The sequence below is a fragment of the Vibrio chagasii genome (assembly GCF_002954585.1).
GTDB classification, from domain to species: Bacteria; Pseudomonadota; Gammaproteobacteria; order Enterobacterales; family Vibrionaceae; genus Vibrio; species Vibrio chagasii_A.
On record NZ_MSCI01000001.1, the window covers coordinates 575,869 to 633,539 of the forward strand.

The 57,671-nt window shown below is 43.6% G+C and carries 51 protein-coding genes and 7 pseudogenes (1 of these 58 running past the window's edge); 14 read left to right on the forward strand and 44 right to left on the reverse strand.

Annotation, left to right across the window (positions count from 1 at the left end; genetic code table 11):
- Positions 1–174: 174 nt before the first annotated feature.
- Positions 175–1,416 carry a GGDEF domain-containing protein gene (locus BTO10_RS02795; RefSeq protein WP_105023501.1) on the forward strand — a complete coding sequence of 414 codons (1,242 nt, stop codon included), beginning with the start codon at positions 175–177 and terminating at the stop codon, positions 1,414–1,416.
- 92 nt (positions 1,417–1,508) lie between these two features.
- On the opposite strand, the gene BTO10_RS02800 is transcribed toward BTO10_RS02795, so the two are convergent.
- The gene (locus tag BTO10_RS02800) at positions 1,509–2,519 is read right to left on the reverse strand and encodes a Solitary outer membrane autotransporter beta-barrel domain (RefSeq protein WP_105023502.1); all 1,011 of its coding nucleotides are present in this window, start codon (positions 2,517–2,519) and stop codon (positions 1,509–1,511) included.
- Between the two features lie 78 nt (positions 2,520–2,597).
- Positions 2,598–3,548, reverse strand: a complete 951-nt coding sequence (locus BTO10_RS02805) for a diguanylate cyclase (RefSeq protein ID WP_004739152.1) — start codon at positions 3,546–3,548, stop codon at positions 2,598–2,600.
- Positions 3,549–3,700: 152 nt separating this feature from the next.
- Between BTO10_RS02805 and BTO10_RS02810 the strand changes: the two genes are divergently transcribed.
- On the forward strand, positions 3,701–4,138 hold the full coding sequence (locus BTO10_RS02810) for a DUF3069 domain-containing protein (protein ID WP_004739154.1): 438 nt from the start codon (positions 3,701–3,703) through the stop codon (positions 4,136–4,138).
- Between the two features lie 278 nt (positions 4,139–4,416).
- Here the strand turns inward: BTO10_RS02810 and modC are convergent, their stop codons facing one another.
- The 4 genes from modC to BTO10_RS02830 are packed head-to-tail and all read right to left on the reverse strand — an operon-like array spanning position 4,417 to position 8,482.
- Complete coding sequence (gene modC, locus BTO10_RS02815; protein WP_105023503.1) at positions 4,417–5,523, reverse strand: molybdenum ABC transporter ATP-binding protein ModC; 1,107 nt, start codon at positions 5,521–5,523, stop codon at positions 4,417–4,419.
- Positions 5,520–6,218 (reverse strand): molybdate ABC transporter permease subunit, encoded by a 699-nt coding sequence (modB, locus tag BTO10_RS02820; RefSeq protein ID WP_105023504.1) that lies wholly within the window; start codon positions 6,216–6,218, stop codon positions 5,520–5,522. The genes modC and modB overlap by 4 nt, the downstream gene beginning before the upstream one ends.
- Entirely contained in the window at positions 6,219–6,977 is a 759-nt protein-coding gene (gene modA / locus BTO10_RS02825; protein ID WP_105023505.1) for a molybdate ABC transporter substrate-binding protein, read from the reverse strand.
- A gap of 5 nt (positions 6,978–6,982) precedes the next feature.
- Complete coding sequence (locus BTO10_RS02830; RefSeq protein ID WP_105023506.1) at positions 6,983–8,482, reverse strand: cobyric acid synthase; 1,500 nt, start codon at positions 8,480–8,482, stop codon at positions 6,983–6,985.
- A 196-nt stretch (positions 8,483–8,678) separates the two neighbouring features.
- Between BTO10_RS02830 and BTO10_RS02835 the strand changes: the two genes are divergently transcribed.
- From BTO10_RS02835 to BTO10_RS02845, 3 genes are all read left to right on the forward strand, one after another.
- On the forward strand, positions 8,679–9,056 hold the full coding sequence (locus tag BTO10_RS02835) for a YgiW/YdeI family stress tolerance OB fold protein (RefSeq protein ID WP_105023507.1): 378 nt from the start codon (positions 8,679–8,681) through the stop codon (positions 9,054–9,056).
- 98 nt (positions 9,057–9,154) lie between these two features.
- Entirely contained in the window at positions 9,155–9,679 is a 525-nt protein-coding gene (locus tag BTO10_RS02840) for a hypothetical protein (protein WP_105023508.1), read from the forward strand.
- Between the two features lie 391 nt (positions 9,680–10,070).
- Positions 10,071–11,873 (forward strand): methyl-accepting chemotaxis protein, encoded by a 1,803-nt coding sequence (locus BTO10_RS02845; protein ID WP_258096971.1) that lies wholly within the window; start codon positions 10,071–10,073, stop codon positions 11,871–11,873.
- Between the two features lie 79 nt (positions 11,874–11,952).
- On the opposite strand, the gene BTO10_RS02850 is transcribed toward BTO10_RS02845, so the two are convergent.
- The 4 genes and pseudogenes from BTO10_RS02850 to BTO10_RS02865 all read right to left on the reverse strand — a co-directional run bounded on the left by BTO10_RS02850 (position 11,953) and on the right by BTO10_RS02865 (position 16,761).
- A complete protein-coding gene (locus BTO10_RS02850) occupies positions 11,953–13,560 on the reverse strand; it encodes an ABC-F family ATPase (protein ID WP_105023510.1) in 1,608 nt (535 codons plus the stop codon).
- A 275-nt stretch (positions 13,561–13,835) separates the two neighbouring features.
- On the reverse strand, positions 13,836–14,522 hold the full coding sequence (locus BTO10_RS02855) for a putative ATP-dependent zinc protease (RefSeq protein WP_004739168.1): 687 nt from the start codon (positions 14,520–14,522) through the stop codon (positions 13,836–13,838).
- Positions 14,523–14,536: 14 nt separating this feature from the next.
- On the reverse strand, positions 14,537–15,721 hold the full coding sequence (locus BTO10_RS02860) for an amino acid aminotransferase (protein WP_105023511.1): 1,185 nt from the start codon (positions 15,719–15,721) through the stop codon (positions 14,537–14,539).
- A 194-nt stretch (positions 15,722–15,915) separates the two neighbouring features.
- Positions 15,916–16,761: pseudogene (locus BTO10_RS02865) on the reverse strand (helix-turn-helix transcriptional regulator).
- Positions 16,762–16,851: 90 nt separating this feature from the next.
- On the opposite strand from BTO10_RS02865, the pseudogene BTO10_RS02870 reads away from it, so the two are divergent.
- Positions 16,852–18,278: pseudogene (locus tag BTO10_RS02870) on the forward strand (MATE family efflux transporter).
- A 118-nt stretch (positions 18,279–18,396) separates the two neighbouring features.
- Here the strand turns inward: BTO10_RS02870 and nrdG are convergent.
- A complete protein-coding gene (nrdG, locus tag BTO10_RS02875) occupies positions 18,397–18,867 on the reverse strand; it encodes an anaerobic ribonucleoside-triphosphate reductase-activating protein (protein ID WP_105023512.1) in 471 nt (156 codons plus the stop codon).
- A gap of 154 nt (positions 18,868–19,021) precedes the next feature.
- A complete protein-coding gene (gene nrdD, locus BTO10_RS02880; protein ID WP_105023513.1) occupies positions 19,022–21,142 on the reverse strand; it encodes an anaerobic ribonucleoside-triphosphate reductase in 2,121 nt (706 codons plus the stop codon).
- A 303-nt stretch (positions 21,143–21,445) separates the two neighbouring features.
- Between nrdD and BTO10_RS02885 the strand changes: the two genes are divergently transcribed.
- On the forward strand, positions 21,446–22,321 hold the full coding sequence (locus BTO10_RS02885) for an endonuclease/exonuclease/phosphatase family protein (protein WP_105023514.1): 876 nt from the start codon (positions 21,446–21,448) through the stop codon (positions 22,319–22,321).
- Between the two features lie 99 nt (positions 22,322–22,420).
- On the opposite strand, the gene BTO10_RS02890 is transcribed toward BTO10_RS02885, so the two are convergent.
- The 5 genes and pseudogenes from BTO10_RS02890 to BTO10_RS02910 form a co-directional block, all read right to left on the reverse strand.
- Positions 22,421–22,852, reverse strand: a complete 432-nt coding sequence (locus BTO10_RS02890; RefSeq protein ID WP_105023515.1) for a YeeE/YedE family protein — start codon at positions 22,850–22,852, stop codon at positions 22,421–22,423.
- Positions 22,852–23,312 (reverse strand): annotated as a pseudogene (locus tag BTO10_RS02895) (YeeE/YedE family protein). The gene BTO10_RS02890 and the pseudogene BTO10_RS02895 overlap by 1 nt, the downstream one beginning before the upstream one ends.
- Before the next feature lie 207 nt (positions 23,313–23,519).
- Positions 23,520–24,752, reverse strand: coding sequence for a glycosyltransferase (locus BTO10_RS02900; RefSeq protein ID WP_105023516.1), 1,233 nt, complete (start codon positions 24,750–24,752; stop codon positions 23,520–23,522).
- Between the two features lie 89 nt (positions 24,753–24,841).
- Positions 24,842–25,306 (reverse strand): annotated as a pseudogene (locus BTO10_RS02905) (GNAT family N-acetyltransferase).
- A 23-nt stretch (positions 25,307–25,329) separates the two neighbouring features.
- Positions 25,330–26,427 carry a ketoacyl-ACP synthase III gene (locus BTO10_RS02910; protein WP_004739182.1) on the reverse strand — a complete coding sequence of 366 codons (1,098 nt, stop codon included), beginning with the start codon at positions 26,425–26,427 and terminating at the stop codon, positions 25,330–25,332.
- A gap of 123 nt (positions 26,428–26,550) precedes the next feature.
- Between BTO10_RS02910 and trxC the strand changes: the two genes are divergently transcribed.
- Positions 26,551–26,985 (forward strand): thioredoxin TrxC, encoded by a 435-nt coding sequence (trxC, locus tag BTO10_RS02915; RefSeq protein ID WP_105023517.1) that lies wholly within the window; start codon positions 26,551–26,553, stop codon positions 26,983–26,985.
- A gap of 106 nt (positions 26,986–27,091) precedes the next feature.
- Here the strand turns inward: trxC and BTO10_RS02920 are convergent, their stop codons facing one another.
- Positions 27,092–28,777, reverse strand: coding sequence for a GMC family oxidoreductase (locus tag BTO10_RS02920; RefSeq protein WP_105023518.1), 1,686 nt, complete (start codon positions 28,775–28,777; stop codon positions 27,092–27,094).
- On the reverse strand, positions 28,770–30,356 hold the full coding sequence (locus BTO10_RS02925; protein ID WP_105023519.1) for a long-chain-fatty-acid--CoA ligase: 1,587 nt from the start codon (positions 30,354–30,356) through the stop codon (positions 28,770–28,772). Before BTO10_RS02925 ends, BTO10_RS02920 begins: the two co-directional genes overlap by 8 nt.
- Before the next feature lie 368 nt (positions 30,357–30,724).
- Between BTO10_RS02925 and BTO10_RS02930 the strand changes: the two genes are divergently transcribed.
- Together BTO10_RS02930 and BTO10_RS02940 are read left to right on the forward strand one after the other, a co-directional pair.
- The gene (locus BTO10_RS02930; RefSeq protein ID WP_102425330.1) at positions 30,725–31,756 is read left to right on the forward strand and encodes an AraC family transcriptional regulator; all 1,032 of its coding nucleotides are present in this window, start codon (positions 30,725–30,727) and stop codon (positions 31,754–31,756) included.
- 528 nt (positions 31,757–32,284) lie between these two features.
- Positions 32,285–33,436 carry an MFS transporter gene (locus BTO10_RS02940; protein WP_105023520.1) on the forward strand — a complete coding sequence of 384 codons (1,152 nt, stop codon included), beginning with the start codon at positions 32,285–32,287 and terminating at the stop codon, positions 33,434–33,436.
- A 102-nt stretch (positions 33,437–33,538) separates the two neighbouring features.
- On the opposite strand, the pseudogene BTO10_RS02945 reads toward BTO10_RS02940, so the two are convergent.
- The 3 pseudogenes from BTO10_RS02945 to BTO10_RS23335 form a co-directional block, all read right to left on the reverse strand.
- A pseudogene (locus tag BTO10_RS02945) lies at positions 33,539–33,879 on the reverse strand (helix-turn-helix domain-containing protein).
- 608 nt (positions 33,880–34,487) lie between these two features.
- Positions 34,488–34,637, reverse strand: a pseudogene (locus BTO10_RS23415) (AraC family transcriptional regulator); the annotation flags it as partial.
- Positions 34,629–34,892 (reverse strand): annotated as a pseudogene (locus tag BTO10_RS23335) (GNAT family N-acetyltransferase); the annotation flags it as partial. The pseudogenes BTO10_RS23415 and BTO10_RS23335, both read right to left, overlap by 9 nt.
- A 96-nt stretch (positions 34,893–34,988) precedes the next feature.
- Here BTO10_RS23335 and BTO10_RS02960 point away from each other — a divergent pair.
- Complete coding sequence (locus BTO10_RS02960) at positions 34,989–35,192, forward strand: DUF2986 domain-containing protein (protein ID WP_105023523.1); 204 nt, start codon at positions 34,989–34,991, stop codon at positions 35,190–35,192.
- A gap of 111 nt (positions 35,193–35,303) precedes the next feature.
- Here the strand turns inward: BTO10_RS02960 and BTO10_RS02965 are convergent, their stop codons facing one another.
- The 9 genes from BTO10_RS02965 to BTO10_RS03005 all read right to left on the reverse strand — a co-directional run bounded on the left by BTO10_RS02965 (position 35,304) and on the right by BTO10_RS03005 (position 41,972).
- Positions 35,304–36,227 carry an ABC transporter substrate-binding protein gene (locus BTO10_RS02965; RefSeq protein WP_105023524.1) on the reverse strand — a complete coding sequence of 308 codons (924 nt, stop codon included), beginning with the start codon at positions 36,225–36,227 and terminating at the stop codon, positions 35,304–35,306.
- Positions 36,228–36,229: 2 nt separating this feature from the next.
- Positions 36,230–37,105 (reverse strand): metal ABC transporter permease, encoded by an 876-nt coding sequence (locus BTO10_RS02970; RefSeq protein ID WP_004739197.1) that lies wholly within the window; start codon positions 37,103–37,105, stop codon positions 36,230–36,232.
- Positions 37,105–37,839 carry a metal ABC transporter ATP-binding protein gene (locus BTO10_RS02975; RefSeq protein ID WP_105023525.1) on the reverse strand — a complete coding sequence of 245 codons (735 nt, stop codon included), beginning with the start codon at positions 37,837–37,839 and terminating at the stop codon, positions 37,105–37,107. Before BTO10_RS02975 ends, BTO10_RS02970 begins: the two co-directional genes overlap by 1 nt.
- Positions 37,839–38,774 carry a metal ABC transporter solute-binding protein, Zn/Mn family gene (locus tag BTO10_RS02980; protein ID WP_105023526.1) on the reverse strand — a complete coding sequence of 312 codons (936 nt, stop codon included), beginning with the start codon at positions 38,772–38,774 and terminating at the stop codon, positions 37,839–37,841. Before BTO10_RS02980 ends, BTO10_RS02975 begins: the two co-directional genes overlap by 1 nt.
- 16 nt (positions 38,775–38,790) lie before the next feature.
- Entirely contained in the window at positions 38,791–39,348 is a 558-nt protein-coding gene (locus BTO10_RS02985; RefSeq protein WP_105023527.1) for a DUF6162 family protein, read from the reverse strand.
- Positions 39,345–39,680 carry a hypothetical protein gene (locus BTO10_RS02990; RefSeq protein ID WP_004739201.1) on the reverse strand — a complete coding sequence of 112 codons (336 nt, stop codon included), beginning with the start codon at positions 39,678–39,680 and terminating at the stop codon, positions 39,345–39,347. The genes BTO10_RS02985 and BTO10_RS02990 overlap by 4 nt, the downstream gene beginning before the upstream one ends.
- A 117-nt stretch (positions 39,681–39,797) precedes the next feature.
- Positions 39,798–40,634, reverse strand: coding sequence for a DUF4198 domain-containing protein (locus BTO10_RS02995; protein WP_105023528.1), 837 nt, complete (start codon positions 40,632–40,634; stop codon positions 39,798–39,800).
- Positions 40,635–40,752: 118 nt separating this feature from the next.
- Positions 40,753–41,271, reverse strand: a complete 519-nt coding sequence (locus BTO10_RS03000) for a DUF2271 domain-containing protein (RefSeq protein ID WP_105023529.1) — start codon at positions 41,269–41,271, stop codon at positions 40,753–40,755.
- A 71-nt stretch (positions 41,272–41,342) separates the two neighbouring features.
- Entirely contained in the window at positions 41,343–41,972 is a 630-nt protein-coding gene (locus BTO10_RS03005; protein WP_105023530.1) for a PepSY-associated TM helix domain-containing protein, read from the reverse strand.
- 318 nt (positions 41,973–42,290) lie between these two features.
- Here BTO10_RS03005 and BTO10_RS03010 point away from each other — a divergent pair, with 318 nt between their 5' ends.
- A complete protein-coding gene (locus BTO10_RS03010) occupies positions 42,291–42,611 on the forward strand; it encodes a hypothetical protein (RefSeq protein ID WP_004739206.1) in 321 nt (106 codons plus the stop codon).
- A 113-nt stretch (positions 42,612–42,724) separates the two neighbouring features.
- Here the strand turns inward: BTO10_RS03010 and BTO10_RS03015 are convergent, their stop codons facing one another.
- The 7 genes from BTO10_RS03015 to BTO10_RS03045 all read right to left on the reverse strand — a co-directional run bounded on the left by BTO10_RS03015 (position 42,725) and on the right by BTO10_RS03045 (position 49,940).
- Positions 42,725–43,903, reverse strand: a complete 1,179-nt coding sequence (locus BTO10_RS03015; protein WP_105023531.1) for a tetratricopeptide repeat protein — start codon at positions 43,901–43,903, stop codon at positions 42,725–42,727.
- Positions 43,900–44,520: an energy transducer TonB gene (locus BTO10_RS03020; protein WP_105023532.1), complete on the reverse strand. Its 621-nt coding sequence runs from the start codon at positions 44,518–44,520 to the stop codon at positions 43,900–43,902. The genes BTO10_RS03015 and BTO10_RS03020 overlap by 4 nt, the downstream gene beginning before the upstream one ends.
- Positions 44,521–44,539: 19 nt before the next feature.
- The gene (locus BTO10_RS03025) at positions 44,540–44,944 is read right to left on the reverse strand and encodes an ExbD/TolR family protein (protein ID WP_004739212.1); all 405 of its coding nucleotides are present in this window, start codon (positions 44,942–44,944) and stop codon (positions 44,540–44,542) included.
- Entirely contained in the window at positions 44,941–45,501 is a 561-nt protein-coding gene (locus tag BTO10_RS03030; RefSeq protein WP_004739213.1) for a MotA/TolQ/ExbB proton channel family protein, read from the reverse strand. Before BTO10_RS03030 ends, BTO10_RS03025 begins: the two co-directional genes overlap by 4 nt.
- Positions 45,501–46,877: a MotA/TolQ/ExbB proton channel family protein gene (locus BTO10_RS03035; protein ID WP_105023533.1), complete on the reverse strand. Its 1,377-nt coding sequence runs from the start codon at positions 46,875–46,877 to the stop codon at positions 45,501–45,503. Before BTO10_RS03035 ends, BTO10_RS03030 begins: the two co-directional genes overlap by 1 nt.
- On the reverse strand, positions 46,877–47,644 hold the full coding sequence (locus BTO10_RS03040) for a DUF3450 domain-containing protein (protein WP_105023534.1): 768 nt from the start codon (positions 47,642–47,644) through the stop codon (positions 46,877–46,879). The genes BTO10_RS03035 and BTO10_RS03040 overlap by 1 nt, the downstream gene beginning before the upstream one ends.
- Positions 47,645–47,822: 178 nt before the next feature.
- Positions 47,823–49,940: a TonB-dependent siderophore receptor gene (locus tag BTO10_RS03045; protein ID WP_105023535.1), complete on the reverse strand. Its 2,118-nt coding sequence runs from the start codon at positions 49,938–49,940 to the stop codon at positions 47,823–47,825.
- 560 nt (positions 49,941–50,500) lie between these two features.
- On the opposite strand from BTO10_RS03045, the gene BTO10_RS03050 reads away from it, so the two are divergent.
- Positions 50,501–51,805, forward strand: a complete 1,305-nt coding sequence (locus BTO10_RS03050; protein WP_004739222.1) for a dicarboxylate/amino acid:cation symporter — start codon at positions 50,501–50,503, stop codon at positions 51,803–51,805.
- A 158-nt stretch (positions 51,806–51,963) separates the two neighbouring features.
- Here BTO10_RS03050 and BTO10_RS03055 read toward each other — a convergent pair whose 3' ends face one another.
- From BTO10_RS03055 to BTO10_RS03065, 3 genes are all read right to left on the reverse strand, one after another.
- Positions 51,964–53,358 (reverse strand): sensor histidine kinase, encoded by a 1,395-nt coding sequence (locus BTO10_RS03055; protein WP_004741871.1) that lies wholly within the window; start codon positions 53,356–53,358, stop codon positions 51,964–51,966.
- Positions 53,355–54,020, reverse strand: coding sequence for a response regulator transcription factor (locus BTO10_RS03060; protein ID WP_105023536.1), 666 nt, complete (start codon positions 54,018–54,020; stop codon positions 53,355–53,357). Before BTO10_RS03060 ends, BTO10_RS03055 begins: the two co-directional genes overlap by 4 nt.
- Positions 54,021–54,099: 79 nt before the next feature.
- A complete protein-coding gene (locus BTO10_RS03065; RefSeq protein ID WP_004741873.1) occupies positions 54,100–54,573 on the reverse strand; it encodes a LabA-like NYN domain-containing protein in 474 nt (157 codons plus the stop codon).
- 249 nt (positions 54,574–54,822) lie between these two features.
- On the opposite strand from BTO10_RS03065, the gene BTO10_RS03070 reads away from it, so the two are divergent.
- Positions 54,823–55,362 (forward strand): DUF4174 domain-containing protein, encoded by a 540-nt coding sequence (locus BTO10_RS03070; protein ID WP_105023537.1) that lies wholly within the window; start codon positions 54,823–54,825, stop codon positions 55,360–55,362.
- A gap of 15 nt (positions 55,363–55,377) precedes the next feature.
- On the opposite strand, the gene cobA is transcribed toward BTO10_RS03070, so the two are convergent.
- The 3 genes from cobA to nirD all read right to left on the reverse strand — a co-directional run.
- Positions 55,378–56,163, reverse strand: coding sequence for a uroporphyrinogen-III C-methyltransferase (gene cobA / locus BTO10_RS03075; RefSeq protein ID WP_105023538.1), 786 nt, complete (start codon positions 56,161–56,163; stop codon positions 55,378–55,380).
- Positions 56,164–56,491: 328 nt separating this feature from the next.
- Complete coding sequence (locus BTO10_RS03080; RefSeq protein ID WP_105023539.1) at positions 56,492–57,307, reverse strand: formate/nitrite transporter family protein; 816 nt, start codon at positions 57,305–57,307, stop codon at positions 56,492–56,494.
- A gap of 137 nt (positions 57,308–57,444) precedes the next feature.
- A protein-coding gene (nirD, locus tag BTO10_RS03085) for a nitrite reductase small subunit NirD (protein WP_105023540.1) crosses the window boundary here: on the reverse strand, positions 57,445–57,671 show its 3' portion. It continues 97 nt past the right edge of the window; the window shows 227 of its 324 coding nt (coding positions 98–324); the start codon falls outside the window, past its right edge; its stop codon occupies positions 57,445–57,447.

The window sequence follows — 57,671 nt, forward strand, 5'->3', positions numbered from 1 at the left end:
CGTTCTGCGGTTAATAGCAACTCAAACACATATAAACATAGTTGCACCAAAAGCGACTTATGACCATGTTTTCGCTCTCAATTAAGCAAAATGCTTGGCAATCGCTTATTTAACCGTATCCTACGTACAGTATTAATTAACAAGATCATCATTATAGTTAGGCTCACCACGTAAATGGCATCTTCTTTTGTAACGTCGAGCATGTTTCGATTTTGCTTCCCCTTATTTCTCCTAGCAATATTACTTGCAGGCATGAACAACGTCATACTGGTGACGGATTCAAACTTAGGGTTTGCTAGCAACCTGCCATACATTCTATTGAGTGTAGCCGTATTGCTGTGCCACACGTTCAGACAAGGGCGCATGGCGATGGTTTCTGTCACTATGCTTGTTGCCTATCTTGTTATACAAGTCCGCCTACAAACCCCTTTAAGCACAGGAACCACATTATTAGAGCTCTCTCTATTAGCCGCCTTAGTGCCCGTTACTTGCTTGCTTGTGTATGCCTTCCCCGATACCGGTGTAAATTCCAAGTCGATGTTCTTATACGCGCTCGTTTTAGTCCTATTTATGATATGGGCGCAGCTGATCGTTTCTCATTTCCATGCCGGAGGTTTTGAATCATGGAGTGAAGGGCTACTGTTTACCGTTAGGGGCTTTTCCAAACTGCCTTTTGTGTTGGTGTTGTACAGCCTTTGCCTAGTCGGCTTAACAGCGATTTTGGTGTTGGTTTACAATCGCTCTATAGACGTCGTTGTCTACAGTGCAATTTTGTTGGCTTCCAGCACCTTCATCTTTTTCGATGTACAGTACATATCAAGTACCATGTTTTCATTATCTGGCACCTTAATCATTATCTATGTGATGTCTGCTAGCCATGATATGGCATTCAATGACCAATTGACGAATATCCCCGGTCGACACGCACTAGAAGTCGATATGAAGCATTTAGGGCGCAAGTATTCAATGGCAATGGTCGATATTGACCACTTTAAAAAATTTAACGATACCTATGGCCATGATATTGGTGATGATGTGTTAAAGCTTGTAGCCAGTATTTTGAAAGAGACCACTGGCGGCGCTCGCGCTTATCGTTACGGTGGTGAAGAGTTCACAATCATTTTCAAAGGTAAGCATGCAGAACAAGTAGAAGAGCACCTACAAACACTTGTCTCTGAAGTACACAACTACGATATGACGATCCGTAATGCTAAGGAACGACCAGATAACCATGATGAAGGAATTAAAAAGCGTGGGAAAAACGGACAATCGGCTGAAGTTGTTAACGTATCGGTGAGCATAGGATTGGCAGACAGCACAACCACAAAACACCCTGAAGAAGTATTGAAGCTTGCCGATCAAGCATTGTACAAAGCTAAAAAGACAGGCCGCAACAAACTCTGTATCCATAGCTAAAAAACAAAGCCAAGCTCTATGCATGCTTGGCTTTGATTAATCGGTTATTTGGTGCTTAACGCTAATCGTTTTTAAAGATCAAGCAACCAGCCTTAATCTTGGTTGAAGAACAAAACGAGGCTACCGCCTTTTAAGCTACTCCCGTAGTTGATCGTAAAACCGATGCCTACATTATCAACCCATTCATTGAACAAGTTAGAGTTCAGCAACCAACCTACACTGCCCTCATAATACGAGGTCGTCCCCATCGACTCCACGGTGTCTCCACCGATATCAATTCTTCTAGTACTCGAATACATCGATGTAATATTTTTATCCCAACGCACGAGATCGTAGAAAATCTTAGCTTCGTTAGCGATATACCAACCTTCCGGGTTCCCTATATCGCCGTTGTTAGCTTCTCCCCAACCAACACCATTAAAATAGTGCCAACTGGTACTCAGTTTGTATCTACCCCAATGATTTTTATCTTCAAAAGTCAGCTTAATTTTCGGCTCTATGATATAGGCCCATGCATCAGTATTGTAATAAAGCCCATCCAATTGGTCCTGAATAGGCTCAAGTAATGACGAGCGGTATTCAAAGTCGTTGCGATAATACGAGATATGATTACCAATACCGGAATGAAAGCTCCAGTCCTCATTTAATTGAGAGACATTAGCAAACTCGACATAACCAGAAACCACAGACTCTTTTTGATAATCGCTTTTTATCGTCGCTGCATATTCAACGTCATTCTCGATACGCAATGCTGATAAGCGCAACGTAATCTCTTGATGGTTGTCTTCAATGTAGTTGGGCTGCTCTAAGGTGTAAGGTAGGCTGAGAGATGTAATGTTTTGACGACGACTTACCGAATCATTAGAGCCAATATCTTCATTGTCTAAACTGAAAACTTCATTTGGATCGAAGTTATTAATACCAAAAGTAAAAACATCGGTATCGTTGAGTAATACACTGGTGGCAAAACGCTGCTCTAGCTCCTTGCGAAATGCATCTGACAACACATTGGCTGAAACCGTAGGAGGGGGAATCAAACAAAGCACAGGGACAACCAGTGTCCAACATGAATTAGCCATAGAGAATGACTTTGATTGTGGCATGTCGTTTATCACTTAAAACACTTCCTAGTTCAAACGATACTAGGATTATAAATTCAAATTACTAAAAGAGCGCTTCAGCTATCGTGGATGCTCTAAAATATTGCGCTGTATGTAGGTATTTCTTCCGCTTTGCTTAGCTTGATAGAGCGCTTGATCAACCTTTTCATAGATTGACGCTAACGATTCTTCGCCACTAGGCACGAATGACAACACACCTTGTGACGCTGTCACTCTATCAGAGATGTTCGAGTATTCATGTACATAATTCATGTCATAAAGCGCTTCTTTAATTCGAATCGCCTGCTGCTCAGCGGCATCGCTGTCAGTGTCACTGAGGATAAGCACGAACTCTTCACCGCCGTAACGACCTACATACTCTCCAGCCCTTACAAATAGCACCTTCAAAGTATTGGCAAGGCCCTGAAGACACTGATCCCCTTGAATATGGCCGTAATTATCATTGTATGGCTTAAAGAAGTCTACATCGAGAAGGATGACCGTCATGGATATATTACGTCTTCCGTGCCACGCTATGCTCTCCTCAAGCTTGGTATCCATATATCGACGGTTATATAACTTGGTTAGGCCATCTTCGTTGGCTTGTTGTTGCAGAAGTATATTAAGTTCTTCGAGCTTGGCAGTACTTTGCTTTAATTCTCGCCTCATGTGCGCGATACGCTGCATGGCTATCAACTTAGAGTTAAGCACTACCTTGTTAACTGGTTTGATTAAATAATCATCCCCACCAGCATCAATGGCTTTAGCGATCATTGCAGGCTCTTCATGACCACTTAAAAAGATAATAGGCACCCATTCAGGGAAACGTTCACGGATCTCGTTAGCGACTTCAAATCCGTCCATATCAGGCATGCTTATATCAAGTAAGACGAGCTCTGGATCAAAACCAGAATAAACGTTCAGGGCTTCTTTACCACTACCGACAGCTTCAACAATATGACCTAGTTGCTTAAGTCGAATGGCAAGTTGCATTCTGTCTAGCTGAACATCGTCAACTAGCAATATGCGCATCGAAGCTCCCTTTTCTATCATCGCATCACCTTTCTTGAGTGTTGAATATTCAAAGTAGCTCATTTTTGGGCTTAAATCATGCCCTAATCTCTATATTATATTGACTTTTTTACAGATCTTTTTAGCATTGTTTCTTTTTAAAGAGAAATACTATGTCAGACGCTACAAACACAGAACAACAAGAAATCGATTTAACCACAATCTCTCCAGAGCTTCGTCAAGTTATCGAATTTGATGAAGTGCCAAAAGAGATGCACTTTATGGTTACTTCTATTCATGAAGTGTCTGAAGAAGCAGTACGCGAAGCTTGGGATAGCCTTCCAGCAAGCGCGCAAAACGTTTTGGACAACTTCGAGCAATTCCACGCTCTAATCACTGTTAGCCAAGCTTTCGCTGGCGTGAACGTGATGGAAGAGTTCCCTACTCTTAAACTTCCTGAAGACATGACTGACGAGGAAAAAGAAGAGTACCGCGCTCAACTACTAGACCAAGTTCTACATAACTGTGTGAAAGACATGGTTAAACAAATCAAGAAAGCTCGTCGTGATGCTATCTTGAAGCGTGATTTTAAAGAAGTTTTCACTAAGTAAGCGATTCATCGACCTGTATTAGGTTGAAGGCAAACAGTGATAGTAATGAACAAGCCGCTTGTTGATTTGAACAAGCGGCTTTTCTATACCCGCTGCTTTTTCTCATATTTACTTATATGTCTTACCCTCAATACATCATGACGAGCTACTACTTCGTATTTGCACTCATACAGTGTGGATTAAAACCGAGGTTATACCGTATAAAAATGACGCATGTTTCCATTCATGGAATCAAGACCGAGTTTTACAGTACCTTGAATTAAAAATTTCACAGTCAATTAGTGAGTAACCGCAATGTCTCTCTGAGCCACACTCACACCCTTAATTTGAGCGAATACATTTTGGCCTACTTTTAAATTCAGCTCATCCAACGCCCACAAAGTAATGGTTGCCCATAGATAACACCCAGATTCCAACTCTAACTCTACCGCGACACTTTGCTTATTCGTGCCTTGTTGGTGAGTCTCTACGCTCCTAATCGTTACAGGGAGGATATTACGTATTGATGTACCTTGAGGCTGTTCTAGCGTAATTGAAACATCATTTGCCCTAACCTGGAGCCTCACAGCCGCTCCAATATCACTCGACACCTTTTGAACCCACAAAGACGTGGACTTTCCGAGTGTTAACCGAGACAAGGAATAATCATCATGATGTTCCACCAGCTTCCCTTCAAACAATGAGCTTTGTTCAGAGAAAGATTGCCATGGCTGCATGGCACGTGACGCCCATACCTGTTCTGTCACACCAGATGATACGACCTTACCTTGATCGATAATCACTAAATGGTTAGCCAAGCGTAGAATCTCATTAAGACTATGAGTCACATAAATAATGGGAATTTGAACCGTTTCAGATAGATTCTCCAGAAACGGCATCACTTCACGCTTGCGAGGTAAATCAAGAGATGCTAACGGTTCATCCATCAACAAAATACTTGGTTTAGACAAGAGTGCTCGACCAATCGCAACACGTTGCTTCTCACCGCCCGACAAACGCGCCGGATAACGATCTAACAACGAGTCTAGTGAGAGCAGCGAGACAATCTGATCAAAATGCACTTTATCTGTGCCTTTAATACCGTATTTAAGATTCGCCGATACCTTCATATGAGGGAACAGTCGTGATTCTTGAAATACATAGCCTACATTACGTTTGTGCGTCGGCAAATTAATGCCTTGCTCGCTATCAAATAGGGTTGTGCCAGAGACACTGATCAAACCTTTATCCGGCTGTTTAAGACCACTAATCGCGTTAATCAGAGACGTCTTACCCGCGCCTGAGCGACCAAAAATCGCTGTGATACCACTACTTGGAAGTTCTAAGTCGATATCAAAGAAAGTCTCGCCAAGCTGTTGCTGGTATTTCACGACTAACGCGCTCATGCGTTACCTCCTAGGCGTTGTGCCGACTTTCTGTTTAACCATTCAGACAGCATCAATGATCCCAAGGCAATCACAATGGAAATGACACACAAACGCGCGGCTTCCATTTCAGCTCCTGGAGTTTCGATAAAAGTATACATAGCTAGAGGAATGGTTTGAGTTTCACCTGGGATATTGGAAACGAAGCTGATGGTCGCACCAAACTCCCCAAGGCTTCGCGCAAATGAAAGCATGGTTCCGGTAATGATCCCAGGGATCATCAAAGGCAAGGTGATGGTAAAGAAAACTCTGACAGGAGAAGCACCCAACGTAGCTGCCGCTTCCTCAAGCTTACTATCAACTGTTTCTAAACTTAAACGGATTGAGCGCACCATTAATGGTAAAGCGACGACGACACATGCCAAAGCCGCGCCCTTCCAACTAAAGCTGAATACAATACCGAACACGTCGTTAAGCCATGCTCCTATCAGACCTTGTCTACCCATCATCACAAGTAACAAATAGCCAATAACCACGGGAGGAAGCACTAAAGGGAGATGAACGATGCTTTCAACAATGCTTTTGCCCACAAACTGCTTTTTCGCTAGCAGCCACGCTAAACCAATCCCGATTGGGATAAGCCACAAGATGGCAAAGCCAGCCACTTTCAAGCTAAGCATCAAAGCTTGGTATTCGTATTCCGATAGATACATCATTTAACGCACTTCAAAACCAAAACTGTTCAAAATGTCCTTCGCTTTCTCACTCGTAAGGAAAGTATAGAAGTCTTGTGCGACGGCTTGGTCACTCATTTTCGCTACAGGGTAACGTATTGGTGTATGCAGCTCCATCGGAAATGTCGATACAAGATTCACTTCTTTAGACAACAGCGCATCGGTTTTGTAAACAATACCGAGCTTAGCTTCATTGCGTTCAACCAAAGCCAATGCCATGCGAACGTTATTACTTGGCGCTAAACGAGTCTTGACGTCGTCCCAAACAGCCAGTTTTTCTAGTGCTTCTTTAGCATAGATACCAGCAGGCACCGACATAGTGTTGCCAACCGCAAGCCTTTCATTATCAAGAAGTTTAGACCACTGATCGCCTTTTGAGATATCAAATGAAATTGGATCTTCCTTGGGAGAGATTAGCACAAGTTCGTTGTCACATAGATTTGTGACATTGTCACTAGAAACATAGTCTCGATCGACAAGATGAGTCATCCACTTTTCATTTGCCGAGATAAATATGTCAGCTGGAGCACCTCTTTCGATCTGTCGTACCAATGAAGATGTGCTGGCATAGACAGGAATAACATCAACAGAATGGTTTTTCTCAAACTCTTCAACTAACAGATTAACCGCATTGGTCATAGACGATGCCGCATAAACACGTAGTTTCTCGGCAGCCAAAGCATGAGCAGAACTCAATGAGGTGGTTAACGCTACCGCTAAAAGAGTGACTAGTTTTTTCATTGCTCTCACTTCTCTGTTGTTCTTTTAATTTCTTGACCAGTTTGTTTCAGCTCAGGCCAAAGCAAATCAAGATTTAAGTGCTCTTCGATGGCGTCCGCGATTCTATTAATACCCAACTCTTTCAGTTGTTCGTGATCAATCGCTGATACTTCGTTGGCACCAGCCCACTCACAAATCAGTGACAACGCATCACTGTTATCCAATACACCGTGCAAGTAAGTGCCAAATATTGAGTTATCTGAGTTTATCGCGCCATCAAGGCTGCCAGATTCTAACTGAACCGGTAATGCCATTTCATTGACATCAGTCCTACCTACGTGAATTTCATACCCTTTAACTGGTGACGACTTTCCATTTAAGTTTAACGTGCCAAACACGTTAGTTAACGTTTTCTGCTGCGTTAACGTGGTTTCAACATCAAGGTACCCTAACCCTTCACTGCTGCCCGGTTCGCCTTCCACACCATCAGGATCGTGGATCAGATTCCCAAGCATCTGGTAACCACCACATATCCCCATCACTTTGCCACCTAAACGCAGGTTACGTTGAATATCTTTATCCCAGCCTTGTTGCTTCAAGTAGTCTAAATCGGCTCTTACAGACTTAGTGCCAGGCAAAATAATCAAATCAGCGTTGCTTAAACGCTCGCCTTTACCCACATAGCGAAGATCAATAGAAGGATTTAACCTTAACGCGTCAAAGTCAGTGTGGTTGCTGATCCGTGTAAGGACAGGTACCACGACCTTAAGCTTGGCCTCTCCATAGGACTCTTGGGCTGAGGTAATGGCATCTTCAGCTTCTAAATTGAAACCATGCAAATATGGCAACACACCAATCACAGGCTTGCCTGTTTTCTCTTCGAGCCAATCAAGGCCGGACTGAAGCAGAGCAATATCGCCTCTGAAACGGTTAATCACAAACCCTTTTACACGAGCTTGTTCAGATTCAGATAACAGAGCTAATGTGCCATACAGATGTGCAAACACGCCACCACGGTCAATATCAGCCACAATGATCACTGGGATGTCTGCCTTTTCCGCAAACCCCATGTTCGCGATGTCATTCTCACGAAGGTTAATTTCAGCAGGGCTTCCGGCACCTTCAATCATCACGCTATCGTATTCTTCTAAAAGTCGGTCAAATGAATCAATAACCGTATTCATCGCCACTTTCTTGTAATCATGGTAGCCCGTAGCCTCCATATTACTTAATGCTCGGCCTTGCAGAATAACTTGAGCACCGGTGTCTGAGTTGGGTTTAAGCAATACAGGGTTCATGTGAACCGAAGGTTCGATGTTACATGCTTGAGCCTGAACAGCTTGAGCACGGCCAATTTCCCCTCCGTCTTTAGTCACTGCACTATTTAAAGCCATATTCTGTGGCTTGAACGGTGCCACCTTAATTCCCTTCCTGGCCAAAACACGGCATAAACCTGCCACCAATACACTTTTTCCGGCATCTGATGTGGTTCCTTGAACCATAAGGGCGTTTAATGGTGCTCGCATTCGTACTTAAATCCTTAATTTCTCAGCCCGCAGGCAATACTTCTCTTGCACCATCTTAACGTCATTGACGACTAGATGCTCAATAAAATGAATGGAAAATGAATGTGTTACTCACTCTAGATTCAAACCGAGTGTTGTTTAATAGCCTCATCGAAACAAAACGTTTCAACTAACAAACAACATTAAGGGATTCACCATGAAAAAAACTGTATTAGCTATCGCAACCACTATTATCCTTGCTCCAACTTTCGCAATGGCTGGTGACCACAAAGACAATAAGCACGAGAGCTCTATTGCTTACACAGGACCTATTGAAACTGTTTCTGTTGCGACCCTACTTGCAGACACAAGCATGTTTTCCGAGCAAGACGCAATTGTAGACGGTAAGATTGTTCGTCAGCTTAAGAACGATACCTTCATCTTCTCTGATGGCCAGAGCGAGATTCAAATTGAACTGGACGACGATATCCGTCTAGCACAACCGTTAACAGCAGATACCAAAGTACGTATCTTCGGTGAGTACGAAGGTGGCAAAACACCGGAAATCGAGGTTGACCACATCCAAGTTCTATAAGCGACAAATATAAAACTAACGACTTCAAATAAATTGGCCTGCATATTGCAGGCTTTTTTGTATTATACTGCCGCAAAATACATTTATATGGAGTCACCATGCTAGGTTGCACTAACAAGACTGTCCTTTTAGGACTAGCTGCACTGTGTTCATTCTCTGCGTCTGCAAACAACTTTAACTACAACACATTCGAGCTGCGCATGGGTACCAGCCCTAGTACCTTCGGTGGTGAAGTAACAACCATGTTTACTCAGAACTCACACTTTGTTACACGTATCGATTCAGAATTCGAAAGTGATTGGGATGCAGCTGTCGGTATGGGATTTAATGGCCCTATTAGTCAATTTGCTGATGTGACCGGACAAATGCTTCTGCACAACATTGAACGTAATGACGACAACCATATCAAAACCGAGATTAACCTAGGTTTAAGAGCTTGGTTAATGGCAAACGTTGAAGTCAATGCACGCCTTGGTCAACTGATTGACAATGACGACACTCGCTCAATCGTAGGTATTGGCGCTCGTTTCCATTCAACAGATCAACTTTCTGTAGGTTTGGACATGCGTAATAATGGTACTTACGGTCATCAGTTGTTAATGTCAGCTCGATTCGGTTTCTAGACCTTTAAAAGCGTTGACCAAAACAACTAAACTAATTTCAAAGCCGACTTCCTAAAGTCGGCTTTATTCATCATATAAATCAGTCAATTAACAGATTTCCCCTATCCTAAGCCCTCAAGATTTTTGCTCAACGACACTTGAATAACGTCCATCGATCTATTCAATTTACTAGATTGCCAATTACTTGTTTTAGTTACTTTTTATATTAGCAATTTATTAATAAAAGCTAACTGATAAAACAACTTTACGATAGTACGGCGTACTGACACTCTCTCCAAAAAATTAATAGAGTGAAGTACCGTAAATGGGTGTTAACAGCATTTCAATCAAGAACAAACTTACATTAATATTTGTTGTGATTATTTTCGCAATGACAATGATCCAAAATTATATGACTGGCAAACAACTGTTAAATGAGACTTACCGCTCTATTCAACAGTACTCTTCCACACTGACCGATACGAATGTCGCAGGCAGTGAAAAGTGGATTGAGGGACGTATCAATGTCGTAAACGCAGCGAAAAATGCGTTCAAATACACAGATAACCCATTCACCTATTTCACGCAGAGTACGAACGCAGGTCGATTCCAAATTGCTTACGCTGGTCTTTCCGATGGTCGTTTCCTACAAGGCGTTCATTTACATGTACCTGAAGGCTACGACCCTCGAACTCGAGATTGGTACAAAGTACCTATGTCTACTGGCAAAACGGTCGTAACAGAACCTTATTTAGGCGTGGCAACCAATGACCTAGTTGTGACCATTGCAAGCCCATTCAACACGAGTGGGTACTCAGGTGTCATCGGCGCGGATCTTAACCTAAATACTTTGATCAACGACGTGGTAAGTATTGAACAACCTGGTGTTTACGCATTCCTTGTAGATGGCAGTGGCAAGATTGTTGCTCATAGGGACCGTAATCTAACACTTAAATCGGTTGCTAACGTTTCACCAAACCTTTCAGCGAGCAAGATCAAATCGTTGTCTCAAGATCCAGGTTTCGAAGAAATCAGCATCGATGGCGAAGAGTCCCTACTTTCAGCGAAGAAAGTTCCTCATACCGATTGGTACTTCACTGTCGTAATCGATAAAACCCAATCATTTGCCTCTTACCGCTCTTTGCTGCGTCAATCGGCTATCTTTGGCCTGATTCAGCTTGCCGTTATTGCATTCGTGGCAATGTTTATCATCAAAAAGGCACTAACAACGCTCAGCTCGGCAATGGAGGCTCTATCTGAAGCTCTATCTAAAGGCGATGGTGATCTAACACAGTGTATCTCGGTAAACACCAAAGACGAGATCGGTACACTGGCTCATCACGTCAATGCCTTCATCGCCAAACTACAAGAAATTGTTCGTGATATCGCAGACTCTTCGAGCCAGTTGAACGAGCAATCTGAAGTCAGTACCAATGTTGCACGCCAAACGAGCGATGGCCTAACGGTTCAATTGCATGAGATCTCGCAAATTGCGACTGCAGTACACGAAATGTCGGCAACGGCAGAAGAAGTGGCAAACAACGCACAAATGACGGCAGATTCGGCGATCAGCTCTACTGAGAACTGCGAGCAAGGCAAACAAGTGATTATCCGCAACCAAGATTCAATCACTAACCTTGCACAGCAAGTAGAAAACGCGTCGGGCATTATTCAAGAGCTTGAAAAGAATGCATTAGACATCAATGCGATCCTCTCGACGCTCTCTGACATCGCTGAACAAACTAACCTACTTGCACTTAACGCAGCAATAGAAGCGGCACGTGCCGGTGAACAAGGTCGTGGTTTCGCCGTTGTTGCCGACGAGGTTCGAGTACTGTCTCAACGAACTCACAGCTCAACCGATGAGATTCGTGAAATGATCGAGACTCTACAGAAAAACAGCGTGAGTGCTGTTGAGTCGATGCAACGCAGCCAAGACTTAGCTCAATCTAGTGTTGATGATACGAACAATGCCACCACAGCGCTTGAAGAGATCGCAACATCGATCCAGCAGATCTCTGATATGGCGTCACACATCTCGAATGCGGCATCTGAGCAAAGAACCGTGACTGGTGAGGTAAGCAAAAACATCCAATTAGTTAATGATGTGTCAGACAAGATGTCGACGGAAGCCGATAACTCGCTTCACCTTTCAGAAGAATTACGTGGCATCGCCCAACAATTGAATGCTCAAGTTCAGCTATTCAAGTACTAACAACGTCTTGGAGTTTTTGTTCTTCTAAGAAAAAGCCCCGACCACAACCGTGCTCGGGGCTATTTACATCTAGTGATGATTACAAGTTAACCATCAACATCTTTTTCTGATGATCCAAGTACTCTTCATAGGTACCTTGGAAACTCACTAGTTGCTGGTCTTTCACATCAATAATGTGTGTCGCAAGTGAAGATACAAATTCACGGTCGTGACTCACAAAGATAAGCGTCCCCGGGTATACCTTAAGTGCGTCGTTGAGCGCTTGGATCGCTTCCATATCCATGTGGTTCGTTGGTTCGTCCATCACAAGCACGTTAATGTCTTGCATCATTAACTTGCCAAATAACAGGCGGTTCTTTTCTCCACCAGAACAGTTACGCGCTTTCTTGTTTGCATCGTCAGCAGTAAACAATAGACGACCAAGAATGCCACGTACCATTAAGTCATCATGCTTCGCTGTACGCCACTGTGAGATCCAATCGAAAATGCTCAGGTCGTTATCAAAGTCTGCACTGCTATCTTGTGGGCAGTAACCAACGGATGCGTTTTCAGACCATTTTACGATGCCTTGGTTTTGCTCAAGTTCACCGACTAAACAACGTAGTAAGGTAGTTTTACCCACACCGTTCTCACCAATAACCGCAAGGCGTGTACCCGCTTCAAGTAACAAGTTACCACCAGCAAATAACGTTTCACCTTCGAAACCGTGGCCTAGCTCTTGAAGTTCGAGCGCTTGGCGGTGTAGCTTCTTACCTTCGCCGAAGTTAATCGACGGGCTCATGCGGCTCGAAGACTTCACTTCATCAAGAGTGATCTTTTCCATCTTCTTAGCACGAGAACTCGCTTGCTTCGCTTTCGATGCATTGGCACCGAAACGGTTCACGAAGTCTTGCAGCTCGTTGATTTCGGCTGTCTTCTTCGCGTTGGAAGCCAGAAGTTGTTCACGACGTAAACCTGATGCTTCTAGGAAGTACTCGTAGTTACCTGAATAGATACGCAGTTCACCGTAATCGATGTCCGCCATGTGTGTACATACAGAGTTCAGGAAGTGTCTATCGTGCGAAATGATGATCATTGTACATTTACGCTGGTTTAGCTCTTCAGCAAGCCAGTTGATGGTGTGAATATCCAAGTTGTTGGTTGGTTCATCAAGTAACAGAATATCTGGATTCGCGAACAGCGCTTGTGCCAAAAGCACACGCAGTTTCCAACCCGGAGCAACTTGCTGCATCAGGCCAAAGTGTAGCTCTTCTTCGATACCCGCTTGGATAAGAATATCGCCAGCACGACTTTCCGCTGTATAGCCATCCATTTCTGCGAATTCGCTTTCAAGCTCTGCCACTTTCATACCGTCTTCTTCGCTCATTTCAGGCAAAGAGTAAATACGGTCACGCTCTTGTTTTACTTCCCATAACTTTCTGTCGCCCATGATCACAACGTCAATTACGCTGTGCTGCTCAAAAGCGAACTGATCTTGGCTCAATACGCCCAGTTTTTCTCCAGGAGTGATTGAAACGTTGCCCGAGCTCGGTGCTAGCGCACCACTTAGGATTTTCATGAACGTCGATTTGCCGCAACCATTGGCGCCAATCAGACCATAGCGATTGCCGTTACCAAATTTAGCTGAGATGTTTTCAAACAAAGGCTCTGCGCCAAATTGCATTGTGATGTTCGCGGTAGATATCAAAGAAGTAATTCCTAAGCGTGTACTGGATAGATAATTATTAGGCAGTTGGATAAACCTAAATAAGGACTACGAAAGTATGGGTTAAACGAAAATGAAGCGCGGATTATATAGAGATCAGGATCACATTGTCGAGGCTAAACAGTGAACGGTTCACTTACAAAGACGAATTATCGGTATTTACCTAAATCACGGTCGTAAAAATGAAAAAATCCCCGCTAATTCAATTAGCAGGGATTCGATTATTAGAAAGTTAACGTGTCAGAGTAGCTCTGAAACTATTTAGTCACTTTCTTCTGAACGTATTTCTGACTTACGTCGACAACCGCCACATCTCTAAAGAAGCTTCTTCCTAGCAGAAGTGGGAAAGAAAGGTGCGTTCGGTCCGCTAGAGTAAATTCAGTTTTGTCTTTTAGATCACCAATTTGGATCGAAGCGACAACCACTGCACGACGTTGTGTGCCTTCAGCACTCGATTGCTTGATCTTAACCCAACGCTCTACAGGTAGACTGATCTCTTCTGTTGTGATGCCATCGTGCGCGATTTTAAACTTAACCCAATCTTTACCGTCACGTTCAAACTCTACGATATCCACAGCACTGATTGAAGATGTCGTTGCACCGGTATCTACACGCGCTTTAAACGCCTCTTTCAAGCCAGGAACAAATACCCACTCTTCTTCACCAAGGATCAGTTTACCGTCACTGGTTTTGGTTGGTTTTGCTGCCGGTTTTTCTTCAGGCTTTGGTTTCGCTTCTGGTTCAGTTGGTTTTACTTCTTCAGGCTTCTCGGTAGGTTCCGTTACTTTGTCGCCTTCAGTTGCGTCTGTCTTAGAAGAATCGTCAACAACTGGTTGTTCGATCTGAGGCTTTTGCTCTGGTTCAACCGGTACCTGAGTCGTGGTTGTACAAGCAAACAAGCCGCCACTTAACATTAGGGTTATAATCGCTTTCCAATTATACATTCAGTCACCTTCTATTATTTTGATACGTTGGCTATCGCTTTCGCTACGTAAGGAATGTGGGATTCAGAAAGACCTGCAATATTGATGCGTCCATCACCAACACCGTAGATGCCATATTCTTCACGTAATTGATTCATTTGAATTTCTTTAAAGCCTAGTACAGTAAACATACCTTTATGACTTTCAATGAAATCAAATTGTGACGTGTTATAAGTATTTCGCAATTCATCACATAAACTTTGGCGCAGATTTAACAAACGTTGCTGCATTTCACTCAATTCTTGCTTCCAAATCGTTGTTAGATCTTGATTCTGAAGAATTGTTTTAACCAACGCCGCACCGTGATCTGGCGGCATAGTGTAAGTTGAGCGAGCAAGCGTCAGTAACTTACCTTTCGCATTACCAACATGTTCACTGTTTTTACCAATCACAATCGCAGCGCCCGTTCTTTCACGGTACAAGCCGAAATTCTTTGAGCAAGAGGTAGTAATTAACATCTCTTCCACGTTGTTCGCCATGTATTGAAGACCTTTTGCATCTTCTTCTAGGCCGTCACCAAAGCCTTGGTAAGCAATATCAACGAATGGTAAGAAACCATTTTTCTGCGACAATTTCGTGATTTCCTGCCACGCTCCAAAGTCGATATCAGCACCCGTTGGGTTATGACAGCAACCGTGCAGTAGTACCACGTCTGATGGACCCGCTTTCGATAGGTCATCTAACATTCTTGCAGTATCAACTTGCTTCGTTTCAGGACTGAAGTAATTGTAGTATCGAACTTTTAAGCCTGCCGCTTCCATCACAGGTTTGTGGTTCACATAGCTTGGGTTTGAAATCCAAACTGTAGTGTCTGGTTGAGAAACTTTCATTAAGTCACCCAACATTCGAAGTGCCCCACTTGCACCTGGTGTTTGAATCGCAGCAACACGATCCATTGCAGAAGTCCCTTTAAGCAGCAGATCAACCATGCTTTGGTTAAACTCTTCACAGCCCGCTAGGCCAACGTAAGCTTTCGTTTTCTGTGTTTCAACAACGATATCTTGAGCCATAGATACGGCTTTCATGATAGGTGTTTCGCCTTGGTCGTTTTTATAAACGCCAATGCCTAAATCGACTTTGTCAGTGCGAGTATCGCCGCGGTAAGCAACAGAAAGAGATAGAATTGGATCTAAAGTTGGTTTTGGTAGATGTGAAAACATGAAAGTCACAACCCTTTGAAATTCAAGTAATGAACTTCACGTTAACATTATCGTAGTAAAATCAGAAACATTTTTTAAGAGAAGCACTGAGTTCACAGAAGTAATCAGAGATTGGTCATTTTACCGGGCAAATTCGTGCAAAAAATCAAACAACTATTAATATTTCCACTAATAAAAGTGAGTGTAGATAAAAGTCAGTTCCCAATTGTGGCGCCGCGTTTGAAGTGCCTTGGCGTCATTCCCGACCATGCTTTAAATCGAGTACTGAAGTTTGCCGCATTCGGATACCCAACGATCTCGCCAATGTGTTGAATAGACCAGTCGCTCGATTTCAATAAGCGCGCCGCGTACTCCATTCTCATTCGCATGATATGTGTCATCGGGCTATGAGAATAATAACGCTGGCATAAGCGATGAAAGTGATGCTCTGAACAAGGAAACAAGTTTGCTAATTCATGTACGTTCCATTATTTGTGAAGCTGCTTTTGGACATTGTCGAATACGCGCCTCAAACGAACTAGGTTTCGTGACTGGTGGTTAGGGACCGGTGCATTAATCAAAAACTCTATTTGTGCCACACTGTGATTGGCGATGGCACCACCTAAATCAATCGGCAATGCAATGCTTCTCAACAGAGTATGTATGCAAGATGAGACAACTTCTGCCGCAGGCGAGAGTGTATAACTGATTTCATCACTGACGATATTCTCCCAGTGTTTATCCGGCGATAGAAAGATACACGCTATCTGCCATGTTTCTTCTTCAATACCAAAACCATTCTCGATGCAGGATGGTACAGTAATGCAAGAGCCCGGCTCTAGGATGTAACGGCACCCTCTACTCTCTAACCAACCTTTCCCTCTAACCGTAAACAACATATGTTTCTGTTGATTCTTTCGGTATACCGAAAGGAAATCCCGGCACGATGCCGTACCACACTGAACGATACCTAGCTCTTCGAATGCCAGAACATGGCTTTGGTCGACAAACTCTTGATGTGTCTTTTCAGAGATCTCGTATCGCTCTTGCTTTTCGCTCATTCCGGTGCCAGCTCATTTAGGTGACCAAGCCATAAAAGTAGATAGTTTGACAAAAGTCTGTGATGAATGTGAACAACACAGTGAAATTAAATGCCGATACACTTCTTGCATATTAACGACAAGGGAAATGCGATGCTCTCTACATATCGTCATTTAGACAAAGATTTTGGCAAAAGCTACTGCACATCGGTTTACCTGTGTCATTACAAACTATGCTGTTCTCACTGCTCGGCGTAGTTGATATTTTCATGGTCAATCAACTCGGTGATGCTGCAACCGCAGCGGTCGGTGTTGGCAACCGCATATTCTTTTATAATTTGATCATGGTGTCTGGGATTAGTGGTGCAGTGAGCGTGCTAGCTTCGCAATATTTCGGAGCGGGTGACTTTAACGGCATCCGACGTGTGTTGGCGCAATCATGGGCACTGTCTATTTTGGCCATCATCCCTTTTGTTTTGATTTATACATTGGTTCCTGAATCAGTCGTGTCTGTAGTGGCCTCAGACCCTGATTACATCCGCTTGGCAACGGATTACCTTTGGATAACAGGAGCCAGCCTTATTGGTACCGCAATTGTAGTGCCACTAGAAAGCGCACTGCGATCGGTTGTTGAAGCAAAATTGCCCACAAAAATCAGCATTTGGGCAATCATCGTCAATGCAATTCTAAATGCACTGCTTATCTTCGGATTGTTTGGTTTCCCAGAGCTAGGTGTGGTTGGCGCAGCGATCGGCACTACGGTTTCACGATGCTTTCAAACTGTCGCGCTGGTAGTAATGGTAAGAAAACACTATCTACATTTGTTCCCTACAATCGGCAGTTTGCGCGATGCCATCTTGCCTAAGCACAGAAAGAAGTACTTCAAGATCGCTATTCCGATGCTAGTTCACGATACGGCGTGGGCGGGTGGAATACTAATTTACAATGTCATTGTTGGGCAGATTGGCGTTGGCGAGCTTGCGATCATCTCGTTATTATCGCCAGTGGAAAGTATCTTAATTTCGGCTTTCTTGGGTTTTGCCGTTGCCGCCTCGATCATCCTTGGTAATGAGATTGGTGCTAAGAACTATCAACGGGTTGAAAATACCGCTTGGGGCTATGTGCTTGTGAGTTGCGCGCTTGCTACTTTGCTAGCACTGCTGTGTTTTATCGCCAAACCCGCCATTGTGCAATTGATCGATTTAACGCACCTGGAACTCAAAGATACAGCGGTTAATGTCACGTTGGTAATGGCGGCTGGCATGATATTACGAGTCTTCAATATGGTTGGCATAGGAAGCGTATTGAAAAGCGGTGGCGACATCAATTACAGCATCTTTATCGACATATTTGGTCAGTGGGCAATTGGTATTCCCCTCGCCTATTTCACTGCTTTAGTACTTGGCTGGTCTTTAGAATGGGTGTTGATGATTGTGTTGCTGGAGGAGCTGGCGAAGATCGCATTAACTAGCCAACGAATCCACTCTAAGAAGTGGATAAACAACCTCATAGAAGAGCCGGACCAATTGGCCGCCTAAATACTGATTAGAACTACTAGAACAAACGAAAAGAACTCACACCCAAGGGCTGATTGATTACATTGTGCTAACCATGATGCGCTTTTTCTTTTCACAAGCCTACGAAATGACGACAACCTTAGATATCAGTAAATCGATGGATAATTTGGTTTGAACTACCACGCCAATCCAGCATTGGATCCGCTTTATCTTGCTCGAAACGACCATCAATTAAAGTATCAACGTATTCCAGCACTTGCTTCTGATTTTCATCCAACTCACCAAGTTCATAGCCAGTCCACATCCAGATATCTTTGCCTTTGCATTCTGCTTTTACGCGCTTAACCAACTTCAGTATTTCAGAAACGTTCGCAGGATGCAGAGGATCACCACCAGAAAGCGATAAACCACGGCGTTTGATACGCAGATCATTCAGATCAGCAATAATGTGGTCTTGTAGCTCTTGAGTGAACAAATGCCCGGAGTCCAACCTTTGCGTCGACTGGTTATAACACCCACGGCACTGGTGCACGCAACCCGATACGAACAAAGTACAGCGTGTGCCTGGGCCATTTACGACGTCGATTGGATGATATTGATGATAATTCATAAGGCAGTATTGAAAACTCGTGATGGCTGAATGGGTTACTTAAAATGTAGCGAGTAGTGAAACCAATAAATTGGTATCGACATTAAGCCGATACCAATCTTGTTTCGTGAAACGTAGATCTTTTAAAGAAGCTAGCTGACGAACTTACAGTTCACTAAAGGTGCTTCACTCGACGTTTAACCTCTTCTTGCTTACCGAAGTTAAATGGTCGTGCATCAGGGCTACCAAGATAACCACAAACACGGCGTGTTACTGATACTTTAGTTGAGTCATGGTTGCCACATTTAGGACAGGTAAAGCCCTTACTCGTACAATCGAACTCACCGTTGTAACCACACTCGTAACACTCATCAATCGGCGTGTTAGTACCGTAGTAAGGGACACGTGTGTAGCTGTAATCCCATACGTTTTCTAGTGCTTCGATGTTTTTCTGCATGTTAGGGAATTCACCGTAACAAATGAAACCACCGCTAGAGATTTCAGGATAAGGCATCTCGAAATCAATCTTATCGTATGGGTTCACTTTCTTCTGCACGTCTAAGTGGAAGCTGTTTGTGTAGTAACCACGGTCTGTTACACCATCAATCACACCAAACTCTTTGGTATCAATGCTGCAGAAACGGCTACATAGGTTTTCACTTGGTGTGCCGTATAGGCTGAACGCGTAACCTGTCTCTTTCGTCCAAGATTCCACTTCACGCTTCATGTACTCCACTAGCTCAAGCGCTTTAGCACGCATTTCGCCATCGTCGTACAAATGAACTTCAGTGCCGTAAAGTGCAGTCATCGCTTCATGGATACCAATGTAACCAAGAGAAGCAGAAGCACGGCCGTTCTTGAAGATATCTGCAATTGAATCATCCACTTTCAAGCGAACACCACATGCACCTTCCATGTAAAGGATTGGAGCAACACGTGCCTTCACATTTTCTAGACGAGAAATACGAGTTTCTAATGCGCGACGAGCAAGCTTCAGTTTTTCATCAAGCAACTCGTAGAACTTCGCCATATCTTGTTTTGCGTTGATCGCAATACGTGGCAAGTTCAAGCTCACAACACCTAAGTTGTTACGACCTTCATGGATAAGCTCGCCGTTTTCTTCGTATGTATTCAAGAAGCTACGGCAACCCATAGGTGTTTTAAATGACCCTGTCACTTCTACTACCTTGTCGTAGTTAAGAATATCTGGGTACATACGTTTAGACGCACACTCAAGTGCCAGTTGCTTGATATCGTAGTTTGGATCTTGTGGCTGGTGGTTCAAACCATCTTTGATAGCAAAGACCAGTTTAGGGAACACGGCTGTTTTACGGTTCTTACCTAAACCTGCAATGCGATTCTTCAAGATTGATTGCTGAATCAGTTTCGAGCCCCAGCTTTCACCTAAACCAAAACCGAACGTAACGAATGGTGTTTGACCATTAGCGGTGTGCAGTGTGTTTACTTCGTATTCAAGAGATTGGAATGCGTCGTAACACTCTTTCTCAGTGCGAGAAATAGCAAACGCTTCTGGGCTGTGAATATCCCACTCTTTCGCTAACGATAAATGCTTCTCGTAACTTGCCATCACGTAAGGTTCTAAAACCTCGTCGATACGGTTGATCGTTGTACCGCCGTAAATATGGCTCGCCACTTGTGCGATGATCTGCGCAGTTACTGCCGTTGCGGTAGAGATAGACTTAGGCGTATCGATTTCTGCGTTACCCATCTTGAAGCCATGCGTTAACATGCCTTTCAAGTCGATAAGCATACAGTTAAACATCGGGAAGAACGGTGCGTAGTCTAAATCGTGGTAGTGAATGTCACCACACTCGTGAGCATGTACGATGTCACGTGGCAAAATGTGAGTTTTTGCATAGTGTTTAGCCACGATACCCGCTAGCAGGTCACGCTGAGTTGGGATTACTTTGCCATCTTTGTTCGCGTTTTCATTGATCAGATCAACGTTGCTTTCTTCGATCAAACCTTCGATTTCACGAGTTAACGCACTTTGTTTTTCACGAGCGATGTCGCGATCGTGACGATATTCGATGTATGCGCGTGCCAGAGACTTATATGGTCCCTGCATTAGCTCGTTCTCGACCATGGTTTGAATTTCAGAGATATGAACTTCATCGTAGTCTTCGAGCTTCAACTCAACTGCTAATGCCACATTCAATGCATAAATAGCAATTTCCTTATCGGTTTTGTCTGATGCTGCTTCCACTGCAGCCTGGATGCGATCTCTACTGAATGGAGCTCTTGAGCCATCACGCTTGATTACGATTGATTTCACCACTTCTCCTTACTCTTGAGGTATTCACAGACTTATCCACAAACACACTATATAGAGCGATTTACCGTTAAACTAACACTAGATATAGTGGCGTATTTAACGAGAACCACCAAACTTGAGTATTGATTTGGATCAATAAAAAGAGAACGCTGACTAAGATCAATTCAATATTATTACGCTAGTTCTCAACTCGAAAAGAAACAATGTAACAATAAAAATACTGCTAAAAAGAGTTGAATTTTTGGTAAGTGTTGTAGGATAACGGCTCATCAATATTGGTCGACAAATTTAGGGATATTTGGGATGAAACGACTACAAAAGTGGTTAATGTTAGGCTGCCTAATCGGTAACCAAGCAATTGCTGAACCTTTAACCATATCCAGTTGGAATATCGAATGGTTATCAACCAACGAGGCTGTGAATAAGTTTTCTGATAAACGAGATCAAGTCGACTTCGATAAACTCGGCACGTATTTTCAATCCTTAAACGCCGATGTGGTTGCCTTTCAAGAAGTCGATGACGTAAATGCCATTCAGCGTGTGGCTGGTGATCAATATCAGATCTTAATGTCTGACCGGGCGCTACCTAAGAACAGCAACCACCAATTTAAAGAAGTGAACCAATACACGGGGTTTGCGGTTCGTAAAGGCGTACCCCTCACCGACTACGCTGACTTTCCGCTTGAAACTACGTCCAACAGTAAACTTAGGTTTGCCAGCTATATCGTTATAGAGACAGAGACTAAACCCATTCACATGCTATCTGTTCATTTAAAGGCAGGGTGCAGTGGTGCTTATAAGTCCAACCGCGATTGCTCACGTTTAAAAGAGCAAGCCCAACAACTGAACAAGTGGATAAAGCAAAGAGAGCGCAACAACGAATACTACGCCATTCTTGGCGACTTTAACCATAACCTCGCTTACTCACGAGATTGGATGTGGAAAGAGTTAACACAATATACTGATGCGCAGTTAGCGACACGAAAGACACGCGCAGACTGCAAAGTACGCTCTAACCGCAACAACCATCGCACGCATCAGTTCCGCTCTGTTATTGATCATATTGTAGTGAGTGAATCATTGAATGCAGATCCTGCGAAACAACAAGTATTCAAAACACAAGATGTTCTCGACTACAAACTCAGCGATCACTGCCCAGTTTCAACGACCATCAATTAATTGTTGTAGATCTAAAAAAGGCCGACTGGCTAAAGAACTAAAGCGAGTCGGCCTCTCTAAAACTTACATCAAGTCAATTAGATACACGATAGGTTTACCTTAACAGGTTTTATTCGTTCGACCTGCAAGCCACATACCCACCAGCATGCTTATCATAAATACCCATACGGTAGGGTTGCCACCACTAAGACTCGTCACCGCTGGACCAGGACAAAAGCCAGCAAGCCCCCAACCTAAGCCAAACGCTGTGGAACCCACAATCAGCTTTCTGTCGATTACCGGATTATTGCTGCTATCTAATCGCTCACCATTGATCGCTTTATCTCGCTTTTTAATGACTAGATGATAAAACGGCGCAAACACCATCAGTGCGCCACCCATTACGAATGCGAGACTTATGTCCCAATCACCAGTCACATCTAAGAAGCCGAGTACCTTGTTAGGATCTACCATGCCTGAAATGATCATACCCGAGCCAAACAAGACTCCAGCAAGCAAACCAACAACGATAGTAAATGAAGAGTTTTTCATTATGCCCCCAACCCCATTAGGTTCTTAATAAGCACCGTAGCCATTGCGACACCCATGAATACACAAGTCGCGATAATTGAACGTTTTGACAAACGCGCCATGCCCACAATGCCATGTCCGCTTGTACAACCATTCGCTGTTTTAGTGCCAAATCCGACTAACAGACCAGCGATAACCACCACTACGAGATTCATCTCTTCCGGTTGTGGGAGTTGGTAACCGGTAGGAATGAACAACCAACCACTTACGACCATTCCAATAACAAACGCGATACGCCATTGCTTTTCAGTTTTTCTGTATCCGTGCTTTTGCCTTCTTTGTTACTGATGCGAACAGGCAATAATCGACTGACAATTCCGCTAATACCAGCGACTCGACCAATCCCTAGCATTAACACAATGGCCGACATGCCCAACAGCATGCCGCCGAAAAAGGCATTCCAATGAATCAAACTCAACACAGACCTCTCCTATCCAGAAACATAATTACTCTCAATCACAGTAAATTAGAGTTTACTAATAAATGTAGATTAGTCAATGCTAATATAAATTAACCCATTTATAGCAACAATTGTTTCCTTGTCATTCAGCTAGCTGTAAGCTCCCAACAAACAAAAAGCCCTTAGGCGTTAACCTAAGGGCTTTTGATTTCATTTGAGCTGTATCAGCTACTTAGTCTTATTCTTTTCAGCTATCCACTGCGACATGTACTTGGTGCTTGCCATGGTGTGGTGCTTGAGCATTGAACCGAAGAAATTATCCAATCGGTGCGAGTCAAGCTCAGAAACCAATGCAGTTAATCGTTCGATCAGTTGATTGCCTAACTTATCTTGCTCGTAATGCGCTTCAAGAATAGAGTGACACTGGCTTTGGGCTTCAAGCCACTTTTCTTCATCGCGATAAAGTTCAACTGCTGCAGCCACAAACTCATCAATATCATCAGCAACCGCACCCGGCCATTGCAGTTCGCCTTGCGGTAACATGCCTTCACTGCCAATCTGACTCGTTACATTCGGGGTTTGAAGCTTCATCGCGTCAAGCAACTTACCTTTAATGCCCGCACCAAAACGTAATGGCGCAACACATACACGTGCCTCTTCCATCACTTCTTGAGCATCTTTAGCCCAACCTTTGATGTGGAAACCGGTTTTAGGGTTATGCAAAGCAGTTGCCTTTGGCGGCGGGTATGAACCGTATATATGAAGCTCGGTATCAGGCAACTGCTTACGAATCTTCGGCCAAATCTTCTGTAACTGAAGCACTGCATCCCAGTTAGGTGCATGCCTAAAATTACCTATCGTCATGAAATGCTTACGTTCTTCATAACTTTTCGTGCGTTCAGGCAAAGTATTAAGATCAACCATGAAAGGTAGATGATGTAGAAGCTTTGGATTGATATTGAACTCAGATTGGAGCAGCTCCATCTCGTAGCTTGAAATGATCAATGAAAGATCACAGCGCAGAATCGCGGCAATTTCACGTTTGGCCAGATCACTGTAAAGATGCTCTTTCGTCAGATCTGTCTCTTTTTTAACAGCTTCATGTCGAGCATTACGTAGGAACTGTAAATCTTCAGTATCCAATAGCTTAAAGGCATTAGGACATACCTTCTCAACACGCCAACCAAATTGCTCTTCCATCATAAAACGGTCAAACATGACAACATCAGGTTGTAGCTGTTCGATGTACTTATCAAAGCTATCGCAATTCAGTTCAATAGATTGGCTCGTGATACCCTCTTCAGAGAGATCGATCATATGCTCGGTCTCTTGAGCAGGCGTTGCGAATTCAACAGACCAGCCTTGTCGCTTAAACAGGCGTAAAAGTGACATCATATGGCTGCCAGCCGCCGATGAATTCGGTTCTGGCCAAACGTAGCCAATTGCTAAAACTTTCTTCAAAACACTTCCTAAGAAATAACAAAAGGGACTCTAGAAGCCCCTTATTGAACATTTACTGATGATTATAATAAGTTCTAAGAACTCAGCGATTAGATTCGCTCACCGACATTGCGAGCTATCATAAGCACTTCATCCGCCGAGTACAGATTTGAAATCGTAGTTTCGACTTCTGCACCCAATGTAGATTGATACAGCTTTTGTGCAAAGTTGTCCGCTCTGGTGGTCACTAATACATGTTTTAGTGTCGAGCCTTGCTCTGCAAGTTTCTGCTTCACTTGCGGCAAAGAATCTAGAATCAGCTTTTTACCCAACCCTTGCCCTTGCGCACTCGGTAACACAGCAAGTTGCTCCAACTCCAAAACAGCTTCAGGCCTAAACCCACTCTTTTGAACCCATATAATGTAACCAACAATCTCACCTTCACTTTCTGCTACAAAGTTAAGAAAGCGTGGCGCTGCATTTAAGTTACATTGTAACTAATCCTTCGAATTTTGTTGTCGAACAAATGTAGCTTGGTGAACTAAAGCCGCCCCATCAAGGTCGGCTTTATCCATTAGACGAACTTGCACCATAACTGCTATTCGCTTTCTGAGTTAGGGCGCGTTTTACAGTGTAAAATGGCCTTCTCTAGTAGCTCTAATGCTGATTGTTCCACTTCTGGCAGTTTGGCATCTGATTGACCTAACGGCTCAACACGGCTACCCCATTTAATGTGGCCTGCACCCCAAGTTAAACCAGCACCAAATGCTGCAACCAGGATATTTGAATTGGGCTTAACAAAACCTTGCTCTAGTGATTCACATAGTGCAATTGGCACGGTCGCTGCCGACGTGTTGCCGTAGTTTTGAATGTTCACAAACGCTTTCTCACGCTCAATGCCTGCCATATCGCAAAGCGTTTGAATGATTCGGATATTTGCTTGGTGTGGAATCACAACATCGATGTTGTCTGTTGAGATGCCTGTGCGGCTCAATACGGTGTGGGCAGCCGCACCCATGCCTTTAACTGCACGCTTGAAGATCTCTTTACCTACGAAATCGAAGTCCCAGTAACCATTATCAGCCGCAAAACGGTCCATAGAAGTACCGAACTTAGGCACTGCTAGAATATCTCGGCCTTCAGCATCACAGCCGATTTGCGCTTCTTGGAGACCAACTTGCTCTTCAGTGCGAGAAAGTACGACTGCACCTGCACCATCACCGAATAGAACCGCAGTGTCACGCTTAGTCCAGTCGATGAAGAATGAAAGACGCTCTGCGCCCACAACGATCGCATTGCGGTAGTTGCCCGCCTGAATCAATCGAGTTGCAGTTTCAACACCGTAAATGAAGCCCGTACACGCCGCGTTAAGGTCAAAAGCAGCTGCGCTCTTGATACCTAAGTTCTGTTGAACTTTCGACGCAGTGTTTGGAATAAGAGAATCTGGGCTACACGTCGCAACGATAACTAGGTCGATGTCTTCAGCCGTTAGGCCTGCACACGCCATTGCGTGTTGAGCAGCAACGGTCGCTAGCTCAGAGGTATTTACATGACTGATACGACGGTTTTCGATACCAGTTCGAGTGCGAATCCACTCGTCAGACGTATCAATGAATGTGCTTAAATCATCATTGGACAGCACGGCTGGTGGCAGACACTTTCCCCAGCCCGTAATTTCGGCGTAAAATTTTGTCATCATTTACCTGTTTATTGTTTGTTTTTATTTGAGTATCGTATTCATGTTTTAAACAGTATAAGCGTTCCGTACGTGATTCGTAAATCGCGTTAGCCACGGAGATGCAATAAAAAAGAGAAAGTTATGTCTACATTCAACACTCGTTGCCCTTCTTGCGGTGGCGTAAACCGAGTTCCTTCAGAAAGAATTTCAGAAAGCCCTACTTGCGGTAAGTGCAAAAATGCCCTTCTAGACGGTGCACCAATCGAAGGTACATCACTGAATTTCCAATCGATTTTGAACAGTTCACAACCTGTCGTTGTCGATTTTTGGGCGACATGGTGCAACCCATGTGTAGGTTTCGCACCTGTATTTAGCGATGTCGCTAAAGAGCGCGCTGGCGATGTTCGATTTGTTAAAATCGATACCGAAGCTCAACAGCAACTGGCGGCTATGTATCAAATCAGAAGCATCCCAACGGTGATGGTATTCAAGAACGGTCAGCGTGTCGATACGATCAACGGCGCTTTACCAAAAGGTCAATTTGATCAATGGCTTAATCAAGCTTTAGCTAAATAAGTTTGCCTAAAATCATTCATTAACCGGCAAACAAAAATAGGTTATGAGCCCTTAACAAATAAGGCTTCATAACCTATATTCAGACAACAATTTATCGTATTGTCTTCTAAACACTTAATTCGTGTTCTGCTTTCTCGCCTGCTTCATGCTTGTTCAAATCACTCTTCTGATTCAAGTCACTTTGTTCACTCAAACCATATTGCTCTTTGATCTGGTCAGCAATTTTCTCTGCGATCATGATAGTTGGTGCATTGGTATTCGCTCCCACGAGTGTCGGCATAATCGAAGCATCAATGACTCGCAAACTCTCCATCCCGTGAACTTTCAAATCTTTGTCCACTACTGCCAGTACATCATCGGCAGTGCCCATTTTACAGGTTCCTACAGGGTGGTACTGGGTATCGGAACGATTACGGATATCTTGCTCAATCGCCTTGTCATCATTGGCATCGACCGGATAAAAAGCGTCGCCACGAATATCATCGAACGCTTCACTTTCTAGCATCTGATATTGCTTCTTCCACCCTTTAATCATGATTTCCATGTCATGCGGGTGACTGAAAAACGCTGGGTCGATCTTTGGTGGATCGTAAGGATCAGAGCTATTGAGTGTCACGGTGCCATGGCTTTTTGGCCTCAGCAACGTAACATGTGAGGTAAAGCCATGACTAGTATGGATTTTTCTCGCATGGTCATCCACTACCGCAACGACAAATACAAACTCCAAATCCGGCACTGCGATATGATCATCAGAGCAAAGAAAGCCAATACCTTCTGCAAAGTTGCTGCTCATTTTCCCACGGCGCTCTTTATGCCACAAAGGTAATGCTTTAGTCATTTCAGCGGCCATTTGCAACGAAATACCGAAGGTTTCTCGCTTTTCGCTGCACTTATAAGAGTGCACCAAATCGATATGATCTTGCAGGTTCTTACCCACTCCTGGCAGCTCATGGACTTGCTCGATACTATGTTCCGCCAACTCGTCTTTAGCACCCACGCCTGACAGCAACAACAGTTGAGGAGATCCGAAAGCCCCTGCAGATAAAATGACTTCCTTGTTACATCGAATCTGATAGCGATTACCGTTAGAACCGTATTCAACTCCAACCGCTTTCTTACCTTCAAACAAGACTTTATGAGTCGTAGCTTTAGTTACGACAGTTAGGTTGGGACGCGATAGGTTTGGCGTCAAATAGGCCTTGGCTGCACTGCATCGTTCACCATTTAACTGAGTTACCTGAGTCGGCATGGCACCAAACTGAGCGGCTCCGTTGATGTCTTCATTTCGCGGTACACCGATCGATTCGCACGCGGACAAGTAGCGCTCCAACATTGGGCTCGGTGATCTAAGGTTTGCCACATTCAAGGGACCTCCTTGACCATGGTACTCATCTTTGTGCACTTCGTTGTTTTCAGCTTTCTTAAAGTAAGGCAGGCACGACTCATAGCCCCACCCTGCATTACCTAAACTTTCCCAAGTGTCATAGTCATAACGATGCCCACGCGCGTACATCATGGCGTTAATAGAACTCGACCCACCAAGCGTCTTCCCTCTTGGCTGATAACCTTTACGACCATTTAAGCCCGGCTGTTCAACCGTCTCAAAAGCCCAGTTATTGAGTTTGGTCGGCATCATCGCCACAACGCCAACTGGAGTATGAATAAAGGGGCTCGTGTCTTTGCCACCAGCCTCGAGCAAACAAACAGTAGTATTTGGGTCTTCCGACAATCGAGAAGCCATCACACACCCAGCAGAACCACCGCCTAAAATAATAAAGTCATAGTTATCCATTGATTGTCTCCGCAACTTCTAAAGGATGTAGCTCTCGCTTTAAGATTTTTCCTGTTGCCGTCATTGGTAGCGCACTACGAATGAATACTTTACGAGGGTATTTGTAATCGGCCAGTTGTTCACGACACCATGCCATTAACGCTTTGCTGTCACATTGTGTATGTTCGTGAAGTACCACATGGGCATGAATCTCTTCCCCCAACTGATCATGATGTTCGCCAACCACAGCCACCATCTCGACATCCGGGTGACACATCAACACTTCTTCAATCTCTCTCGGGTAGACGTTATAGCCGCCACGGATAATCATGTCTTTAACACGATCAACAATGAACAAGTTGCCGTGCTCATCAATACGCCCGATATCACCCGTTAAAAACCAGCCATATCTGATCGCTTCTGACGTTGCTTCTGGTCGTTGATAATAGCCTTTCATGACACTTGGGCTCTTTATACACACTTCGCCCAACTCTCCCATTGCGACCGAGTTGCCTTGTACATCAGTAACCTTGATAAGATGTCCACACAGTGGTTGACCGACACTACCAGATAGTCGATCACCATCAATGTGATTAAAGGTCGCGACTGGCGCTGTTTCAGAGAGCCCGTACCCTTCCAATACTGGCAGTTCAAAGCGCGACTCAAACTGACGAATCACCTCAATTGGCATAGATGCCCCTCCAGACACGCCTAACCTCAAGCTATGCTTAACCTGCTCAGAGCGCTCTAACGATTCCTCTCCCGCTCTGAGCAGTGCGATATACATGGTAGGAACGCCAGCAAACACGCTCACTTTGTGGTTAATGATCTGTTCAATCACTAATGATGGTTCGAAGCGTGGAATCAAGACCATAGTTGAACCCGTCAACACACTCGCATTCATCATTACCGTTTGACCAAAACTATGGAACAGAGGAAGTGTTGCCATTGTTGTATCGCTGTATTCCAATCTCATCAGATACTGCGAGGACATTGCATTGGTTTGCATGTTGGTGTGAGACAACTCAGCCCCTTTTGGCTGGCCAGTAGTACCGGATGTATACAGAATGACCGCAGTATCATCTCCATGGCAGGCTATAGCTTCAAAGGTTTCTAAAGGTTGTCTCAACCATTCGGTTATGACTTCCTTCTTTTCAGCAGCTTCTTCAGAACAAGCATCACTGCCTGACGGGATTGGCATAGAGACAAAATGCTCACAGTTATTGGCCTGTTCAAAGCCTTGTAGCCCGTAACGCCCAATAGGAAGATCATCAGTCCCCTCAAAACAAAGGTAGGCTTTCGCGTCGGAGTCATTCAAGTGATAAGCAATCTCTCTCGCCTTGAACAACACGTTTAAAGGGACGACAACGCAGCCTGCTTTCAGAATTCCGTAATATGCGATGGGGAAATAAGTCACATTGGGACAAGACAGTGCAACCTTATCTCCTTTATTTAATCCAAGTCGCTTTAGATTTGCAGCGACCTTCCCTGCAAGTTGTTCCAACTGAGCAAAGCTGACTTCATCCGCCCCCATACGTAAGGCGGCTTTGGTTGGAAAGAGTGAAGCGCTACGTTCTAAGTTAACAGCAAGATTGTGCATCCATGATCTCCTTGTTTGGCTGGACCCAGCGGTCACATTCGCCTTAGACGTTTAATCGTTGTAATGAGTTTTGTCTTTGTTGCTACGGGAGTCGCATATTGGAGCGTCACGTTAATAAAAGTGATTATTGAGCAAAATGTTGGAAACGAACCAATGTGCAACTTGTGAAATTACAACATTTTGATAACATCCCGAACAGGTTTCAAAAAGACAAAAACCGGTGATATTCGGACACAACTCTAACAAGCCACGTAAAACTCTGAACTCACGAATAAAAATTTTGAATTAACTTGGGGAAGTGAGAACAAACGAGAAGCAAAGATGTTAAGAGTTCGGTTAAGATTACACACTTCAACAAGAGGAATTCTATGGAATACACCGCAGTCTATGAACCCGATATGCAAGCATTCGGTATTCTTGACCTTCAGCTACTGCATCGTTACATGTCACCGGCTCTCAGTATCGAAGCGTTGTTGGAAGGCAGTAATATTGATGATCTTCAGCTCAATACGCCAGATACTCACATTACTTTGGCGCAAAAGTTGGCGGTGTTCAGTAACGCACTAGCGAACACGGATGAAGGCGGATTAGGTTTACGAGTTGGTCAGCAAGCCCGATTTAGCGACTTTGGAGTGTTGGGCTATGCGGTGTTCAGTAGCGAAACGCTGTTAGATGCTTTGCTGATCGGATTTAAATATTTGCAACTTGCCGGCCCCGTACTGAGAAAGACCATGTCTGTAGAGGATAACGTTGGGTATTTTCGCGCAGAACAACTGATCGACTTAGACTCTGTGCTGCCATTTTGTTGTGAATATTGGTTTGCAGCGATCCAAAGCCTGTGTGAAGAAGTGCTGCAACAGCCCTTTCCATCACAAGTGATCCGCTTTCCTTATCCGAAGCCAGAGTACGGTGACCTTTATACAGAGGTTTTCCGTTGCCCTGTTGAATTTAATAGCGACCGCCTTGAATGGCAATTTGATGCGACCAGCTTGTACTCTCCTCTGCCCACAGCTAATACCATCACATTACAAATGTGTCTCAAGTCGTGTGATGACATGTTGGCAAAAGTGAGTGCATCCACCAGCCTTAAAGAGAAAGTCTCTCAAATGCTACTTGAGAGGCCTGGATGCTACCCATCAATAGAATCGATCTCCTCAGAGTTAGGAATGTCTTCTCGCACTTTACGTCGCCATCTTAAAGCGGCCGATACGAGTTACCAGAAAATACTCGATCACGTTCGTTTCCATCTTTCTCGACACTATCTATCGTCGACAAAAATGAGCATTGAAGAGATTTCTGAACGTGTTGGTTTTTCTGACAGCGCCAACTTCCGTCACGCATTTCGTAAATGGAGTGGCAGCTCACCACGTCAATACCGAAAAGACGCGCTCTTATCGTAAACTGCACTTAAAATCTAATTTCAACGCTACAAATAAATTTGTTTTCACCCTCTTAATTAAATAGCCAATGAACAAGGGTTTAACGGCTTTTTGACCACATAAAATCTCGTAAAATGATTAGGGCGTGTTGACCTATCGTGGTTAAATTTTGTTCGAGATAAAAGCATTTTAATCGCGGCGAGGGAGAAGTTGCCTAGCCACTCTAAGCAAATCTCCCTCAACAAAGAGTAAAACGCCTTTAGCCGAACCCTTCGGGCAGCGTTTGCTGGTCATTTCTACTACGTTATTGGCTTCTCATGTAGGCTAGCTACACATAGACGCCTCTGTCTTGTATAAATACCCAGCAACTCGCTGCAAAAATAAGCTCTAAAGATCAACACGCCCTATATATCGCAACGGTATTTTAGTTTTGTTAGTCGACAAATTTCTTTTATCTTAACGACCATTTTTATTCGTTTTACCCAATTCAGTTTCTCCCCCATAGTCGCGGAAAATTCATCGTTTCTCACACTTTCGGAGGCTCCTGCATTGGACAACATCCAACCAACAACTCGCATAACCGTTCCAGTTATTGCACTGTCTTTCTACGCGATCGCTTCAGGCTACCTAATGAGCTCATTGCCATTAATGCTATCTGAATACGGCCTAGACAGTAATCTATCGAGTTGGTTGGCGAGTGCCTTTTATGCAGGGCTCTTAGCGGGTACATTATTGATTGAGCGTGCGATTGCACGTATCGGCCACAAAGACGCGTTTGTAATGGCACTGAGCGTGTTTATCGCAACGATCCTTGTGTTGCCTTTAATCCCACATCAAGCTGTGTGGCTAATCGCGCGCTTTGTTGCTGGTGTGTCGGTTGCCGGTATTTTCGTCATTGTTGAATCATGGCTAATGAGCGGTGATGAATCACAACGTGCAAAACGCTTAGCGATTTACATGTGTTCACTGTACGGCGGTTCTGCAGTTGGTCAGTTGGGTATTGGTTACCTAGGTATTACTGGCGGTGTACCATTTATTGCAATGTTCACTCTGCTATTTGGCGCGATCATTGTTTTAATGTACGGACAAGCGACACCACCACAGATCCATGATGCTCAGTCTCTGTCTCTAAAACAGGTCAGCAAATTGAGCCACAGTGCGCTAATCGGCTGCATCGTATCAGGGCTTACACTGGGTGCAATTTACGGTTTAATGCCTGTGGAGCTAGAACAACGTAATATTGCGCACGAGGACATTGGCGGTTTGATGGCGTTGGTTATTATGGGTGGTATGGCTGTACAGCCAATGGTGACTTGGTTATCTCACCATGTAGGTCAAGTGTTACTAATGGCTCTGTTCTGCCTACTTGGCGTAGCAAGCATTGGCGTATTAACCATTAATCATGATTTCTACGTGTTAGGTATGAGCCTATTCGTACTAGGCATGGCAACGTTCGCGCTTTACCCAATTGCTATTAACTTGGGCTGCCGTAACTTAGATCCAAGCTACTTAGTATCAGTAACTCAAATCATGCTGCTTTGCTACAGCATTGGCTCTGTTGCAGGTCCAATCGTGGCAGATAGCTTCATGGATTCACAAGCAGGGTTGTTCACTTACCTGTTTGCATCGTTACTAGCGACGACGATTTACATGTTGATTGCGAGCCTTAAACGCTCTCACCTACAAGTTGCGGGCGAATAAGTCATTACCTTGCTTTTGAGCGATACACTTAGGGGCTCTTCACTAAAGACAATACGTCCAAATGAAGTGCCCTTTTTTGTACACGATATTTAGAGGGTTACACTAGGGTTGGAACACATAGCCTTCGCCAGTAATCGTTAGGATCAAGCCATCACCAAGAATAGAACGTATCTCTGAAATAGCGACAATCACTGAAGAGTTAGTGACCTTCTCACCTTCCCAACCGATTTTTTTAGCTGCGGCACACTGAATAGTTGTCCACGATGACGATTCATAGCAAGAATCATCTTTCTATAAGCCAATGGCATCGTTCCTACGATATAACCATTTTCCAAATTGCGTATGAGCTTGGTATTTAGCTCAATAACCTTACCGTTTACTTCCAAGACCTCGTTTTGTTCTTCACGTATACCGTCAATGACAGGGGAGTAGTCCGTATTCATATAATATTCCCTAACAGAGCAACTAACGACACAACTTTATTAAGACATGTGTTTAATAACGTCACTTATAAATGGACGCTTGAATTCGAAGATAATGAAAGATGCGTGTACGGTAAAGAGATTAAAAATTTATTATTAGAATATTAACAGCAAGGTCTTAGCTCCAACAAATAGCCTTCGTTGGGTATGGTGCACAGGCATTTACAGTCTATCATTCCGCTGTTCTCATAGATTGCAACCAGTACTGACGCGGATGTTACCGATTTACCATTATCTTCCTTTCTAACCAGTCTGGTTTTAGTATTCACTTCCCTACTGTTCACAACGATTTTTTGTTCAGTAGTAAAATCCGGCATATCTGTTACATCATGTGGCATTACTTACCTCTTATTTTGTGGTTCAACCATATCGATTTAACTAGGTATGGTCATAAAAGTGAGGGAAAACTACATAACACCAACCTTGAAAAATACAGTAGATCTACTGCATTTCTTGGTTATCAGACAAGAAAAATAAACACGATTTCATATCATATTTAAAAGCGGGTTCAGAGCTAAATGGGCTCTTCATACTACCCTACATTTTACTTTATATTTCAGATCATATAGTTAGCTTGTGAGCCGATAATTCTTACGGTATTGACTAGGTGATAAGCCAAAATGTTTCTTAAAACGGTGAGACAAATTATAGGGGTCTTTATCAACGAGACGATTAGTAATCATAGATACTGACCAATCTTGTTGCTTTAGCAAACTGGTCCTCGTAATTGATCCGCAAACTCCGATTGGCGTTGAGATTGCTTTCAGTTCTACCATCAACAAACAGACCCACTTCTCTTGATGCATCTTAAGGATGTTGTTCTCGATATACTCTTCAGCTTTTGCCGTGTTGGTTATCTCTTTGTCTCCGATATAACGCAAGAAGTCTTCTGAGCTATATAACCTTTGGATAAATTCAGCATCATCAGTTGTAATCATTCTTAATCTTAAACGAGCGGTTTCGACTGCCTGCATGACGATATTTCCTTGCTGAATACCATGTAAATATTGAGTTCTAGAGCTAAAATGATTATCCTCCACCGCCTAAACTAAATACAAGGCTATGCAGCAATGAACCGTAAGAAAAAAATTAATCAAATTCTAAAAAAGAAGCAGAAAAAAGCGAATTCGAAACTGCATACAAGTAATAAGCCTCGCTACATTTCTAAAGCTGAACGCGCAAAAATGGAAGCAGAAGAACAGGCTCAAGCAGCGCAAACTGAAGGTGCTGTCGAAGCAACTGTTGAAGCTGAAGAAACTAAAGCAGCAGAGTAAGATTAAGCTCTAACTGTGAATTCTTACCTGGCTTTTTGCTAAAAGGTAAGTACAAAAAAGCAGCCTCTATTTAGGCTGCTTTTTTGATCCTAATATATTGAATCTCGTTGATTAGCCTTTAAATAGCTTAACTTCCCAACGAGAGAATGGTGCTTGAGCACTGATTCCTGCTCTACCCCAACGATCAACTGAGTCCACCACTAGAATACGCTCATTAGGTACTAGAGATTTAATCAAGTTGCTCGGCTTTTTCGCTGTAACAAGCCATAGTGCATCATCTTCCGAAAACATCGCTTTAAGTTTCGCTTTGTCCTGCTCTGTCCATTCAAGCTCTGCTTTAAACATGCGGTCTTCAACATACAGTTGGCTACCAGATGCAAAATCTTCCAAGCTTTCCGAAAGCAAGAGTACTGAGTCCACTTCGTTATCAAGCAATACAGCTTGTTGCTTGTTAATCAGTTCGCGAACATCCAACATCACGCGCTGCAGATTACTATCAATAGCTTCAGCCTGCTCTGGCCACAATAACTTAAAGTCATCAGCCACAATCGCAGCCATGCGCGTTAAGTTGGTTGGGTTTAACCAAGCATACTTAGACACTTCGCCATTCGATAACGTAAGTGCTGCAACACCTTGTGCTCGAGGCGTAATCGCTTGAGCCACATCGACCTCAACCAAGCGGATATTACCTTGCCTTGCGTATACGAATGTAGGATCGGCTTGCCAAATCGATGACAGAGTCAGAGCAACGGTCGCCTTTTCGCCAGACTTAAGCACTTTGCTTGCTCCCTTGGTACCAAACCAATTCGGCAGACGATCAATACCATAGCGCTTTGGTGGCAGATACTCGGTCGTAATGTCAGTGCCTTTAGTTAGCTCTGTCGCTAATGCATAAGTCACAGGTGTACTCGTTAGAATATCTTCCGCATTCGCTTTAAGTGACACCACTGAGCCAGCCATTAACACACTACCAAGCACACCGACTTGCGCCGTTGCTTTTACTGAGCTCGAGATACGATTCATTAAAGAAGTCATGATTACGCCTTTCTTACAATTCGGTATAGCGTTGCTGCAAGGAAAAACGTTGCAGAAACAATGATGATTGAAGCACCCGACGGCACTGGTAATTTAAGTTCCATTGGTAAAACCGTACCAACCAGACAAGCAATGGTCGCAAGCAGAGCTGATAACAACACGAAGCTACCCATGCGTTTAGTTAGTAGTCGAGCTGTCGCACCTGGAATCAGCAATAACGCACCCACTAGAACTGCACCGACGATCTTCACGGCAGCAATCGTGACTAACGTGATCATCATGACAAACAAGTAGTCGTAGAAACTGGTGTTGTAACCGCGAACCTTCGCAATATCAGGGCTAATGCAGGTAAGCAGGATACGGTTGAATGTCGGTATCAAAAGCAAAATGATGATCGCGCAACTGCCGGCGAGAATCGCTAAGTCCTGATCCGTTACCGTAAGAATCGAACCAAACAATACGTTCTCAAGCATGTGAATATTGATCTTACGAGCCACATACATCAGTAACGCAGCACCCACTGCCAATGCCAGCGCAAGGAACACACCAACCAAGGTATCGTATGGCACGTTGGTTCGGTTTCTCACAAAGTGCAGAAGCAAAGCGAAGATCATACAAAAGCTAAACAGCCCAATAATCGGATTTTCTGGCGGCTCGCCAAGTAGAACACCGATTGCGATACCGGTTAACGCCGCGTGTCCGACAGCTTCAGAAAAGAAAGCGAGACGCTTTGCAATCACCAAAGTACCAAGGCCACCTAAAAGAGGGCCAAGCAATAAGGCTGCAACCAAAGCATTTACCATGAAGGCATACATGAAGCTTTCAGATAACAAGCCCGCTTCCACACCACTAATGGCAAGTTGTCGTAACCAATCCATTATGCAACCTCCTTCGATTCAGTCATTACTGAGCCACTACTATAGTGCTGAAATAGGCTTTCGATCTTCGTTGGATGCAGTACTTGCTCATGTGGGCCGCTATCGACTAAGAATCGGTTAACGACATGTACGTTCGCTTCAAGTCGACGTACCGCAGTAACATCGTGGTGCACCGCTAGAATCGTTCGGCCTTCATCAACGCATTCACGAATCAGCGACTCCAGATAGCGAACACCCTGCTCGTCCATCCCCGTCGTAGGTTCATCCAATACAAGTAAGCTCGGGTTATCCAATAACGCTTGAGCAAACAAAACACGTTGCTGCTCACCACCGGACAACTGTCCCATACGGCGGTCGCTACGAGTCGCCATACCAACGCGATCTAACTGCGCGAGAGCAAGCTCTAACTGCTTTGATTTACGACGCCAAAACAGAGGGATTCGCGTCTGATTTAGCAGAACAAAGTCCATGACCGTCAAAGGTAAGCTCGACTCGAATGTCGCTTTTTGAGGCACGTAACCAATACTTGGCTTTTCTGGCCAATGAATGTTGATTGTTCCAGAGAAAGGCGTCAGTCCAAGTACAGATCTCAGCAAAGAAGTTTTGCCGCCACCGTTTGGTCCCATGATCACATGACATTCACCCGCTTTAAGTTCTAGCGAGATATCATCAAGAATCACATTATTATCGTACTGTAGACCCAGTTTATTGATTGAGATTGATGGACCTAGCATTATGCGTTCCCGCTTTTAGCTTGGTTCGCCGCTGCAAATTTCATTGCTTCGATTAACGTTTCTAGGTTCTTCTTCATCTCAACTTCGACTTTGTCGTCTTCATATTCACCGTGGGTCATGTGAGAGAAACGGTAAAGCTGAACGCCTGTTTCCGCTTCAATTGTGTCAACAAAACGGTTTGGCATGTTTAATTCGTAGAACAGTACATCGATACCCGATGCGCGGATCTTCTCAATCGTCTCTTGAAGTTGGCTAGCACTTGGCTCAACACCGTGTGCTGGCTCGATTACCGCCGCGACATCAACACCAAACTCTTGAAGAATGTAACCGTAAGCATTGTGTGTCGTCGCAACCTTCATGCCTGATGTATCTAACTCACCTAATGACAACATCGCATCACGTTTCATGAAACGAAATTGCTTTGCGTACTTACGTGCATTCTTGCGATAAAACGCAGCGTTGTCTGGGTCGAGTTTAGAAACTTCACTGGCAATGGTGTAAACCTTCTGAATGGTTGTCGAAAGCCCAACGAAGGTATGCGGATTAACAGCACCCTGACCAACAGATTGACCAAGAGCAGGAAGTAAAGGCACTTCTGTGTTTGCTTCGATCACAACCAAATCATCACGTTGCGCTGCTGCAATGACTTTAAGCGCAAAGTCATCGTGACCAATGCCGTTTACTACGATTGCATCCATCTGGCTCAATCGCTTCAGGTCGTTCGGTTGTGGTAGGTAGTTATGTGGGTTAAAACCAGCGTCAACCAAAGGAAGAATATTCACTTTGTCGCCGACTACGGCTTTCACATAGCTGTAGTAAGGTTGAAGTGTGATACCAATCGTCAGCTTGTTACTGTCGACCGTGTATTCTTTTGCTAATGCATGAGGTGCCATGAACACCGATAATAACGACATGAACAGGGTCATAATTCGCATAGTAAATCTCTTATTTTTAGTGAGCATCGCTTGCACGATGCTGTTCAACTTCTGATTCATTCACAACCATTTTCCAGCCTTCAGATTCAAGTGTGTGCTCGTCAAAAGCACTAGGCTGTTTAGCTATACCAAAGAAAATCCAGATTTCAGGAGAAACGCTGGTCGCGTTCAGAATAAAAGAATCCGCAAAGCCAAGTTCATTTGGTGTGGAAAAATAATAACCGCGCTCGTCGAGTAGCCAAGCATGAGAGCCTTTGCGCTTCCAACTCTGGTCTTCTACAAATGGTGCAACCCACTCATCTTTAAGTGACATAACACTTGGCCATTCGCCATCTGAGTCCATACGCAAGTCACGAATTTCTTCATGAGCCAAACGCAGCTCTGACAGCATCGCCAAGTTTTCTTGTTCAACATCCGTTACTAGAACTTGATGATCAAGTGCGGCTTTCACGTGAGACTCCGCCTGATGAAATGGGATCGCGACAGTTGCAAAGCAAAGGATGAATATAATGATCAATCCAACCCATTTCCCCTCTCTACCACCGGTATCGGCACGTACACTTTGAATCATCATTTTTCGCTGATCTCTACGACATCAACTTCTACAGGAAATTCGTGGCCAGAATCGAACACGAGGTAAAACTCAGTGTCTGGATGGGGGAATTCAACGATAGAGCGCTTATCGGTCATCTCTTTTGCAATCAAATTGTCTTCGTAGTCGTACATCTCAACCGCATAATCAATCGCCTTGCTGCCATCAGAGTAACCCGCTTCACAGGCAACGGTTTTGCCTTCCAACCAGCAACTCATCAATGGAAAGTGTGCTTGTGCAGGTAATGCAGCGAAACCAAGTCCCAATGCTAAGCAAGGCGTTATTAAAGCGTTCAGTTTTGTTTTTATTGTCATGGTTTGTACCCTAGCCACAGTGCAAATTCTCAGTCATAAACTGAGCGATAAAGGGCTCAAATGAGCCCTTAAGTTTTTTGGTTGTTTAATCGGGAGGCTAGCCCCCAATATCAAAGATTATTGAAGGAGAGCTTCGAACGTTAGGTGAACGTTGGCACTCGCTTTGTCCGCCAGTGGGTTGTCAATCAACTCACCTTTGTAGTTCGCTTTCATTACGTAACGACCCGCTACGTCTGGAGTAAACGTGATTTCACCATTCTCATCGCTTACCACGTCAATCTGCTCTTGGTGGTTGCGGTAAAGTGTGCCTTCACGAGTGATTTCCGCCGTAACACCTTTCTGAACTTCACCGTTGTAGAAGAACTGGAATGTTACTGGTTCACCTTCAATGATGTCTGAAGGGTGTGTAATAGGCTTCATTTCAAGTAGCTTGCCTTCAATTTTGAAAACTGAATCTGATGGCTTACCTACTGTGATGTAGCTTTCAGCACGTGTGAAGCTGATTTGTGTTACCACGTCACGTGCCTTTTCTGGTAGTACTGAATCACGCTCAGCTTTGTTTGCTTTAACCCACTTAACCGTATCACGACGACCCGCTTTGTACTGTGTGTAGTATGACGGATAGTTGTTGATAGCCACTTTGTGCGTACCTTCTTCTTCGAAGTAGAAGTCGAAAATTGAACGACGCTTACCACGAATCACAAAGTTAGGGCGCTCACTGCGGCCATCTGGCATGATGACATGAGCATTTTCGCTACCAGCAGGCTTATCAAACACAAACGTACCGTGAGACGCAGTTACGTCGAACGTTAGCCAATCACCACCTTCTTTAGATACAGTGAAGTGAGATGGCAGAATCCAACGTGGGTGAGCTTGTGCTGTTGTCGTTGCTGCTAAGCCAAATGCCATAACACCCGCGAGTGCAAGCGCCTTAATTTTTGTTTGTTTCATCATGTTCAATTCCATTATTTATAATTGTTAGCCGTGTCGCTCTATCTGAGCCTACGATGACCACTGTCTATTCTGTTTAGCTTGGTTTTAGTTCGTACTTACTAGTTACTATTCGCACTTACTATTTAGCGATGTAGTTCAAGGTGATTTCACCCGTCTCTTCTGTTGCTTTTAATTCGTAAGATGCGTTTGAATCTGTAAGAGATACTTTTTGGCGAAGGTAGTTACGACCACCATGTTCACGAACCACTTCGATATGAACCGTATACTCACCTTGTTCAAGCGTTTCACCACTGTCGCTCTTGCCATCCCAAACAAAACGGTATTGACCCACAGGACGTGTCGCAGACGTCACCGCATCGACCAATTCACGATCGTAACGGCCAACTTTTCTCCACCAGCTACGTAGGTCTTTCAGCCACTCGTCTTTACCAACCCAAAGCTCGACCGTTTTGACAGGCTTTCTTTCGCTGTTTTCTACCCACACCGCCACATAAGGGCGTGCATACATTGAGGTATCAATTTTTGGAAGTTCAAAACTCACATCCAGCTTTGCCGTTTCAGGGATCGCTTGTGCCATACCAAGGCTTGGGAAAAGAGATAAAGCAAGCAGCGCTTTACTCCAGTTCATTTTTTTCATGTTTAACAACCTTTTAAATCCGTTTAACCCTAAGTTCACTCTTCAATCAGAATCATTAATCGAATCAAAAATTAAGGCACGGCGACAAAATAGATAACCAATGAGATCACAGACCCAAACACCGTCCATTTGATGGAGGTGTTGAGTGTCTTTTTCTTAGGTAACAGTAAGCAGACGCCAGTAAGCACAAAGAAGATCATCAATAGCGCTGTGATATCGATAAACCACTTCCAAACTTCACCACTGTTACGCCCTTTATGGAGGTCATTCAGCAGTGCGATGACACCGTAATTAGTGGTTTCGACTTCGACAATTTCAGACGTCACGTCAACGAAAACGGAAGCGTTATAACCAGGGCCTTTGAAGTCCATCGACACTTCGCCAAGGAGCAGTTCACCGTCTTCGATCTCTGCGTAAATGTCTAAACCTGAGGGAACGCCAGACAAGTTCGCTTCTTCAAACAGAAACGTTTCGAAAGCCGTTTGATCAGCTTTCAATCGACCATCTTGAATGGTGAACAAGCTCGCAGGAAGTGTAAGTGTAGAGCGTTGGATATTTGGCTGGCTTGATTCAAATAGCTCAGGTCGGTTCAGGGTGATACCTGTCACTGAGAAAAAAAGAACAACGAACAGGAGCGCCATAGAAATATAAACATGAAGTCGACGAGCCCATGACTGAACTGCCCTACTTTTTAACGACATACAAACCATTACCTATAAATTTTATGGCGACAATTTAGTTGATAATCATTCGTATTGGCATTCAATTTACATTGTTTACGTTTTCCGAGAAACGCTGGGAAATTTACATAACATTACACACGATATAATCGAACTGGATGCATATTCTTGCTAACGTGTAAACAGCAGCATTAATCACGCAGTCTGTTCAAATAATGAAACCTCGCTCTTATATTTCAACCTAGTGAGTGATGTATGTTTTGATGGCTGCTGTGGCTTTAAAGGATAAAAGTTTAGGACGTTTTTGAACGGAACGATCAAGCTAAAAGGAATTAAGTAATGCGTATTATCATATTGGCTTTAACTGCGCTAACTGCAGCATGTTCAAGTCAAATAGCCAGTACGGAAGAACACATTCAGCAATACATTGGCTCAAACATAACTGATGTACAGGAACGATATCTAACAGAACGTTCACGTCCTATCAGTTTTTGGGAGTCCCGAAACTATGCTTGGGTTGAGACCCAAAATGCACTAGACAATGGTTACACCTTGCATGCATTTAAAAACCCATTTCGAGACTGCACCATTAACTGGGTGGTTAATGCGAGTGGAGTAATTGAAAGTGGCTCACCAAGCGGGACGATGTGCAGCCCATAATACATCCCTCTACTTTTTAGCTCTATTGCTTATCACGTAGCCTATAAAACAAAAAAGGTGTCACTTGACCAATCAAATGACACCTTTGTTAGTTTCTCTTTAGTTATAAGCTATCAGGCATTTCCGTTGTCGCTGACCGTTCTTAGTTGAGTCAAAAACTTAATCCAACCTTTCGCTTCGGAGGAAGGTTCAATATTATCAGCGCGTTTCGCTTGAGCCAGTGCGTTGTCCAGATTTTTGAGCTTGTACCATGAACGTACTTTCGCTAACGCAACATCGGCTTGTTTGTTTTTGTCTTTCACTTTATCTAGAACAACCAGCGCTCTGTCGTAGTATCCTTGTTGAACAAGCAACTGAGCCACGTTCCAATGGTATTGACTGTCCTTTTTAGATGCTAGCGTCCAAACATCAATCGCGTTGTCCCACTCTTTCGCTAGCTGCCAGTATGTAGCTTGCTCAGCCAAAAGCTTAACATCACTGTTCGCATCATCTAGCTTAGCGATCTCTTGAGCAGCGCGCTCAGGAATGCCTCGTTTCGCGTACAACTGTGCAAGAAGTCTACGGTCCGAGTTTTTCAACTCAACACCGTGTAGATCTGCTAACGCCAATGTATTCAAAGCATCTCTGCTGCGCTCTAACTGTAGCTGAATACCAACAAGCTGACGCCACCAATTATCTTTCTCAGGTTGGAGTTCGATAAGACTCTCCAACGTTGGAATGGATTGCTTCCACTGCTTTAACTGCAGCTGTGCACCCAGCTTTAGCGATAATGGCGATAGCTGTGGTTTAGAATTGAACTTGTCGTGATTACCAATGGCCACCAGCACTTTTGACCAGTTTTCGATTTGGTATTCCGCTTGTGCAATTCGCATCCAAAGCACATCTTTCTTTTCTGTCTCTGGTGCCGTTTTTACTAGCTCATAGTAATGTGGTAGCGCATTTGTGAACTGCTGATCATTTAATAGAAGATCAGCAAGCATGCGTTTAGTCACCCATGCTTGCTCATCAACAAGCAAGTTAGTGTCGACCGCGTACGTCAGCTGCTTAATAGCGGCACCCGTTTTACCGTCTTGCCAATAGTAAACACCCAACATACGAGCCACATAAGCTTTGTCGTAGCCTTTAGATAGCTCTAAATTAGCGAGAACATCAATCGCCTGCTTTACCTTTTCTTCTTGAGCAAGGTTATGTGCTTTTTGAACACGAATAGCAGTATATTGAGACAGCTCTTGCGCTTGCGTTGTGAGGGGCAATAACAATAAGCCCACTAATATCCATATCTGTTTTATCATTTTTCCAACTTAAACTCTATTGTTACTGTTTGACCAACTTGAGCTATCGCTTTTCCATCGACAACTTTTGGTTGGTACTTCCAGTTTTTAAGTGCTCTCATCGCTTCACGTTCAAACATACGACGCGGATTTGCATCAGTAACCTTAATATCAACAGGACGCCCCGTTTCATCAATCGTAAACGACATGATAACGAAGCCTTCAGCACCACGCTTGCGTGCTTTCGCTGGATAACGTGGATCAACTCGATACAGTGGCATTGCCTGTTGGTTTGATCCAAAATCAGAGAATGTCGGTGCGTTAATCGCTAAGCCATCAATAGATGTATTCAAATCCAATGAAGGCAAAGAAGACATAGAGTTCAGAGGCGTTACTTCAGCTTGTGACTGAGACGTTTGTGCTTCCGGTGGCGGCTCTGGCATTTCTGGTTTTTCAGGGACGGCACGTTGTCTTCTTTGAACTTCTTGTTCCTGTTCCACCATCACCATGTTGAAACTTAACGTCTCACTCTCATCTGGTGAACGTTGGTGACCATTGTCGACCATCCAAGCCATGAAAGAAAACAGTGCTAAGCCCAATGCACCCGCTAGCGGTAAAGCAAGAAATAGGCGAATCATTTATAAAGAACCTCCAAGATCATCGCTTATCAGCAGCAAGCGCTATGTTTTTAACACCCGCTCCTTTAGCAGCATCCATCACTTTAACAACGGTACCGTTGTATGCGTGCTCGTCAGCTTGAATAACCAAAGAAGCATCCGGTTGTTCTAACAATAAATGCTCCAGCGTCGCTTGAACGCGTTCAACATCAACGACACGTTTATCAATAAAGATGTCGTTAGCAGAAGTAATCGCCACAAAGATGCCGGCATCCTTTTGGCTGACTACGTTAGAAGCTTGTGGGCGGTTAACTTCAACCCCTGATTCACGAACAAATGAACTGGTCACAATAAAGAAAATAAGCATGATAAATACAATATCAAGCATCGAAGTTAGGTCTATTTGAGCCTCTTCGTTTTTAGAATGACGTCGACCGAGTCTCATCGTTGACTCCTTAAAGATTTTTCTAATTTCAATTCTAAGCGATTGCACACTTTGGCTAATCTAGCGTGTACAAACATACCCGCCAAGGCGGCAACCATACCCGCCATGGTTGGCAATGTTGCCAACGAAATGCCTGAAGCCATCAATTTAGGGTCACTGCTGCCTTGTGTCGCCATGACATCAAAGACAGAGATCATACCGGTTACGGTACCTAACAAGCCCAACATCGGGCAGATAGCCACTAACAGCTTAATAAAATTCAAGTTTTGGTTAAGCAAGATACTGGCCTGACCTAACCAACCTTCACGAATGGCCTTGGCATGCCAAGAAGAGTGTTCTTCTCTTTCATGCCACTTTGCTATCCAAGCTTGGCGTTGCTTAGGAAAGTAGAACGCGAGATATAACACACGCTCTACCACAAGCACCCAATACACTAGGACAACAGCCGCTAGCCACCACAAGACGAAACCGCCCTGCTCCATAAAGCTTGATAAAGACAGCAGCCAGTCACTCGTTAACCAACTCGCTGGTAATAGAGAACCCGACAAAATATCCATTACGCAGCAGTCCCAACTGGTGACACAACAGCGCTCGATTCAGTTGTCTTTTCAGCCTGCTCAGCAACAAGACCAATACCTTGCTTCTCAAGAATATTGCGAATGTTTTCTGATTGAGTGCTAAGAATGTTGTGTGCCAGTAGAAGAGGCATTGCAGCAACAAGACCAAGCACGGTTGTTACAAGCGCCATCGAAATACCGCCCGCCATTACTTTCGGATCGCCATTACCAAACTGTGTGATAACTTGGAACGTTTCGATCATACCCGTTACTGTACCAAGTAGACCTAACATTGGTGCTAGCGCTGCCAATAGCTTAAGCATTGATAGACCTTTCTCTAGGTGAGCCTGCTCATCAACAACCGCTTCTAATAGACGTAGCTCTAAGGCTTCAACCGTTTGGTTTTGCTCTTTGTTGTACACGGCAAGAACACGACCTAGAGGGTTATCACCCGCTTGCTCTGGGTTCTTAAGCTGCGCACGAATTTTCTGACGAGCAATCGATAGAGACACTCCACGCACTAAGGCGATAATTAAGCCAATAGCCAGTAGACCAAGAATCACTTTACCAACTACACCACCCGCTTGAAGGCGATCAGTTAGGCTAGGTGTTAGCGCCAACTGCTCCAACATGAATCCACGTGAAGGATCGACAACAACATTTGCTACTTCACCATTTGCCAGTGAAGAAAGCGATGTTAGCGTTGGACCATTTTCTGGCTGTTTAAGGTATGCGATTGCGTCTTCACGCTGAGTATTCCAGCTAACGTAACCTTGATCTGTCACTAGGCCAATCGAGCCTAAGCGATAAGCATCAACATTTTGTGTATTACCTTCACCATTAATGAAAGCAATTTGAGATTTGCTAAGCTCAGAGCTCGCTTGAATCTGCTCTACCATACTCATCCACAAGCCAGAAAGCTGAGGCATTGATGGTAATGATTTCGCATCGATAATTTGTTCAACGGTCGCTGTGTGCTCAGCGCGATCAACGCTGTTTACTGTTGAGTTAAGCTCTGCGCCCAGTTCTTTCGCGTTTTGACGAACCACACCAAACAGCTCACCAAGGCTACCTGTTTCTAAGCGCAGCTTCTCTTCTAAACGAGCCAGCTTATTTTCGTTATCGCTAAACGTTTTAGTAAGAACGTCTGTTGCGTTTTGAACCGATGTACGTTTCGCTTCAAGTTGTGCTTTGATTGCTTTCAGTTCTTGTTCTGTCTTTTTAAAGCCAGCTTCACGAACTACATTGTGAGAAGCTTGAGTGCGATTTTCTGACTTCGCTTTGTTCACTAACTGAGCCGTTGAATCAGAAGCAGAGAAAGCAGAAAAGGAAATAGACGTGATGCAAAGCAATGCTGCTAATGGCTTTAAGTTCATTACTTAACCTCCGCAACAGTTAAAGAAACAGGTAAAGTAATCAAGCTTGGAGCCGCTTGTTGGCTAGCAATATCGTACGCTTTATCGAGCTCAGACTTCATCGAAGAATCAACTTCTTGCCATTGAGCAGCTGTTTGATTCCAAGCCCAGTACTGGCTGCCATTTAAGTTACGAGCAACTAAAGAGATACGTCCTAAGTGAAGTACATCTGCTTCAATCGTTTTATCGCTCGCCAGTTCTACGCGACCTTGGTATGAACCAAGCTTAATGCCGTAGTCCATCTCAATTTGGTACGCCTCTAGAATACGACGATATTTCTCAGCATCACTTACGTCTGCACGAGTCATCATTGCTTGAAGCTTTTCAACTCTCTCTAGACGCTGCTCTTTCTTAATCGGTACGTCTTTTTCTACCAGCTGTTGCAGGCCATCGATCATTTGATACATCAAAGGCACCACACCTTGGCGCGTGTATTTAATTTCTTCGATCTGCCCTTCAATACTATCAGCTTCTTGATTTTGGCTTTCAACCAGAGCAGCTAGGTGATCATGATAGATTTCTAGGTTTTTAACTTCTTCTTGAAGACGCTCAATTTCAGCTTGCAGCATTAGAGTTGCTTGGGAGCTTTTATCAATAACTTTTTGGCTTGAAGCCGATGCGTTATTGGTCTTGTTTTGAATTGATTGAGCTTGATCCAAGCTATTGGCCATAGAAGACGTTGCTACCACACTGATGGCAAGCGCTAGGCTAGTTTTTAAAAGATTCATAATTGTAGTCATTTACTATAGAAGAAGTTCAAATGAATTTTATTGATAAGCAGTCTCATTATCATTTAAAGTCACTCGCATTACTAGGGATATTTTTACTAAATAGCAGAATCACGAAAGGGGAAAGCCGAAACTTCCCCCTTCATATTTAGGCTACGAATAGTACCCTACTAAAAAATTAGTATTTTACCTGTAAAGTAGCCATGTAGTTACGACCTTCGCCCACAACTACACCGCTTGTGCTACCACCTTCAAGGTAATCTGTATCGAATAAGTTCTCTACATTGAAGCGAGCAACAAAATCTAAGTTCTCGTCATATTTGATAGTATGTGCAATGCCCATATCTACACGAGTATATGCGTCTTTCTTAAACGTGTTAGCGCTTTCTGTGTAACGCTCACCGACGTGGTATACACCTAGGTTTACGTCAGTACCGTTGTTAAATGCATAAGTAGACCAGATACTTGCAGTGAATTCTGGCACATCGGCAGGCGTCTTGCCTTCTCGCTCTGGATCGTTCTTATATTCTGCATCAAGGAACATAGTAGATGCGCTTAGAGACAACGCATTAGTTAGGTAGCCAGTTGCCGATAGTTCAACACCAGTATGAACCTGTTCTCCAACTTGAGAAGTACGTGTTTCTTTTCCGTTATTAGCGTTAGGATCTACGTCTTCTGTCACTTGAATATTTGATTGAGTGATTTGGAACACTGCACCAGAAATAAATAGACGCTCATCAAACAATTCCCACTTTGTACCAACTTCATACAAAGTACCTTTCTTAGCGTCTTGCGATTGACCAAAGTTCACATCGTCTTGGTCAGTAATTTCACCAACTGGTTCAAAGCTTTCTGAGTAAACTGCGTAAATTGAACCATTTGAAGCCGGAGAGTAAATTACACCAAACTTAGGAAGAATGTTGTTGTAGCTCTCTTCTTGATTAGAACTGCTCGTCGTTTTGTCGTATGCGAAACGAACACCACCAAGAACTTGCCACTGTTCGTTAAGTGTTACTAAGTCTTGAACATATAGACCGTAGTGTTGGCTTTCAGAGTGAGATACTTCATTGTCGTTCTTGTAGCTAACGTTAGAAGGCATATCAAAACCATTACCACATGCAGCTTCTGCTTCTGCTTCAGTTGCATTAACACAAGTGTAACCAGAGTCGTATAAACGCTCGTAATCGTAATGAAGGCCATTAACACCAACAAGTAGTCGGTGGTTTACACCTAGAGCATCGAAATCACCAGTAAAATCTACGTAAGCCGTGTCAAACGTCCACTCGTCGTGACGATCTGATACTTTGTAGCCGTAACCGCCGTTTTTATTGCTGTATACTGTATTGTTCGATTCAGTACGCTGACGCTCGTAGAACTGACGGCTAATACCTGTTTTAACAGACCAAGTTTCGTTTAAGTTAGCAGTTACCGAAGCGCCGTAGTTAGCAACGTCGTTATCTGTTTGAGCGAAACGTTGATCATTAACCGTGTTAGGGTCGATAGCCTTGCCTGTAGAAGTGTCGATTTTAGAACCATTGTCTAAATCGCCCTCTTCGATTGTGCGGTCGTAATGAACTGACAACATGATGTCTTCGTTAATATCGTAATCAACAAATAGACCACCAACAAAACGGTCGGTTTCTACATCTGTGCCATCAAAACGTGTGCGGTAAGAGTCTTGGTTTTCTTGTGAAACAATAAGACGAGCACGTAAAGTTTGGTCATCGTTTAGTGAACCACTTACATCAGCGGTAGTACGCGTGTAGCTATCAGAACCGATATCTTGGCTTACGTTTACTTGAGTCTCGTAAGTCGGCTTTTTAGAGACCATGTTTACTAAGCCACCAGGTGTCGATTCACCATAAAGTAGGCCAGCAGGTCCTTTCAACACTTCTACACGCTCTAAAAGCTCGATAGGTTGACGGTAATGAGACCAATGTTGAACACCGTCACGCAGGTAGCTTGAACCACTATCTAGTTCGAAACCACGTAGATTGAAACGTTCACGGTTTGTAGATTTTGAACCCGCGGAAATAGATGCATCGTTCTTTAGAACTTCACCAAGAGTTGATGCACGCTGTTCATCGATAATTTGCTCATCGATTACTGAAACTTGTCCCGGAGTCTCTAATTGAGTCGCCTCCATGCGCATTGCTGTTGTATTCGTGTCGGCTTTGTAACCGTAGTCACGACCTTCAACAACCATGTGCTCGTCTGTTTTTGCTGTTTCTGCCAATACTGCTGGTGAAGCTAATACTGCGCCGATCACTAAAGCCAATGGGCTCTTTGAAAACATGTCCTTTACTCCGCTTTTATTCTTTTTGTACGAGCACTATGGTTAGTTATTTAATGTGCTCTCAGAACCGTTACCGGTACCACTGAATCTTTTCGCGAGAGAATATAAGTGATAACTATTACCATTTGCATTGAATTTACATTCTTTGCATTCGTAAAGTTTTGTTAAGGTCTTGGTAAGCGTTATTCATTAGATGTAACAGAACCTGATTCAATACAGATACTTAGAAGTGTTTTTGTTCGGGTCCCCACCACCACCGTTAAAAATTTTGAAACAGCGTTATTTATTCACTCAATCTAACAATCAAAAAACGATAAATATTTTATCTTGTCTTATTTATTAGCTTTGATTTCGCGTTTTTATGTATAAAAGCCTCGATAAATGTTAATTAATAGTGAATTATTTTGTTTAAATTTGTTTAAATTACACATTTATCAGTGATTTTGATCACATCTATAATTCCAAACTCATTTTTTGTTTTTCGATTTGATTATCCGACTGCTAATCTCCTGCTCACTTTGAAAAGGTATCAAAGTTATAAATAATAAGGAGTGTTCTAAATGAATACCAAAAAACCTATATCTCTGACTGGCCGAGTAATTCTTGGTATGGTCGTAGGTATATTAACGGGATTTGCCATTCAATCCCTTTTTGCAGAAAGTGGATTTGTTAACAACTACATCGTTAACGGACTCTTTGAAGTAGGCGGTCAAATTTTTGTCGCCAGTTTAAAAATGCTTGTTGTCCCTCTAGTCTTCGTGTCGCTAGTGTGTGGTACAAGTTCCCTTAAAGACTTATCAACTCTCGGCCGTATGGGTGGCAAAACGCTTGCACTTTATATCGGTACTACAGCCGTTGCTATTACTCTAGCATTGACGATCGGTAACCTATTCCAACCTGGTGCTGGTGCGGATCTGACTGCTGCGAGCTCTTTTAAATCAGCGGATGCCCCCTCTTTGGGCCAAGTCATCATCAATATGTTCCCAACCAACCCTATTCAGGCGATGGCTGAGGGCAAAACACTACAAGTGATCGTATTTGCTGTGCTATTCGGTATCGCAATTAGTGCTGCTGGTAAACCAGGCGAACGTATTGCTGCTGTATTTGCAGACCTAAACGAAGTGATCATGAAGCTTGTTGCTCTGCTGATGAACCTTGCTCCTTTTGGCGTATTCTTCTTAATGGCAAGACTTTTCTCTGGTTTAGGTTTGGACGCAATTTGGAGCTTAGCAGAATACTTCCTTGTACTTGCAGGCACTCTCCTATTGCACGGTTTAGTGACTTACAGTGCAATGCTTAAAGGGTTCACTGGCCTTAACCCTATTACGTTCCTGCGTAAGATGGAAGATGCGATCATGTTTGCGTTCTCAACAGCCTCTTCAAACGCAACGATTCCTGTAACAATGGAAACCGCTAAGAACCGCATGGGTGTAGACAACAAAGTTGCTTCATTCACTGTTCCATTAGGTGCGACAGTGAACATGGACGGTACTGCAATCATGCAAGGTGTTGCGACTGCGTTTATCGCACAAGCATACAACATCGACCTTACTATGGGCGATTACCTAATGGTTATCCTAACTGCGACTTTGGCTTCTGTAGGTACTGCAGGTGTCCCTGGTGTTGGTCTGGTTATGCTAGCGATGGTATTGAACCAAGTTGGCCTACCACTAGAAGGTATCGCTCTAATTATGGGTGTTGACCGTCTTCTAGACATGATCCGTACCGCTGTAAACATCACGGGTGATAGTGCCGTATCTATCATCGTTGCCAAGTCTGAAGGCGCTCTTGATGAGTCGCGCTTCAACAACCCTGCAGCAGGTGAGAAAGAAGAAGAAGTTAAGCTATCACACCAAGAAGCGTAATCTAACAGCCCAGCTTCAAGCTAAAGTGCAAATAATGGCTAACGCTTTAGCTAGAAACACAAAAAACGCCACAGTATTTGCTGTGGCGTTTTTTATGGGGTTTGGGTATCAACCATTAATATCAATACTCCAGCCCTAATATAACCAGAACGGCAAGGTCAATTAACGGGCTCACAAATTGGGAACATTAGATTCACTCTGAGTCCCCCATTTTCTCTATTCTCCGCCGTAACATGACCATTCATAACAACCATTGCCTCTTTCACGATGGCAAGGCCCAGGCCGTAGCCACCAGACTGCTTGTCTCTAGCGGTTTCAATACGAGTAAACGGATCAAAGATACCTGCAATTTGGGTATCAGGAATTCCTTCTCCATCATCTTCTACAGAAATGACACTGTAACGCTGATCAACAGTCTTTTCATACGTCGTGACCGAAATATGTGCATGCTCACCCGCATACTTAATCGCATTACCAACCAAATTGCCTATGATTCTTAAAAGCAATCGTTCATCAATGTTCACCATCGAGGTTGGAATATCTAAATCACCCACTAGCGTTTGATTGGGTTTTAAGTCATTTTGCATTTGCGCGATAAGCATCGAACAATATTGCTCAAGCTGCATCAAGCTGAGCTTAGAATCGTAGCGAGAGGTTTCTAAGCGACTAAACTCGAGGATTTCGCCCACTAGTTTGTTCATCTCTTCAGTTTCACTTTCCATACGATCAAGCAGCCCAGTACTCTTCTCATCCACCTTATTACGTAACAGATGCAGAGCGAGGTTTTGCCTTGCTAACGGGGTTCTGAGCTCATGAGAGACATCTCGTATCAAGCGGCGTTGTTTTTCTGCCAAGGATTTAATCTCAAACGTCATATGGTCAAAATCTACAGCCAGTTCATTAAACTCTCGTGTGTTTGATTTTAATTCAGATACGACTTGTATAGAGAAGTCACCCTGCGCCAAACGTCGACTCGCTTCTCTTAGACGATCCAAAGGTTGTTGTAGTCTTCTTGCCATGATTAAAGAGAACAAAGAAAGGATCATGAAAGCGATGAATACCTTCATCAATGACGAATACAAGCCAAACGAATTTGCGGGATGGAATCGGTGCGGTAATTGGATAACTAAGCTATTACCGCTTTCTAGAGGTAGACCAAAAATTGGCCGATTAACAACGGCATCCAATTGATGATCTAACGTTCTCAAGAAACGTAACTTGAACTCAAAATGAGGGTGCATGTGCCGATGTGTCAGAGGATGATTATTTTTGTCTAAAACAAACAAATAGTACTGTTGAGCATTGGCCCAATCAGCCAGCTCATCCATATCTCCATGTTCAATTAACACATCGGCTTGATAGGCGAGATCCAACATTTCTTGCTTAACAGAATCAGGCACCTTAAGTAGTGCCTTCATCAACGCCTTTTCGGCAACCGCTTGAAAAATAAAGATACTGACAAGGATGATCGTCAGATATGAGAAAAGTTGGAACGTTAATCCATCTTTACGTTTGGCAATAAAGTCGGGGCAACGTATTAGTTTGGCACTCATGTTCCAACCGACTCTAGGTAACTATATCCTTTACCACGAACCGTTTTAATATGCTGTTTAGACAACCCAGCCTGTACTAGCTTACGACGGATATTACTGATGTGCATGTCTAGATTGCGATCAAAGGGACACAGCTCTTTCTTTAAGACATGTATTTGTAAGTCAGACTTAGATACAACAATGCCGTCATTCTTAATCAAATAATCAAGCAGATCTTTTTCTGTACCAGTTAGGGGTAAACGAGAAATCCGTTCACACAAACCATGGTTAGATGAAGCTAGAGACTGTCTCTGACGCTCAAATCCAACTCGACGTAAGATAACCTTGATACGAGTCAGTAGCTCAGGAACATTGAAAGGTTTAGCGATGTATTGATCGGCTCCAGCTTGATAACCATCAAGCATCGATGCATCGTCATTGAGTGCCGTTAGCATCAAGATAGGCGTAGCAAATCGCTGACAGATTCGCCTTGCTACTTGCATACCGCTGAGGTTAGGCAGCATCACATCAAGTAACACTAAATCAACAAGATTGGATTGGATAAACTCTAGTGCAGCCTCACCACAATGAACGGTATCAACGTGATACCCCTCATTCTCTAGAACTTCACCCAATAATTCACACAACTGAATATCATCATCAACAACTAAAACACGCGACATCATACAAACCAATAAATAATAATAATTTGCATTTTAATTATCGTTATTGTTAATTTCAATTGCAAATGAGAGATTTACTCTATAGTAGGAAATCTTTTTCAATCGGAACGAACTTTGACGCAGCATCGATAAGATTTTGAGCAGTAAGCCCGGGTACACCGTACACTTCCACTTTTTTGCCAAAGCGCTGTTTAATTCTTTCCACGAGGATCTCAAAGTCCCCATCTCCAGAGACTAAAACGATTGTATCCACATTCTCTGCTAGTTCGATGGCATCTAAGGCAATACCGACATCCCAGTCACCTTTCGCACTGCCGTCACGACGCTGAATAAATGGCTTCAATTTCACATCAAAACCCACACCACGCAGAATATGATGGAATTGACGCTGCTTAGGATCTTGACTAGAAATCGCATACGCATGAGCCGCAACAACATTTCGACCTTCTGTCGCTACATACCAAAATTGGTTGTAGTCAAAGTTAGAACGATATTTGTCTCGTGTTGTGTAGTAAACGTTTTGAACGTCGACCAAAATAGCTATGTTTTCCATAAATTCATACCTTTAGATTTTCGGTATACCCTATTCTATTCAACCCTAAAATGCGAGTCGCTTTATCTAATAAAAATGAACCTGTTGGCTGTGGTTAACGTAAATCTAAGCATGTTTAACGCAATCCTAACTATGCTTAATAGATGTCTATCAAACTGGACGATCGTTTTTGACCTTGGTATCCACTACACAAGTGCTAGCGATTAGAGATACAAGTAAAGCTAACAGGCTACTTAAGGGAGGTTGTCTATGCTACACCGACAAAAACACAAATCTCACATAAGCTTCGACAACACTACAAGGGCCGCTCTAGCTCCTTCCAATAGTTGGTTAACTTTGCTCAAACTAATAACTGTTAGCACCGCGTTGATTTTGAGCCTCACCACTCATTCAGTGTTTGCTTATCCAGCCTACTCCCATTCTCAACCACTGCCTCATCGCAGCGTCATTTACTTCGCCCCAGAGGAAGACTCGGTGGTAAAGGAGTTTCTTAATGAAGTCTTGCTCAACAACTGCCAATTGGACGAACGTGATGTCGTCATCATGGTGATAGCAGAAAGCGGATATACCGTCCCGACTTGGCTTGAGGAAGAGTTTAACTTAGAAGCAGTGACTAGCATTTATGAGATTCCCAAAGGCTCTCACACTGCAGTGTTAATTGGCAAAGACGGAAAAGAGAAACATCGTTGGAATGGTAAAACGGATTGGAACCTCATCACCAACATTATTGATGAAATGCCAATGCGCCAACAAGAAATGCAGCGACAAAACAGCCGCTGCAATATCTAATTCAAAACGTAAAAATTAGGCGTGACTCGATTGCTTGTTAAACCAGTCAAGTTTTTCATGGAGTTGCGCCACACTACCAACAACAATCAAGGCTGGGCTAGTCGCGACACTAGCCAGGCTTGCTAAATCATTCAACCCACCTCGAAACACCTTCTGTTCTTGGCGTGTACCGTTTTCGATAATTGCCACAGGCATATCCGCACGCATACCGTTATCAAGCAGGTTCTTTTGAATATTAGGGCTCTCTTTTAATCCCATATAGAACACGATGGTGTGATTGTGTTGTGCCAGAGATTGCCAATCAATATCTTCACCGTCTTTTTTAAGGTGACCAGTAATAAACTGAACACTTTGAGCGTGGTCGCGATGCGTCAGTGGAATACCCGCATAAGCCGTAGCGCCCGCAGCGGCTGTAATACCAGGAATGACTTCAAATTTAACATTGTTCTCTGCAAGCGTTTCACACTCTTCCCCACCACGGCCGAAGATAAACGAATCCCCACCTTTTAAGCGGACTACATGCTTGTTTTCCTGAGCTTTAGTGACCAGTAATTGGTTGATTTGGTCTTGTGGAACACAGTGGTGGTCGAGCTTTTTACCCACATACAACATCTCTGCTTCTGGGTTTGCCATCGCCAGGATATCTTTTGATACCAAACGATCGTAAACCAGTACATCCGCTTGTTGGATGACGCGTGCTGCTTTTAACGTTAACAGGTCTGGGTCACCTGGCCCAGCACCAACCAGTGATACAAATCCATTGCTTTCTTTATTAACATTCGATGGCGATACTTCTGACATACTTTGCTCCGAAAGTTAGCTTGTTATATTTCAAGCTTAATTCTGTTTGATGATTCATCATTCAATGAATCATCAATATCCTTACTTCTTAGACTATCAGTTGTTGCCGTAAAACTTCACGATTAATTCTAATCAAGATAGAAGTTTATATAACAAAACAATCTATTACGTTGGTAAACACTGATATTTGCACCATTCTCGAACACATGTAGCCCAACTTAGGTGCACTGCTATCTAAGTAGAGAGTGTTGAGATCAAAAAAGCCCCAAATCAACAATTTGGGGCTTAACACACTTCATCAATTACTCTTTAACCTAGAGTATTCGAATTACTTAGCGCCTAGAGAAGGAGCTGTTCTAGCGTGAGTTAGGAATAGTGGAACACACGCTAGGAACAAACCACCAACGATGTTGCCTAGGATTGTTGGGATAAGGTTGAAGTTCAACCACGTCGCAATACCGAAATCAGCGCCAAGAATCATACCCAGTGGGAATAGGAACATGTTTACTACTGTGTGCTCAAATACTAGTGCGAAAAAGATGAAGATTGGGAACCACATCATCGCTGCACGGCCAGATACAGTGCGTGCTGTCATGTTGCCAATTACGCCAAGACAAACCATTAGGTTACAGAAGATACCGCGAACAAAACACGTGATCCATCCGTCCATACCCATATTTTCAAAACCTAGGCTACGGCCAGTAGAAACTGCAATGAACTTCTGAGCAACAGCGTTTGGCTCTAGAGAGAAATTACCTGTTAGTGAAACCGCAACTAGGAAAGCAACAATCAGAGAACCGATAAGGTTACCCAAACCAACAAGCCCCCAACAGCGTAGAATACGCCCCCAAGTGATACCCGGACGGTTGTCGAATTTCGCTAAAGGCGCAAGACCAAACACACCCGTTACTAAGTCGTAACCCATTACACTAAGAATTACGAAACCAACTGGGAACACAAGTGCGCCAACAATACCGATACCCGTTTGAACGATAGTCGTGATAGCTACTACAACCGCAAGAGAAAGAATAATACCAGCCATAGTGCTTCGGATCAGAAGATCGCGAGTACCCGTCTTGGTTTTAGCTTCACCTACATCGATCATTGTTTGAACGAATTCTGCCGGTTTAAAATCAGTAGACATAAGGTTGTCCTTAAAAGTTAAAAATTAAAAGTTAAAAATTAAAAGTTAAAATTGGATAGGAAAAGGTTCTAGTTGCCGAGTTAAGGCAATATCGATAACTAGAACCCTTGAACTATCAAATCTTACTCATCAAAAGATTAAGCAGAGATTTCTACAGCGCCTTTAGACACACGAGCTTTGTACGCTTTCACGTTGAAGTTCTCGTCTTCCATGCACACACCTGTTGTGAGGTTAAAGCGTTGCTTTTTAAGTGGGCTTGCCACCCAAAGCTCGTCTTGGTGCTCTACAATTAAACCACGAGATAACACATTAGATTGAAAGTAAGGGTCTGTATTGCTTATCGCTAGCACTTCTTCAGCTTTTG

What these genes read in the sequence shown, in the direction of transcription:
- BTO10_RS02860 (WP_105023511.1), bottom strand. Translation starts at nt 15,721, where the DNA reads ATGTTTTCACATCTACCAAAACCAACTTTAGATCCAATTCTATCTCTT.
- BTO10_RS02965 (WP_105023524.1), bottom strand. Translation starts at nt 36,227, where the DNA reads ATGACTTCTTTAATGAATCGTATCTCGAGCTCAGTAAAAGCAACGGCG.
- BTO10_RS02995 (WP_105023528.1), bottom strand. Translation starts at nt 40,634, where the DNA reads ATGATGAAACAAACAAAAATTAAGGCGCTTGCACTCGCGGGTGTTATG.
- BTO10_RS03050 (WP_004739222.1), top strand. Translation starts at nt 50,501, where the DNA reads ATGAATACCAAAAAACCTATATCTCTGACTGGCCGAGTAATTCTTGGT.
- BTO10_RS02800 (WP_105023502.1), bottom strand. Translation starts at nt 2,519, where the DNA reads ATGCCACAATCAAAGTCATTCTCTATGGCTAATTCATGTTGGACACTG.
- modB (WP_105023504.1), bottom strand. Translation starts at nt 6,218, where the DNA reads ATGATGTATCTATCGGAATACGAATACCAAGCTTTGATGCTTAGCTTG.
- BTO10_RS03030 (WP_004739213.1), bottom strand. Translation starts at nt 45,501, where the DNA reads ATGGATATTTTGTCGGGTTCTCTATTACCAGCGAGTTGGTTAACGAGT.
- BTO10_RS03000 (WP_105023529.1), bottom strand. Translation starts at nt 41,271, where the DNA reads ATGAAAAAAATGAACTGGAGTAAAGCGCTGCTTGCTTTATCTCTTTTC.
- BTO10_RS02805 (WP_004739152.1), bottom strand. Translation starts at nt 3,548, where the DNA reads ATGCGCATATTGCTAGTTGACGATGTTCAGCTAGACAGAATGCAACTT.
- modA (WP_105023505.1), bottom strand. Translation starts at nt 6,977, where the DNA reads ATGAAAAAACTAGTCACTCTTTTAGCGGTAGCGTTAACCACCTCATTG.
- BTO10_RS02990 (WP_004739201.1), bottom strand. Translation starts at nt 39,680, where the DNA reads ATGACAATAAAAACAAAACTGAACGCTTTAATAACGCCTTGCTTAGCA.
- modC (WP_105023503.1), bottom strand. Translation starts at nt 5,523, where the DNA reads ATGAGCGCGTTAGTCGTGAAATACCAGCAACAGCTTGGCGAGACTTTC.
- BTO10_RS02980 (WP_105023526.1), bottom strand. Translation starts at nt 38,774, where the DNA reads ATGCGAATTATGACCCTGTTCATGTCGTTATTATCGGTGTTCATGGCA.
- BTO10_RS02835 (WP_105023507.1), top strand. Translation starts at nt 8,679, where the DNA reads ATGAAAAAAACTGTATTAGCTATCGCAACCACTATTATCCTTGCTCCA.
- BTO10_RS02930 (WP_102425330.1), top strand. Translation starts at nt 30,725, where the DNA reads ATGGAATACACCGCAGTCTATGAACCCGATATGCAAGCATTCGGTATT.
- BTO10_RS03015 (WP_105023531.1), bottom strand. Translation starts at nt 43,903, where the DNA reads ATGATAAAACAGATATGGATATTAGTGGGCTTATTGTTATTGCCCCTC.
- BTO10_RS02845 (WP_258096971.1), top strand. Translation starts at nt 10,071, where the DNA reads ATGACTGGCAAACAACTGTTAAATGAGACTTACCGCTCTATTCAACAG.
- trxC (WP_105023517.1), top strand. Translation starts at nt 26,551, where the DNA reads ATGTCTACATTCAACACTCGTTGCCCTTCTTGCGGTGGCGTAAACCGA.
- BTO10_RS02985 (WP_105023527.1), bottom strand. Translation starts at nt 39,348, where the DNA reads ATGATGATTCAAAGTGTACGTGCCGATACCGGTGGTAGAGAGGGGAAA.
- BTO10_RS02885 (WP_105023514.1), top strand. Translation starts at nt 21,446, where the DNA reads ATGAAACGACTACAAAAGTGGTTAATGTTAGGCTGCCTAATCGGTAAC.
- BTO10_RS03005 (WP_105023530.1), bottom strand. Translation starts at nt 41,972, where the DNA reads ATGTCGTTAAAAAGTAGGGCAGTTCAGTCATGGGCTCGTCGACTTCAT.
- BTO10_RS03025 (WP_004739212.1), bottom strand. Translation starts at nt 44,944, where the DNA reads ATGAGACTCGGTCGACGTCATTCTAAAAACGAAGAGGCTCAAATAGAC.
- BTO10_RS02840 (WP_105023508.1), top strand. Translation starts at nt 9,155, where the DNA reads ATGCTAGGTTGCACTAACAAGACTGTCCTTTTAGGACTAGCTGCACTG.
- BTO10_RS02925 (WP_105023519.1), bottom strand. Translation starts at nt 30,356, where the DNA reads ATGCACAATCTTGCTGTTAACTTAGAACGTAGCGCTTCACTCTTTCCA.
- BTO10_RS02890 (WP_105023515.1), bottom strand. Translation starts at nt 22,852, where the DNA reads ATGAAAAACTCTTCATTTACTATCGTTGTTGGTTTGCTTGCTGGAGTC.
- BTO10_RS02960 (WP_105023523.1), top strand. Translation starts at nt 34,989, where the DNA reads ATGAACCGTAAGAAAAAAATTAATCAAATTCTAAAAAAGAAGCAGAAA.
- nrdG (WP_105023512.1), bottom strand. Translation starts at nt 18,867, where the DNA reads ATGAATTATCATCAATATCATCCAATCGACGTCGTAAATGGCCCAGGC.
- BTO10_RS03080 (WP_105023539.1), bottom strand. Translation starts at nt 57,307, where the DNA reads ATGTCTACTGATTTTAAACCGGCAGAATTCGTTCAAACAATGATCGAT.
- BTO10_RS02970 (WP_004739197.1), bottom strand. Translation starts at nt 37,105, where the DNA reads ATGGATTGGTTACGACAACTTGCCATTAGTGGTGTGGAAGCGGGCTTG.
- BTO10_RS02910 (WP_004739182.1), bottom strand. Translation starts at nt 26,427, where the DNA reads ATGACAAAATTTTACGCCGAAATTACGGGCTGGGGAAAGTGTCTGCCA.
- BTO10_RS02830 (WP_105023506.1), bottom strand. Translation starts at nt 8,482, where the DNA reads ATGCGAGCACCATTAAACGCCCTTATGGTTCAAGGAACCACATCAGAT.
- BTO10_RS02795 (WP_105023501.1), top strand. Translation starts at nt 175, where the DNA reads ATGGCATCTTCTTTTGTAACGTCGAGCATGTTTCGATTTTGCTTCCCC.
- BTO10_RS03070 (WP_105023537.1), top strand. Translation starts at nt 54,823, where the DNA reads ATGCTACACCGACAAAAACACAAATCTCACATAAGCTTCGACAACACT.
- BTO10_RS02975 (WP_105023525.1), bottom strand. Translation starts at nt 37,839, where the DNA reads ATGCTAGGTCCATCAATCTCAATCAATAAACTGGGTCTACAGTACGAT.
- BTO10_RS03045 (WP_105023535.1), bottom strand. Translation starts at nt 49,940, where the DNA reads ATGTTTTCAAAGAGCCCATTGGCTTTAGTGATCGGCGCAGTATTAGCT.
- BTO10_RS02920 (WP_105023518.1), bottom strand. Translation starts at nt 28,777, where the DNA reads ATGGATAACTATGACTTTATTATTTTAGGCGGTGGTTCTGCTGGGTGT.
- cobA (WP_105023538.1), bottom strand. Translation starts at nt 56,163, where the DNA reads ATGTCAGAAGTATCGCCATCGAATGTTAATAAAGAAAGCAATGGATTT.
- BTO10_RS03020 (WP_105023532.1), bottom strand. Translation starts at nt 44,520, where the DNA reads ATGATTCGCCTATTTCTTGCTTTACCGCTAGCGGGTGCATTGGGCTTA.
- BTO10_RS03040 (WP_105023534.1), bottom strand. Translation starts at nt 47,644, where the DNA reads ATGAATCTTTTAAAAACTAGCCTAGCGCTTGCCATCAGTGTGGTAGCA.
- BTO10_RS02855 (WP_004739168.1), bottom strand. Translation starts at nt 14,522, where the DNA reads ATGTATAATTGGAAAGCGATTATAACCCTAATGTTAAGTGGCGGCTTG.
- BTO10_RS03055 (WP_004741871.1), bottom strand. Translation starts at nt 53,358, where the DNA reads ATGAGTGCCAAACTAATACGTTGCCCCGACTTTATTGCCAAACGTAAA.
- BTO10_RS02810 (WP_004739154.1), top strand. Translation starts at nt 3,701, where the DNA reads ATGTCAGACGCTACAAACACAGAACAACAAGAAATCGATTTAACCACA.
- BTO10_RS03065 (WP_004741873.1), bottom strand. Translation starts at nt 54,573, where the DNA reads ATGGAAAACATAGCTATTTTGGTCGACGTTCAAAACGTTTACTACACA.
- BTO10_RS03035 (WP_105023533.1), bottom strand. Translation starts at nt 46,877, where the DNA reads ATGAACTTAAAGCCATTAGCAGCATTGCTTTGCATCACGTCTATTTCC.
- BTO10_RS03010 (WP_004739206.1), top strand. Translation starts at nt 42,291, where the DNA reads ATGCGTATTATCATATTGGCTTTAACTGCGCTAACTGCAGCATGTTCA.
- BTO10_RS03060 (WP_105023536.1), bottom strand. Translation starts at nt 54,020, where the DNA reads ATGTCGCGTGTTTTAGTTGTTGATGATGATATTCAGTTGTGTGAATTA.